This is a genomic window from Mesorhizobium salmacidum (SeqCode), from assembly GCF_037179605.1.
Lineage (GTDB): Bacteria > Pseudomonadota > Alphaproteobacteria > Rhizobiales > Rhizobiaceae > Mesorhizobium > Mesorhizobium salmacidum.
Genome location: NZ_JAPYKS010000033.1, coordinates 1 through 44539, shown reverse-complemented (window position 1 = coordinate 44539; position 44539 = coordinate 1). Strand labels below are relative to the sequence as shown.

34 protein-coding genes and 1 pseudogene are annotated in these 44539 nt (G+C 61.1%); 20 read left to right on the top strand and 15 right to left on the bottom strand.

The genetic code is table 11. The features are described 5' to 3' along the window. Together O7A60_RS28345 and O7A60_RS28340 are read right to left on the bottom strand one after the other, a co-directional pair. Window positions 1-1025: DUF4347 domain-containing protein (locus O7A60_RS28345; protein ID WP_337109017.1), on the bottom strand; the 1025-nt coding region annotated here is incomplete at its 3' end. A 91-nt stretch (window positions 1026-1116) separates the two neighbouring features. Further along, a complete protein-coding gene (locus O7A60_RS28340) occupies window positions 1117-1458 on the bottom strand; it encodes a hypothetical protein (protein WP_337109016.1) in 342 nt (113 codons plus the stop codon). Window positions 1459-2566: 1108 nt separating this feature from the next. On the opposite strand from O7A60_RS28340, the gene O7A60_RS28335 reads away from it, so the two are divergent. Continuing rightward, a complete protein-coding gene (locus O7A60_RS28335) occupies window positions 2567-5368 on the top strand; it encodes a glycosyltransferase family 25 protein (protein ID WP_337109015.1) in 2802 nt (933 codons plus the stop codon). 51 nt (window positions 5369-5419) lie between these two features. Here the strand turns inward: O7A60_RS28335 and O7A60_RS28330 are convergent, their stop codons facing one another. Next, window positions 5420-6511: an FkbM family methyltransferase gene (locus O7A60_RS28330; protein WP_337109014.1), complete on the bottom strand. Its 1092-nt coding sequence runs from the start codon at window positions 6509-6511 to the stop codon at window positions 5420-5422. 215 nt (window positions 6512-6726) lie between these two features. On the opposite strand from O7A60_RS28330, the gene O7A60_RS28325 reads away from it, so the two are divergent. Further along, window positions 6727-7626 (top strand): hypothetical protein, encoded by a 900-nt coding sequence (locus O7A60_RS28325; RefSeq protein ID WP_337109013.1) that lies wholly within the window; start codon window positions 6727-6729, stop codon window positions 7624-7626. Between the two features lie 298 nt (window positions 7627-7924). Here O7A60_RS28325 and O7A60_RS28320 read toward each other — a convergent pair whose 3' ends face one another. Further along, on the bottom strand, window positions 7925-8821 hold the full coding sequence (locus O7A60_RS28320) for a LysR family transcriptional regulator (RefSeq protein WP_337109012.1): 897 nt from the start codon (window positions 8819-8821) through the stop codon (window positions 7925-7927). 266 nt (window positions 8822-9087) lie between these two features. Here O7A60_RS28320 and O7A60_RS28315 point away from each other — a divergent pair. The 4 genes and pseudogenes from O7A60_RS28315 (at window position 9088) to O7A60_RS28300 (ending at window position 12021) form a co-directional block, all read left to right on the top strand. Beyond that, window positions 9088-9821 (top strand): annotated as a pseudogene (locus O7A60_RS28315) (SDR family NAD(P)-dependent oxidoreductase). A gap of 204 nt (window positions 9822-10025) precedes the next feature. Beyond that, window positions 10026-10625 (top strand): NADPH-dependent F420 reductase, encoded by a 600-nt coding sequence (locus O7A60_RS28310; protein WP_337109011.1) that lies wholly within the window; start codon window positions 10026-10028, stop codon window positions 10623-10625. Between the two features lie 3 nt (window positions 10626-10628). Continuing rightward, window positions 10629-11132 carry an SRPBCC domain-containing protein gene (locus tag O7A60_RS28305; protein WP_337109010.1) on the top strand — a complete coding sequence of 168 codons (504 nt, stop codon included), beginning with the start codon at window positions 10629-10631 and terminating at the stop codon, window positions 11130-11132. Between the two features lie 76 nt (window positions 11133-11208). Continuing rightward, on the top strand, window positions 11209-12021 hold the full coding sequence (locus O7A60_RS28300; RefSeq protein WP_337109009.1) for an SDR family NAD(P)-dependent oxidoreductase: 813 nt from the start codon (window positions 11209-11211) through the stop codon (window positions 12019-12021). 183 nt (window positions 12022-12204) lie between these two features. Here O7A60_RS28300 and O7A60_RS28295 read toward each other — a convergent pair whose 3' ends face one another. The 6 genes from O7A60_RS28295 to O7A60_RS28270 all read right to left on the bottom strand — a co-directional run bounded on the left by O7A60_RS28295 (window position 12205) and on the right by O7A60_RS28270 (window position 19167). After that, window positions 12205-13518 (bottom strand): ABC transporter substrate-binding protein, encoded by a 1314-nt coding sequence (locus tag O7A60_RS28295; protein WP_415926867.1) that lies wholly within the window; start codon window positions 13516-13518, stop codon window positions 12205-12207. Between the two features lie 104 nt (window positions 13519-13622). Next, entirely contained in the window at window positions 13623-14471 is an 849-nt protein-coding gene (locus tag O7A60_RS28290) for a carbohydrate ABC transporter permease (protein WP_337109007.1), read from the bottom strand. Beyond that, window positions 14468-15403: a carbohydrate ABC transporter permease gene (locus O7A60_RS28285; protein ID WP_415926866.1), complete on the bottom strand. Its 936-nt coding sequence runs from the start codon at window positions 15401-15403 to the stop codon at window positions 14468-14470. Before O7A60_RS28285 ends, O7A60_RS28290 begins: the two co-directional genes overlap by 4 nt. 1 nt (window position 15404) lies before the next feature. Next, complete coding sequence (locus O7A60_RS28280) at window positions 15405-16496, bottom strand: ABC transporter ATP-binding protein (protein ID WP_337109006.1); 1092 nt, start codon at window positions 16494-16496, stop codon at window positions 15405-15407. Window positions 16497-16543: 47 nt separating this feature from the next. Continuing rightward, window positions 16544-18055, bottom strand: coding sequence for an arabinosylfuranosidase ArfA (gene arfA, locus O7A60_RS28275; RefSeq protein WP_337109005.1), 1512 nt, complete (start codon window positions 18053-18055; stop codon window positions 16544-16546). A gap of 185 nt (window positions 18056-18240) precedes the next feature. Then, complete coding sequence (locus tag O7A60_RS28270; RefSeq protein WP_337109004.1) at window positions 18241-19167, bottom strand: ArsR/SmtB family transcription factor; 927 nt, start codon at window positions 19165-19167, stop codon at window positions 18241-18243. A gap of 475 nt (window positions 19168-19642) precedes the next feature. Between O7A60_RS28270 and O7A60_RS28265 the strand changes: the two genes are divergently transcribed. The 10 genes from O7A60_RS28265 (at window position 19643) to apnL (ending at window position 32677) form a co-directional block, all read left to right on the top strand. Next, window positions 19643-20665: an ABC transporter substrate-binding protein gene (locus tag O7A60_RS28265; RefSeq protein ID WP_337109003.1), complete on the top strand. Its 1023-nt coding sequence runs from the start codon at window positions 19643-19645 to the stop codon at window positions 20663-20665. Window positions 20666-20741: 76 nt separating this feature from the next. Next, complete coding sequence (locus O7A60_RS28260; protein ID WP_337109002.1) at window positions 20742-23216, top strand: ATP-binding cassette domain-containing protein; 2475 nt, start codon at window positions 20742-20744, stop codon at window positions 23214-23216. After that, complete coding sequence (locus O7A60_RS28255) at window positions 23213-24247, top strand: ABC transporter permease (RefSeq protein ID WP_337109001.1); 1035 nt, start codon at window positions 23213-23215, stop codon at window positions 24245-24247. The genes O7A60_RS28260 and O7A60_RS28255 overlap by 4 nt, the downstream gene beginning before the upstream one ends. Before the next feature lie 104 nt (window positions 24248-24351). Next, window positions 24352-25179 (top strand): phosphogluconate dehydrogenase C-terminal domain-containing protein, encoded by an 828-nt coding sequence (locus O7A60_RS28250; protein ID WP_140510409.1) that lies wholly within the window; start codon window positions 24352-24354, stop codon window positions 25177-25179. A gap of 259 nt (window positions 25180-25438) precedes the next feature. After that, window positions 25439-26380 carry a D-ribose ABC transporter substrate-binding protein gene (locus tag O7A60_RS28245; protein ID WP_337109000.1) on the top strand — a complete coding sequence of 314 codons (942 nt, stop codon included), beginning with the start codon at window positions 25439-25441 and terminating at the stop codon, window positions 26378-26380. 142 nt (window positions 26381-26522) lie between these two features. Beyond that, the gene (locus O7A60_RS28240; RefSeq protein ID WP_140752335.1) at window positions 26523-27185 is read left to right on the top strand and encodes a DUF2291 family protein; all 663 of its coding nucleotides are present in this window, start codon (window positions 26523-26525) and stop codon (window positions 27183-27185) included. Further along, window positions 27182-28720: a sugar ABC transporter ATP-binding protein gene (locus O7A60_RS28235; RefSeq protein ID WP_337108999.1), complete on the top strand. Its 1539-nt coding sequence runs from the start codon at window positions 27182-27184 to the stop codon at window positions 28718-28720. The genes O7A60_RS28240 and O7A60_RS28235 overlap by 4 nt, the downstream gene beginning before the upstream one ends. Then, window positions 28720-29784: an ABC transporter permease gene (locus tag O7A60_RS28230; RefSeq protein WP_337108998.1), complete on the top strand. Its 1065-nt coding sequence runs from the start codon at window positions 28720-28722 to the stop codon at window positions 29782-29784. Before O7A60_RS28235 ends, O7A60_RS28230 begins: the two co-directional genes overlap by 1 nt. 2 nt (window positions 29785-29786) lie before the next feature. Beyond that, window positions 29787-30821, top strand: a complete 1035-nt coding sequence (locus tag O7A60_RS28225) for a Gfo/Idh/MocA family protein (protein ID WP_337108997.1) — start codon at window positions 29787-29789, stop codon at window positions 30819-30821. After that, window positions 30818-32677: a D-apionate lactonase gene (apnL, locus tag O7A60_RS28220; RefSeq protein WP_337108996.1), complete on the top strand. Its 1860-nt coding sequence runs from the start codon at window positions 30818-30820 to the stop codon at window positions 32675-32677. Before O7A60_RS28225 ends, apnL begins: the two co-directional genes overlap by 4 nt. On the opposite strand, the gene O7A60_RS28215 is transcribed toward apnL, so the two are convergent. Continuing rightward, window positions 32653-33366, bottom strand: a complete 714-nt coding sequence (locus O7A60_RS28215; protein WP_027145252.1) for a transcriptional regulator NanR — start codon at window positions 33364-33366, stop codon at window positions 32653-32655. The genes apnL and O7A60_RS28215 overlap by 25 nt on opposite strands. Window positions 33367-33550: 184 nt before the next feature. Here O7A60_RS28215 and oiaX point away from each other — a divergent pair, with 184 nt between their 5' ends. Further along, window positions 33551-34801 (top strand): 3-oxo-isoapionate-4-phosphate decarboxylase OiaX, encoded by a 1251-nt coding sequence (gene oiaX / locus O7A60_RS28210; RefSeq protein ID WP_337109018.1) that lies wholly within the window; start codon window positions 33551-33553, stop codon window positions 34799-34801. 5 nt (window positions 34802-34806) lie between these two features. Continuing rightward, the gene (locus O7A60_RS28205) at window positions 34807-36141 is read left to right on the top strand and encodes a four-carbon acid sugar kinase family protein (protein WP_140718136.1); all 1335 of its coding nucleotides are present in this window, start codon (window positions 34807-34809) and stop codon (window positions 36139-36141) included. A 503-nt stretch (window positions 36142-36644) separates the two neighbouring features. On the opposite strand, the gene O7A60_RS28200 is transcribed toward O7A60_RS28205, so the two are convergent. Next, complete coding sequence (locus O7A60_RS28200; RefSeq protein ID WP_337108995.1) at window positions 36645-36794, bottom strand: hypothetical protein; 150 nt, start codon at window positions 36792-36794, stop codon at window positions 36645-36647. A gap of 213 nt (window positions 36795-37007) precedes the next feature. Here O7A60_RS28200 and O7A60_RS28195 point away from each other — a divergent pair, with 213 nt between their 5' ends. Together O7A60_RS28195 and O7A60_RS28190 are read left to right on the top strand one after the other, a co-directional pair. Continuing rightward, window positions 37008-37916, top strand: coding sequence for an MBL fold metallo-hydrolase (locus tag O7A60_RS28195; protein ID WP_337108994.1), 909 nt, complete (start codon window positions 37008-37010; stop codon window positions 37914-37916). 10 nt (window positions 37917-37926) lie between these two features. Next, a complete protein-coding gene (locus O7A60_RS28190; protein ID WP_337108993.1) occupies window positions 37927-38394 on the top strand; it encodes a metallophosphoesterase family protein in 468 nt (155 codons plus the stop codon). Window positions 38395-38549: 155 nt separating this feature from the next. Here O7A60_RS28190 and O7A60_RS28185 read toward each other — a convergent pair whose 3' ends face one another. From O7A60_RS28185 to O7A60_RS28175, 3 genes are all read right to left on the bottom strand, one after another. After that, the gene (locus O7A60_RS28185) at window positions 38550-39887 is read right to left on the bottom strand and encodes an HlyD family type I secretion periplasmic adaptor subunit (protein WP_337108992.1); all 1338 of its coding nucleotides are present in this window, start codon (window positions 39885-39887) and stop codon (window positions 38550-38552) included. Between the two features lie 19 nt (window positions 39888-39906). Beyond that, window positions 39907-41607 carry a type I secretion system permease/ATPase gene (locus O7A60_RS28180; protein WP_337108991.1) on the bottom strand — a complete coding sequence of 567 codons (1701 nt, stop codon included), beginning with the start codon at window positions 41605-41607 and terminating at the stop codon, window positions 39907-39909. Between the two features lie 205 nt (window positions 41608-41812). Then, window positions 41813-44539: beta strand repeat-containing protein (locus O7A60_RS28175; RefSeq protein ID WP_337108990.1), on the bottom strand; the 2727-nt coding region annotated here is incomplete at its 5' end.

Genomic DNA, 44539 nt, shown 5'->3' with positions numbered 1-44539 from the left:
CCGGTATCACCGGTTGCACCTGTGGCTCCCGTAGAGCCGGTCGAGCCGGTTGCTCCAGTCGATCCGGTCGAGCCTGTCGCTCCGGTATCACCGGTTGCACCTGTGGCTCCGGTAGAGCCGGTCGCGCCAGTTGCTCCGGTCGAGCCGGTCGCGCCAGCCGGACCCGTTGCGCCTACAGTACTGGTGCTGAAAATGCCAATATCAAATTGATTGCCCCCGTTCCCATTGGCCGGGCCCAAGATCGGCCCATCCGCAAAATTATACGTATTTCCAGCTCCAGGTGTAAGCGTTCCGTACAAATTAAAACCGCTATCATATATTTTATAAGTATGAGTCGGATCTGGAATTGTTATAGTTACTGCAAATTCGCTGACAACTCCATTTCCAGACTGCGGAAGCGGAAAACTACCTACCAACAGATCAGGATTGGCCGTAATGTCTACTAAATAGTACGTATTTATACTGGCACTTCCATTCTGGGTGGTTAAGTTGCCGGTGAGAGTCAGATCAACCGAAAGCACTCCTGTATAAATTAGTGCGCCAGCTGAAGTCAGCGGCGGCAGCGGTCCGGGTGCGTTGACGCGCGCGGACAGCTCCCATGCGCCGCCTAGTGCGGCTCCGCCAACCAGCGATCTCGACGCGCAGACGTTCGCGGCGACGGCCTCTTCTAGCGCCGCCACGAAGGTCTCGCCCCCATTGCCCGATGCCGTCTCGCAGCTCCACAGCCGCAGTTCGCCATCAGCGGCAAGCGCCCGGCCGATTGCGGCAAGATCCTCAGCCTCTTCCTTCAATGTGGCGGTCGACCACTCTCCTGCAGTGAAGCTAACCTGGCCAGGCGCGCCATGCGCAATCACGTGCACTGCATCGAGCCCTGCATGCCCTGCGAGCGCGGCAGCGATCTGCTGCGCCGCCGGCCGGCGGCCGTCGAGCACAATCGCTTGAACCTCGGGGCGCAGGTTGCCGAGAACCGTCTGGAGGTCGGAGACTGAAGGATCGACAAAAAGAATTTCAGAGGCACGGGCCATGACTGGCTCCTGTTGGCTTCGAATTCAATTCACGGGGACACAGCCCACCGGCCTGGCCGGCGAGCGCTGGGAACAAGGGGCTTGAGACGCGTCACCTTCCGGACGACCCGACGGCGTCGTCGGGACGTTCTACGGCTGGGGTCTCGACGCGAAGGAAGCTGGCGGCCTGGAAATTCCCGCCATCATCAAACGTTCCAATGGCAAGTGAGCCGGCGGTGCTTGGGACCTTGACGGTGAGAGCGACGGCGAGGCTTCGCTTGACGGCTTTGGGCAAAATGACCTGACCGACAATCGCGCTCTTGGCCGTGTCCAGAATGAAATAAGGTGCATTTTCGGTCGTGTCGCCGATCGGCAAAACGCCCCGAACAGTGACTTCCATGACCGCAAATCCTGCTGTGTAGCTCATCATGTCCTCCTCGTCCGCTGCGGCCATGCCGCAGCTTCCTCTTGTTTCGTATCCTTAGATTTCAACTGCTGATTTCAATCGCTGCCGAGCGCCCGCGACCGGCGCGCATCGGCGTATCGACAAAGTCTGGACCCACGTTGGCTGCAGCTCCGCAAGCCAACCGGCGACGCGCAGGGTGACGAGACCGGCGCGCACGACTTGACGGCTTCTTCGCGCCGCTCGATCTAACATCTTCAATGAGGTGGGTGTGAAGTTCGCAGGCACGCTGCGATCCACAGGGCGCAGAGGAAGACCCGTCAATCTCGGGACAATCCTGGCTAGCGGCCAGGTGCGGGTAATTGAAGGACTGATCGAAGCCGAACCCGCGTCGCGGGCGCATCGTTTCGTACTTGGTATCACGCCAACCACAGCCAACTCCCGTAACGCACGTGTCGATTTCTCGACAACGACTTGCGAGGGAACCGACTACTCGCGAAGGAATATCAGGTTAGGAAAACGCTGGCCTTGAGTTCAAGGCGATACGACGTCTTCTCCAGCACGCCAACAAACGCCCCATGCGCCCTAACGCACGAAGTGACTTGGCCCTGCGCGCCCTCACGCACAAAGTAACTTGCTCCAGATACTCTCCTGGCATTGCAGACTGCGCAGCCGACAGGCCCTCTGCCCGGTCCGCGGCTACCTTCCCATGCACAAGACATTAGTAAAATCTAAAATTAGCAACTTGTAAATAACCAAGTTAACAATTTATTAATTGTTGAGGACAAGCAACTACTTTTCGGTCGAGATCGAAATGGCGCGCATGGCCCAAACGCCTTGAAAAACCGAGGCTTAAAGACGTCCCCTTGGCTCGCGTCGAACCCTCGATGTCCCGGAGGAATTTGTGCGTCAGCGATTGAGCCGACGGGGACGTTTGTTCGCAACCCCTCGGTCCAAGGTGAACACGAGCCACTTGCTGTGACGGAAATCGCTGGCTAACAATGGATAGGGTTGAGATGCTGAACAGGAAGGGGCAATCGATCTCTGCAACAAACGCCATGCAAATGGCCGAGGCCGCGCGGAATGTCTCTTGCGAACTGTTCCCCTTCAACAAATTTCGAGCAGCGTGTAACGAACGCCGCTCCGCCGAGGGATTAGCATGAGCACCATCGGCCTATGCATGATCGTCAAGAACGAGGCACAGGTCATTCTGCAATGCCTGGCCAGCGCGCTTCCTCTCGTTGACTATGTGCTAGTCGTCGACACAGGTTCCACGGACGGCACGCAGGATCTCATCCGTACCTTCCTGACCACCCACAATGTCAACGGCGCAGTCATCGACGAGCCCTGGCGGGACTTCGCATACAACCGAACCTTCGCCCTTGACCGGCTGCGTGAAGTCGAGACGGTCGACTACGCCATGATCATCGACGCGGATGATTTTGTGATCCAGGACCCCGGCTTCGATCCGATCGAGTTCAAGTCTCGGATGGAACACGATCTATACGACATCGAGGTGTCCCATGGTGGCATTTCGTTTTATCGCCCGCAGATCTGCCGCAACCGGCTGCCGTTCTCTTTCAAGGGCGTGCTGCACGAATATCTCGAGGCCCCTCCTGGCAATCTCACACGCGAGATCGCCAAGGGGTTTCGCGTGGCGACGGGGCGTGGCGGAGCACGCAGCCAAAACCCGCGAAAGTACCAAGACGACGCGGCTGTTCTTGAAAATGCGCTTGCGACGGAGACCGACCCCTTCCTTGTTTCGCGATACACTTTCTATTTGGCGCAGAGCTACAGGGATTGCGGTGAACGTGAAAAATCGCTGGCGAACTATTTGAAGCGTGCCGAGCTGGGTTTTTGGGACGAGGAGATCTATGTCAGCCTGCTCGAGGCGGGCAATCTCATGGCGGCGCTGGCACGGCCATTCGACGAGGTCGTTGCCGTCTTTGAGCGTGCGACGCAGGTCGTTCCCAGCCGCGCGGAGGCTCTTCACGCCGCGAGCCTCTATTGCCGCAACCAGGGTCGGAATGCGGAAGGAATGGAATTTGCGCGTCGAGGGCTCGACGTCGCTCAACCCGCCGGGCTTTTCGTACAGCCCTGGGTCTACGATTACGGAGTGCTCGACGAGTTTGCTGTCAATGCCTACTGGACAGGCGCTTACCGGGAATCGCTCGACGCCTGTCTGAAGTTGCTCGCCAGCGACAAGTTGCCAACAAACATGCTGAAGCGCGTGGTGGCCAACGCGCGCTTTGCCGCCGACAAGCTTCAGGTCGGCGAGCCAGCGGCTTTGGGGAGGTTCGGGGCCGAGAGCTTGGTTGAACAGCACAAGCTCATCCCGCAGCGTTCGTTGCGATCGCGCGTGAAGGGCACGCCGCGCGTGCTGGTAGCAATCCTGGCAAAGCAGAAAGAGCCGGCACTGCCGCTTTACCTTGAGTGCATCGAGGCGCTCGACTACCCGAAGGAGTCGATCGTCCTCTACATCAGGACGAACAACAACACCGACAGGACCGAGCACATATTGCGCGAATGGGTAGAGCGTGTGCGCCACCTCTATGCGGCGGTTGAGTTCGATGCCTCTGACGTGTCCGATCGTGTGGAGCAGTTTGGCGAGCACGAATGGAACGAGACGCGCTTCAGGGTGCTCGGCCGAATCCGCAACATAAGCTTGCGGAAAACTCTCCAGCACGGCTGCGATTTCTATTTCGTTGTCGACGTCGACAATTTCGTGCGGCCGGCCACGCTGCGGGAACTTGTCGCGCTCGACTTGCCAATCGTCGCTCCCCTGCTTCGCTCCATCTCGCCCGGCCAATACTATTCGAACTATCACGCCGAGATCGATGCGAACGGCTATTACATGCAGTGCGATCAATATGGCTGGGTGCTTAACCGCCATGTGCGCGGCATTATCGAGATGCCGCTCGTGCACTGCACCTATCTCGTCCGCGCCGATGTGCTGATCGAACTGACATATGAGGACGCCACATCTCGGTACGAGTACGTCATCTTTGCCGACAGCGCCAGGAAGGCCGGCGTCGTCCAGTATATGGATAACCGACAAGTCTATGGCTACATCACCTTTGGCGATGGCCAATACCATGTGAGTGACGGGATCGAGCGGGCTCGAGCGCTGTTGCATGGTGCGGGCGACACCCCCGTATTCACTGCCGCCCCGCTCTCTGTCTCCGCGACGATGCCAGCCCGGCCTGTCGAGCCAACGGGTTCGCCGAAAATTCACCTGATAAATCTCGACCGCAGCGTCGAGCGCTGGAGCAGGTATCAAAGCAACAACTGGCATCTGATGCACAATACGGTTCGCGTATCGGCCGTTGACGGCACTTCTCTCGACAGGGGGGCGCTCATCAAAGAAGGGCTGATTACCAGTGATTGTCCGTATCCCCCGGGCACGCTGGGATGCGCTCTATCGCATATCAACTTGTGGAAGCTGTCAGCTTCAGAAAATAAGACAATAACCATTTTTGAAGACGATGTTCGATCATCGTTTCGATTCATGGAGGAATCCGCCGATATTTTATCTCAAGCACCAGCGGATTGGGATATGATACAGTGGGGCTGGATATTTGATCCATCTTTCATTTGGTTGGATTTTGGTTTCTCGAAGGCCAAGCTGGATTTCTACGATCGCCGATATACCAATAGAACTGCCTTGTTTCAGTCCGAGAAATTCGCCAGATCCCTCATCAAGGTTGAGCATTCATTTGGGCTTCAGGCCTACACAATCACACCAAGAGGTGCGCGGATACTTCTGGAAAAATGCCTGCCGCTACGAAGAAAGCTAATCCCATTTCCTGGAACTGCCGTCGTCCTTGACGACACGGGTATCGACTGCGCGATGTGTGCCGCATATGGCTCGATGCAAGCTTTCCTTTGCATGCCACCACTGGTCATTCTGGACGACGAGCAACCTTCAGATCGAGTGGCGACGGATCAGGGGGTTGGTTAGGCGGATCGGATGGTTGCAGATTCAGGGCGGCGCTTGAAGCATCAAAAGGACTTAGCCTTCGATGGGCGCCAAGAAGAAATTGTTGTCCAAGGGAAACGTCTCTTTGACCGCATAGCGAAAGGCATCACACCAAGAGACAAGTTCCTGGTGACGCTCCGGCCATACTTCGATAAGTATGCCTGGACGCCATAGCTCGACCGTTTCTTGAATTCCCTTGAGTACGTCGAATTCTGCGCCTTCCACATCAATCTTGATGAAGCCTACAGGTTTCTGCCGCAGAAAAACGTCACCAGGGATACATTTGATGGCCCCACGATCGGCCTTAAGCATCTGCGCTTGACCCATGTTATTGGAGATCGGGTAAAATACGTCCGCCAGATTAGATTCTGAACTGAGCGCCAAGCCAAGATAGGCAGGATTTACGTTTGCGCACCCGTTCAGCGCCAGATTTATTTTGAGGATTTCGATGGCTTTCGGATTGGGTTCGAAGACTATCACTTCCGAGGGGCTGCAGAATTTTGACATAAATATAGAATGGTTGCCTATGTTTGCGCCAATATCGACAAATACTTTTCCGGGCGGAGAAAGACGTTTTATTAAATCAAGCTCAGGTCTCTCGTAAAAATCACCTCGAATCAAGAACGATTGGATGTAGTCATCACCGTTCGATATGAAAAAGCTGACTATTTTTCCATCAATCCGATGGCTTATTATAGTGCCACTTGATTCCGACGCATCTTCCCGTAAATGAAAACGCTCCCAGATTTCACACACTGATCTTGACAAAGTAATGCGACCATCGGGTTCGGCGCATAGGAACATTCCATTTTGCTCGAGTCCAAATTCTCGGTCCGTGACGTTGACGGTCTTGAACCTATTTCCGGACAGAGAGTTGAGCACGTCGAAACCACCCAATTTATTTGAGCCGATGACCGCTGAATAATCGGCAAGATATGATATCTCTTTCTCAACTCCGGAATCGACAAATCTGAGATAAGCTTGCGATCCCAATTGCGCCAAAACGATATTGTTTGGACTGCGCTCAAGAGCTCCGTGCCGGACTTCGCCGGATGACGTGTCGACGAACACGCTCGTTCCGTGCGATGTAAAGACTTGGCTAGCTCGGTTGGCATTCGCGGCCATAACAAGGCCCCCCTCGATTCAGCGTGAGTGTAAGCGCATTTGTTATTTTTTGCCAAAGACGACGAGACAGCGGTGAACGGGCCGGAGGCAAAGACCCATCTACGGACTGCGCATAACAATACGGGCTGGCTTGGCGATGCGTCGATGCTAGCGATGAGCTCTGCATACGGTTCTCTGAGGGCGAGCATCGACCAGTGAAGAGGAGACGCTTTACGGTGCTGGCAGCCTCCTCATTGCTTACCAGCTTGGGGCCCACGATGCTGCGAAGCACCACCGAAGGAGCCTACGCGGCCATGTCTCCCCCGCCTTCCCCGACCGGCCCATCGCCAACCCTCCTCACCGCGCCCATCGAGCTTGCCGGCGACTGGGGCCGCATGCTGCCTGGTGCGGCCCAGCAGGTCGTCGAGCGGATGCGGCATGCATGCCTTGACAGCGTGCGCCTGCTGTCCGACCGCCAGCCGACGCGGCTGCGTATCGACGAGCACACTTCAGGTACGCCGGCCATCTGGCTGCATCCGGACGGCAGCAGCATGGCGTGGATCATTGTCGACATCGGTGAGCGCGACTGGTCGAAGCTTGCCTACCAGTTCGGGCACGAGCTCGGCCACGTCATGGCCAACAGCTGGCAGGCCGACGCCAAGCCGGCGACGCCCTGCCAGTGGCTCGAGGAAGCGACAGTCGAGGCATTCTCTCTGCGCGGGCTCGGGCGCCTGGCGAAAAGCTGGAAGGACGCCCCGCCCTTCGCCGGCGACAACGCCTTCGGCGATGCCATCGCCCGGTATCGCCAGGACATTATCGACCGCTATGCGGCCCTCGCTGAAAGCCAGGGGCTCACGCGCGACGCCACTGCGTGGTTCGCCGACCATCGCGGCGAAATCGAAATGCCCGCCCTCAATCCATTCGCCCAGGCGATGTCCTTGACCATCCTCGCCGAATACGACCGCGCACCGGACTGCGTCGAGGCGCTGGGCGCACTCAACCGCTGGCCCGGCCGAACCAGTATTCCGATCGCCGAATATCTCCGGCAATGGGAAAACAGCTGCAAGCAATTGCACGCCTCGCCGCAACTGCCGCGCCGCTTGCAGGACTTGTTGCGTACGCAACAATTCAAGTGAAAGTGAGCGCGCCGAGCTCCATCGGTCCGGCCTCGGACCGTGTGTGTCCTGTAACGCTAAAAGGACTGTTTCGCAGTCTTTCCCTACTCGATTGTTCTAAAGCATGATAACGCATTGCTCCATAGAGGAAATCTTTCCGCTGGCGACGAAGACCCGTATCCCGGACCCGTCCAAATTCTTGCTCTTGAATTCAGAGGAGAATTTCGGCGATCCTTGATCTGATCGGTTCAAAAACGGTCGGTCTATTTCCTCGGAGTTCTCCGCATTACGGCAAGCGTCGCCGGCGAGCTGCCGGGCGTCAGTCGCGCGATATGGACAGCCCCGCGAGAAGCGGAGCGTATGCGGCGAGCCTGCGGGATACGAACTCCGTGAAGAGCTGCACGCGCTTCGTCTTGCGTGTCTCCCCCTGCGTGAGCAGCCAGAGCGTTCCGTACATGTGCAGGTCGGTGCCCGGCACCCTCACCAGCAGGGGGTCGGCATCTCCGACGAAGCATGGCAGTGTCGTGATCCCGAGCCCTTGCTGTACAGCAACGACCTGCGCCTCGGCGTCCGTGGTCCTGAATGGAACCCCCGTGGTGCGAACCTCACCCTCGCTGGCCCAATCCGGAATTCCATGAATGCTTATGACGATCCACCGGATGGGATCAGGCGCGCCCGCACGCCAAGCGGCCAGTCGATCGCGGGACATGTAGACGTGGCCGAACAGCTCCGGCCCTTTCAGTCCGTGAAGATTGAGCGGCAGGGTCTTGCGGTCGTAGACGACGCGGATCGCCACGTCGGCCTCTCGGTTGGTCAGATTTGCCAGCTCGCCGGACGATGAGATTTCCATCTCGATGTCCGGATGCAGACGCGCGAACTCGGCGAAATCCGGCATGAGCAGGTGTGTCGCGAGGGTCGGAGCCAACGTCACCCGCAGAAGCCCGCGCACGCTCTGGTCGCGTCCGAAGATGCGGGTCTCCAGCTGGTGCGACGACGCTTCCATCTGGTTCGCGAGCTCGAGGACCTCCTCGCCCGCAGTCGTCAGGCGATAGCCCGAAGGCAGCTTTTCGAACATCTGAGCCCCGAGGCGTTCCTCGAGCTGAGCGATGCGTCGCAGCACGGTCGAGTGATACACCCCGAGGCCCTCGGCGGCAGCCCGCACCGAGCCACCGCGTGCCACGGCAAGAAAGTGGCGAATGTCATCCCAGTCGATCATGGTGCAATCCCGCACCGCGCGGTGCGCCTTCCAAAGCCCGTATCTACTGCATCGTACAGCAGTACGGCGGTGATCATAACTCATGTCAACGAGCGCTGCCCAGTTCCGAACGGCGGAAACCGATCGTCGCGGCTGGCGTCAGTCTCCAGCCGGATCGATTTTGCACCACCGATGTGCGCGATTCCGCACTCAACAACTGACGCCAGCGGACCCATTTCGAGGTCCTCGGAGGCAGATGCTATCCCGACACCACGAAAGGAGAAGTCATGGGAAAGCTTGAAGGTAAGGTTGCAGTCATCACGGGTGGATCGAGCGGCATGGCGCTGGCGAGCGCAAGCGGTTCGTCGAAAAAGGCGCCTACGTTTTCATCACGGGCCGGAGGCAGGAGGCGCTGGACGAGGCCATTGTGCTGATTGGCCGGAACGTGACCGGCGTGCGCGGCGATGCGGCCAATCTCGACGACCTCGACCGCCTGTTCGATACAGTCAAGCGGGAAAAGGGCAAGATCGACGTCCTGTATGCGAGCGCCGGCACGGGCGAAGCCGTCCCACTGGGCGAGATTACCGAGCAGCATTTCGATGCGACCTTCGGCCTGAATACGCGCGGCACGCTGTTCACGGTTCAGAAGGCGTTGCCGCTGTTCAACGATGGCGGATCGATCTTCATGACCGGATCAGTTGCTTCGCTGAAAGGTTTTCCCGGATACAGCGTGTATGCGGCGAGCAAGGCGGCGTTGCACGCATTCGCACGCGGGTGGCTCAACGAACTGAAGGGCAGGAATATCCGGGTGAACGTGCTGCACCCGGGGCCGATCGCCACACCGATGCAGGACCAAGTTCTCACCGAGGAGGCGAAGCAGATGTTCGAATCCCTGATCCCGCGGGGAAAGATGGGGCGTCCTGAGGAAATTGCGGCGGCCGCGCTGTTTCTTGCTTCAGACGATTCGAGCTTCGTGAATGGGCTGGAATTGTCTGTCGACGGAGGCTTCTCGGCCATCTGAAATCGCGCCGGATCGCGGGAAGCGGCTGATCGGCGGGAACCAGCGTGTCCATGGTCGAACGACTTCCGCGCTGAACGGTCGGTCCGGCCGCGCCGGAGTCGTTCACGACGGGACGTCTACGCAAAGGTCGCCATACAGCAGAACGGATAACCCGGCGCCGTTGAGGGCCGGGGAACCAATATCAACATGGATCGGAGAAGTATCATGAGCTATGCGATTGTAGGATTCGGTAAGATAGGCCAGGCCCTCGCCCACGCCTTCGCCCGTAAAAACATCGCGGTGGCCGTCGCGAGCCGCCGGCCGGCCGAGGCGCTGGCGCCGCAGGCTCGGGCGATCGGACCCACGGTTGTCGCCAAATCACTGCAGGACGCAGTCGAGGCCGACACAATCATCTTTGCGGTCCCGTTCGGGGAGCATCGCGAGGTTGCGAAGGCCCTGCCGAGTTGGAAGGGCAAGACGGTCATCGACGCGATGAACGCGTTAGTTCCCCCTGAGGAGTTGGACGGTCTCCCGTCCTCCGCCTTCGTCGCGAAGGCGTTCACCGGCGCCAAGTTCGTGAAAGGTTTCAATCACCTGATCGCGGCCACCCTGGCTGCCGATCCGATCGTCGAGGGCGGCCACCGGGTCGTCTTTCTGTCGAGCGACGACGAGGACGCGATTGGTTCCGTGGCGGCCCTGGCCAAACAACTCGGGTTCGCACCCGTCAAGCTGGGAAAGCTCAACGAGGGTGGCGCGCTGGTGCACGCACGCGGCCGCGTTTGGGGCCAGCTCATCTTCCAGGATTTGTTCAAGAAGGAGCAATGACCGGTGTACGACCATGTAATTTGGCCCGAGCGGTATGATCCGGGAACGTCGACCCTCTACGCGCTCAACGACATCGACGTGAAGGCGCCCCCTGAAGTGGTTTGGAAGCTGCTCGTCGACGCCGAAAATTGGTCGAGCTACTTTCCGGCCGAGGATCAGGTCAAGGTTCTGACCGACGATCCGGAACTTGCGCTCGGAACCAAGTATAGCCGGGTGACGGTTGGATTCCCGATGAGTCTGGTCGTGACGGAATGCGAGCCCTTCCGCAGGCTTGCGTGGGCGACGACCGTCGATGGCGACGAGACCGGCTCGAGCGCGTACCACGGCTGGGTCATCACTCCCACCAGCGATGGTTGTCATGTGCTGACCGAGGAGACACAGCAAGGCCCCTGGTTCCTCGAGGAGCTCGGACGCAAGCATCCCGGTGCGCTCTACCGCTATCACCAGGAATGGGTCGAAAGCCTCGCCCGCGCGGCGGAGGCGGAAGTCGCGAAAAAGGCAGGTTAGCGCATTTGCCCTCAAGCCTGGCCCGCACGGGCCAGGCTTCGATCGCCTTAGCCGTTCACAACAGGAGATGAATGACATGAATATCGAACTCAAGGGCCGCACGGCGATCGTCACCGGGTCGACGGCAGGCATCGGGCGCGCCACCGCAGAGGGTTTAGCTCGTGCCGGGGCGTCGGTCGTCATTAGTGGCCGTGGAAATGCCCGGGTCGACGAAGCGGTGCGGCAGATGCGCCAGTCTTTCCCGGACAGTGAGATCTCCGGCGTCGCCGCCGATCTGTCGACCGCGGAGGGCGCCGACACATTCTTCGCGCAAGCGCCCGACGCCGATATACTCGTGAACAACGTCGGTACGGCTTACATCCGGGACTACAACGGCGTCGAGGACATCGCCAAGATCCCCGACGAGGACTGGCTTGGCCTGTTCCAGCTGAACGTGATGAGCGGCGTGCGCATGACGCGCCACTATCTGCCGCGCATGGTGGCGAAGGGCTGGGGCCGCGTCGTGTTCGTGAGCAGCGAGTCCGCGGTCAACATTCCCAAGGAGATGCTCGACTATGGCATGACCAAGACCGCGCAGCTGGCGGTCTCGCGCGGTCTTGCCGAGGCGGTCGCGGGCACGGGCGTCACCGTCAACGCCGTCCTGCCGGGACCTACCCGGTCCGAGATCCTGGGTGACTTCATGGCGAAGCAGGCTGAGGCAACCGGAATCACGCAAGAGGAAGCCGAGCAGGGCTTCCTGAAGGCGATGCGTCCGACCACCCTCATCCAGCGGTTCGCAACTACCGACGAGGTCGCCAACATGATCATCTACGTGTGCTCAGAGCAGGCCTCCGCAACCACTGGCGCGGCTCTGCGCGTGGATGGCGGCGTGGTCCGCTTCGTCGCCTAAGCGCCTAGGGCGTCAGTACGAGATCGCGTGTAAACCGCTGAACCGATAGGGATTTTTCTTAGCAACACCCTCCCCTCACTCCCGCTCGATTGTTTTGAGACCAGCTATGTCATTGATCTAGATGGGCCCCCACGACTGTTTCCAGCCGCGGGGGCGTCGGGATAACTTCCCGGGAACCCGTGGTCAGATGTTGGCGAGCAATTCGTTGACGCGGCTTTCCATGTCCGCAAGCGCGGCATCGACGTCTTTCTGGCCAGTGATTGCGGCGCTCATCTCTTCGCCGACAATGTCCTGGATCGCAAACTGACGCTGCACCGCTGACGGCAGCGGCCTGCCGAGATCGGAGATTGCGGCAATCGTGTTGCGGTGCGGCAGCGCCTTGAAGGCGTCCGAGGTGATGATGGCCTTGTATGCCGGCAGGTGACCGGTGCGCGACCATTCGAAGTCGTTGTCGGCGAAGAACTTCAGGAACTTGCCGATGGCCGCGGTCTGTTCAGGCGTGCGGTCCTTCTGCGAGACTGCCCAGGTGTGGCCATCGGCATATTGCGCATGGGCGCCGCCAAACAGCTGCGGATACGGGTAGACCGCGTAGCCGCCCTTGTTGAGCGCCGTGCCCTTGGTTTCGGACTGGGCGTTGTTGTCGCCGACCACCCACGTGCCGTTGAGCTGAACGCCACCGTCACCGGCAAGGAAGGCGTTGATAGCGCCGCCGTAGTCGAGGTCCTTGGTGGTGTAGCCCTTGTCGAAGATCGCCTTGTACATCTCTACGACCTTCTTGGCTTCCGGCGTATTCAGCTTCACATGCTTGGGATCGGCAAAAAAGTCGGAATCCTGCTGGAAGAGATAGGTGTAGAGATTGCGCGTGTAGAGTGCCGTCTCATTGGCCAGGTTTTGAACGAAGTAGGGCTTGCCGGTCTTCTGTTTGAACTGTTCGGCCTGGGCGAGCAGTTCCTCAGGCGATTTCGGAAGCATCGGAGTGCCGTCGGCATTGACGAGACCAGCCTGTTTGAAGAGATCCATATTGATGTGATAGAGCATCGTCCAGCTGTCGATCGGCAAGCCGTAGATCTTGCCGTCTTTGGTGGCGCCGTTGCGCGCTGCGTCTGTGAAGGCTTCGGGTGTGACGCCGACGGACTTCAAGAGATCATCAAGCGGCATCAACAGACCCTTGGACTGATAGTCCGACAGCGCGGATTCGTGGATCGTGACGATGTCTGGAGCATCGCCCGAAGCGAACTGCGCAGTCAGTTGGTCGTAGCCCGGCCATTCCACGGTGGTGACATTGACGTGCACGTCGGGATTGTCGGCATTGAACTTGTTGATCAGCGAGGTGATGATGCCGCATTCGCCGACGGCCTTGCCGACATCGGTGTTGGTGCCGAAATTGGCATCGCAGGCACCGAAGAAGCGCTGCACGGTCAGTTCCGTCGCTGCAAGGCTCGGGCTGGCGAGCATCATTACCCCCGCGGAGACCGCGGCAAACAGTATTTTCTGCATTTTCATATCAGTTCCTCCTACTGAGTTTCCGCCTCTCCACCCTGGATTGGCTTCACGCTTTCCATCGCCGCGCACTCCCCGCCGCCTGCAGTCGGGCAATTTCGTTATCGGACCGCGGCGCCAGAGACGGCCGTGACGATGTATTTCTGGAAAAAGAGGTAGACGATGAGGATCGGCGCGCCGGCGAACACCGCCTGCGCCATCAGAAAGCCGATGCCTTCAGACTGGGCGAAATTGGTCTGTGTCGAAGCCATACCGACGGTCAGCGTGTACATGTCCTTCTTGGTTGCCGAGATCAGCGGCCACAAATAGTCGTTCCACGCGCCAAGGAAGGTGAAGATGCCGAGGGTTGCCTGTGCAGGCACCGTGAGTGGCAAAAGCACCTTCCAGAAAATCCTGAAGCGGCTGGCATTGTCCAGCATGGCGGCTTCGTCCAGTTCCTTCGGGATGGCCTTGAAATATTGGGTCATCAGGAAGACGCCGAACGAAGCCGACAGGCCGGGGAGAATGAGCCCGTGATAGGTGTTGTGGAACTTCAATATGCTGAAGATCTGGTGGCGGGCGACAAGCACGGCCTGTTCCGGAACCGCCAGACCGAAGAGCACGATCACGAACAGGATGTTTCGGCCGGGAAAGTTCAGCCGTGCAAAACCGTAGCCGGCGAGCGATGACAAAACCAGCGTGCCGAGTGTCAATCCGCCCGAGACGATGATGCTGTTGCCCACCCAGAGGAATACCGACGAGGTGCCGATGGTGTTGAGATAGTTCTTGAGGGTGTAGGGGGCGTGAAACACCGAATTCGGATCGGCCATCAGCTCGGCATTTTCCTTGAGCGACAGGCCGATGACCCACAGAACCGGGGCGATCATGACGATCGAAAGCAGGATGACGAGGGCCAACAACACGCGGTCGCCAAATGCCCGCCCCTTGATGGAAGTGGCTGGAGCACTCATGCCTGGTCTGCCTTGTTGCGTGCGACGAGGTATTGGGCCATGGCCGCGATCAGGATGAGGATGAACAGGATTTCCGATGCCGCGGCACCCATGCCGAGATCCCAGCGGCGGAATGCGGTGTCATAGATGTAGAGCACGATTGGCTTGGTCAGGTTGTTGGGACCGCCGCGCGTCATCAGCCAGGCCTGGCCGAACAGCTGGAATTGCAGCACGATCTGGATGATGATCACCAGGACGAAAGTGCGTTTGATCGACGGCAGCGTGATTGAGCGCAAGGTCTGCCAGCGATTGGCATTGTCGAGGGCCGCCGCTTCGTAGATATCCTGCGGGATCTGCTGCAGGGCCGAGAGAAAGAGCATCATCGGCAGGCCGATGCACCACCAGACAGTGGCAATGGCGATACCGATCATCGCAAGGCTTGGATCGGAAATGAAGGCTGGGGCGGTGGCACCAAACCATCCGTAGATCGTCGACAGCAGGCCGACATTCGGAATGAACACGATGCGCCAGATCAGTGTGACGATGGTAACCGACAGCACCGAGGAGGAAAAGAACAGGGTCCGCAGCACAGCGGCAGTGCGCGTGCGGCGGTTGAGGCAAAGCGCTAGGAAAAGGCCGATCAGAGCCAGCGTCGGCACCGTCAGGAGCACGAAGTAAAAGGTGTTCCAGACCGATTGCAGGAACACCTTGTCGTTAAACAGCCTGATATAGTTGCCGAGACCGACAAAATTTCCGGATGAGAAAGTGTCGGCCTTGTGGAAGCTCAGCCACATCCCCCAAAGGAGCGGGAAGATGAGCAGCGTCGTGAAGAAGAGCAGGAATGGCGCGACGAAAATGAAATTTCGCCATTGCGGCGCGTAGATATCGACGCTTGGGGCCCTGACGCCGGCGGCCGGCGTCGAGGTCCGCGGGATCGTCAAACCGTCGGCCACGTCAGGCCTCCCTCGCGTGCCAGGCGCGGCCTGTCTCGTTGAACAGATGCGATTTCTGGCCATCGAAGGCTAGCCCGACCTTGTGGCCGACGGCGACGCGGCTGTTGCCGACATCGGAGCCGACGATCTGCTGGCCATCCCCCAGCCGTGCGTAGATCAAGGTGCGTTCGCCGAGCCGCTCGAGCACATCGACCACGCCGTCGGTATTGCCCTGCCCTGCAGGAACGATGCGGACATCTTCCGAACGGATGCCGAAGCTGTGCTTGCCACCGGTCAACTGGCTGGAGGCGATCTCGGTGCGAACCGACATTCCGTCCGCAAACCTGACCGTGGCGTTCCCAGCCGATCTGTCGACCGTCGCCTCGACAAAATTCATCGCCGGTGCGCCGACGAAGCCTGCGACGAATTTGGTCGCGGGGCGTTCATAGATCTCCATGGGAGAGCCGATTTGCTCGATCCTGCGATTATTCATGACGACGATGCGGTCGGCGAGCGTCATCGCCTCGACCTGGTCGTGGGTGACGAAAATCATTGTCGATTGCAAGCGCTGGTGAAGCTGGGCAAGTTCGATGCGTGTGCGGGTCCGCAAAGCCGCATCGAGATTGGAGAGCGGCTCGTCGAACAGGAACGCCTTCGGCTCCTTTACGATCGCGCGGCCAATGGCGACGCGCTGGCGCTGGCCGCCCGAGAGCTGGCCCGGCTTGCGCTCGAGCAAGTGAGCCATTTCGAGGATGCGGGCGGCTTCGTTGATCCGCGCGTCAATGACTTCGCGCGACATGCCGATATTCTCAAGCCCGAAGGCCATGTTGTCGCGCACGCTCATATGCGGATAAAGCGCATAGGACTGAAACACCATGGCAATGCCGCGCTTACCCGGCGGCAGATGATCGATACGCTCGTTGTTGATGGCGATCTCGCCGCTATCAACAGGTTCGAGGCCTGCGATCATTCGCAGAAGCGTCGATTTCCCGCATCCGGACGGCCCAAGAAACACGATGAATTCGCGTGCCTTGATGGAGAGCGACAGATCCTCCAGCACCGCCATGGCACCGAAATGCTTGCTCACATTCCTGATTTCGATTTCGGCCGTCACGTCGACGCTCCTCCTCAGCGCATGCCTTTTCGATGGTCCGCCCGAGATCAGAGTTTCAGGCGGATCATCTGGTAGGAATAGGCCGGCAGCGATAGGCTCAGTCTGCCGCCAGCCACCGAGGCGCCCTCCCCCCTCTTGGGCCCGACATTGCCGGGGTTCCCGGCCGAATTGACGGCTTTCAAATCCGCGTGCGTTATCACCTGGTGATCAACGACGTCAGCCGCGCCGAAACCGCTGATGTCGATCACGGTTTCAATCGCCTCGCTCGAATGGCGGTTGACGGCGAAGAAGGTGACATGGCCGGTTTTGATGTCATGCACGCCGGCCACGTCGACGCAGGAAACCTCACCCGCGACGGTGGACTTGTAGGTCGGGCTGTCCAGCTTGAGATCCAGCGCATTGCCACGACCGTAGATCGAGGCATAGAGATAGGGATAGAATATCGTCTGGCGCCATGCCGGGCCATCCGGAACGGTCATGATCGGCGCGATGACGTTCACCAGCTGCGCCAGGCAGGCGATCTTGACCACATCGGACCGACGGATGAAGGTGTTGAGGATCAGGCCAACCTGCAGCACGTCCTCGAAATTGTAGATGTCTTCGAGCAATGGTGGGGCGAAGGGCCAGCCGTCATTGCCGCCAAGGATCTTCTTGTCCTGCTCTTTGGAATGATACCAGACGTTCCATTCGTCGAACGAGATGTAGACCTGCTTGCTGGAGCGCTTCTTGGCCTTGATATACTCGATCACGCCGGCGACCGAGACGATGTAGCCGTCGAGCTTCTCGTTCATCGCGAGATAATTCGGCGCGTCATTGGCTTCATTGTCGAAATACATGTGCAGCGAGATATAGTCGACCTCGTTATAGGTATGGTCGAGAACGGTCGCCTCCCATTCAGGATAGGTTGGCATCTTGGCATTCGAAGAGCCGCAGACCACCAGTTCGAGCGACTTGGAAAAAGCGCGCATGGCCTTGGCGGTCTCATGGGCCAGGCGGCCATACTCGTCGGCGGTCTTGTGGCCGATCTGCCAGGGGCCGTCCATTTCATTGCCGAGGCACCACAGCTTGACGTCGAAGGGCTCCTTGCGGCCGTTGGCGATACGCTTGTCGCTCCACTCACTTCCGCCTGGATGATTGGTGTACTCCAGAAAATTGCGGGCTTCATCGAGGCCACGCGAGCCGAGATTGACGGCAAGCATCATCTCGGTGTTGGCGGACGCGCACCAGTTGGCAAATTCATGCAGGCCGACTTCGTTGCTTTCCGACGTGTGCCAGGCGAGGTCGAGGCGCACCGGGCGTTCTTCCTTGGGACCGACACCATCCTCCCAATTGTAAGCGGACACGAAATTGCCGCCGGGATAGCGGACGATCGGAACGTTGAGTTCCCTGACGAGATCAATGACGTCTTGACGCATGCCGTTGGTATCTGCCGTCGGATGGCCGGGCTCATAGATGCCGGTGTAGATCGCCCGCCCAAGATGCTCGATAAAGGATCCGTAGAGCCTCGGATCGATTTCCGAGACGACATAGTGCGGATGCGCCGTTATGGCTGCCTTCATGCAATTCCTCCCTAAATATCACAAATGATGATTTAAATCATCTTACTCGATATCAAAGAGAAGCGGCATCCATTCGTCAAGCGAAAAACCATCAAAAGTCTGACAATTGACCGACAGCCTCGGTCGTAAATGGAATTAATATATTGAAACCGCTGCGTTATTTTTTAGACCCGATTTGATGATTATCAACCGGTTTTGATCCTGAGCAGGATGTCCTGATCGTAATTTCCAAATCCCTTGCCGAAAATATTAATGCCGCCGGGACGCTTGGCATCGTCCTTGACGCCAATACGGACCCGGATTGAATGATGGCCCTTGAGGTCGAGGGCGGCGAGGCTGGCTTCTGAAATCCTGACACCGTCGACATAGGTGCCGTCGGTGGAAATTCGCCAGTTCTTCAGCTTGCCATATTGCGAGCCCTTGAGCTTCCACCAGGAGGGCGTGAAGACGCCGCGCTTGTCGCCGAAATCGCCGGGTGACGTCCACGTTCCGACATCGACGCCATTGATCGTCAGCGTGATGTCGGAGGGCCAATCGGCGCTGGTGCCAGGCACTTCCGAGGACAGCTCGGTCACCAGTTCGAGTTCGGTAATCTCGGCATTGGCGAGCTTGGCATTGTTGGGGAACTGGTATTCGACAAAGCCGCGCGTGAACCACAACAGACCAGCCTTCATGCGGTCCGGATCGAGGAAGGTGTTGGGCACATCGAGGAGACCGATGATCCCGTCCGGCGAGCAGAGACCGCAGGGCGCGGTGACCTCGAATCCAGTGTAGAGCCCAATCGGCATCGACACTTCGATCGCGTCGTTCTTGAGCGAACGATATTCGCTCTTGAAGACCACGAGCACTTCCTCAGCGGTCGGATAGCAGATCTTTTGGCTGCCCTTCTTCGCCTTCTGGTTCTCGGTGCGGATCAGGCCAGCATCCTCGAGCACCTGTATATTGGTCGAAACCGTCGACTGCGGCAGCGACAGCAGGGCGGCGATGTCGTTGACATTCATCGGCCCTTTCTCATGCAGCAGTTTCAGCATCGAGATGCGCGCCGAAGAGGCCAGCCCCTTGAGGACAGCCATGCCTTCCTCAGGTTCGATCACCAGAAAATTGCGACTCATCGATTAGCCAGTCTATACGAAATCCATATCCGAAATTGCCCCTGTATATCTTGGAATCTGATTTAATCAATGCGCTGACCGCCTCCAAGTCACTTTTATTGATGCAACCGTGCGGCGGGTTTCTTCCTCGGCGACTTTCGTACGCCTGCCGGCGCCCGAAACTCTTCACGCCCGAAACTCTTCGCGAAAGCGGAATGACAGCGCAACAGCACCGGGATGGCGATAGCGGCATGGAACGCTGGAAGTCTCGACCTGCCCCTCGGACTCGGGGGTCCCTTACCGGACGACATGCTGCCAATTCAACGCAATTGGCGGGCCTACGCTCAGCAGCGGCCCGACCAGAGCAGCAAAAAGCTTGCCTACTTGGTATACTGGTATAATATGTAGATGGTATGGTGTCTTTCGAAAAGAGCCATCGTCACGGAATGAGCAGACGAGCCGATCAGGTCGGCCGGTGTTTTTGGGAGGAGATATCATGAAGTTTTCAATTGTGGCGGCGCTTGCCGGCGCCGCGCTAGCCAGTGTTTCGGTTTTGCCGGTGATGGCATCGCCGGACGCACCGGTGATCGCACTCGCCAACGCCTATTACGGCAACACCTGGCGGCACCAAATGGTGGAGGCTTTCGAGACCTCGGCCAAGGAAGCCAAGGCGGCCGGTCAGATCGCCGACTACATCGTCATGAACGGTGACGGCTCGGTGGCGCAACAGAACAGCCAGATCGCCGAACTGATCCTCAAGAAGGTCGACGTGCTCGCCGTCGATGCCGCCTCGGAAACCGCGGTCAACGGCATCATCGAAAAGGCCTGCAAGGCCGGTATCATCGTGGTTTCCTTCGATTCGGTTGCTTCGGCGCCCTGCAACTACCAGCTCAACTTCGACTTCAAGGGCTACAAGGTGGCCCAGGCCGAAGCCGTCTTCAAGATGATCGGCGGCAAGGGCAACGTCATCCAAGTGCGCGGCGTGAAGGGGTCGGCGCCCGACAACGACATGTTCAACGCGCAGCAGTCGGTGCTGGCGAAATATCCCGACATCAAGGTTGTAGCCACCGTCTATGGTCAGGCGACGGCCTCGGTCGCGCAGGCGGCGATCGCCAACGTCCTGCCCTCGCTGCCACATGTCGACGCCGTGCTCGGCCAAGGCGGCAGCGACGATGTCGGCATTGCTCAGGCCTTCGTCCAATATGGCGGTGATTATGCCGGCAAGATGCCGATCATCGAAGGCGGCGGCGGCACCGACTTCGTCAAATGGTGGGCCGAGGAGAATGCCAAGAACAGCTACCAGACGGTCTCGATGAACACGACGCCGGGCATTGGCGGCGCCGCATTCTGGCTCGGCCTTTCGCTGCTCAAGGGCGGCAAGGCACCGAAGCTGATGATCATGCCGGTGGCGACCGTCGATGCCAGCAATCTCAAGGAGTATGCAAAGCTGCCGGGGGGCCAGATCATCAGCCCCAGCTATTCGCTCGACTGGGTCAAGCAGAACCTGCTCAGCAAGTAAGGCTTGTCATTGCCAAGGACCGGGCGCCGCCCAGACGGCCGCGCCCGGTCCTTGCCCGTAAAGAAACGGAGGACGAATGTCCCATCTTGCCGTGGCCGGTCCGGAAGGCGCAGCCGCTACGATACCCGACATCAGGCCAAACGTCGTCTCGCTGTCGCGGATCACCAAGAGTTTCGGGCCGACGCTGGCGAACGCGCAGATCGACCTCGCCGTCTCGGCCGGTGAAATCATCGGCCTGGTCGGCGGCAACGGCGCCGGCAAGTCGACACTGATGCGCATACTATGCGGGGCGACGTCGCCGACCCTCGGCTCGATTTCGTTCGCCGGACAGGGCGTGAGCTTCGGCGCCTATGACACGGCGGAGGCGCAAAGGCGCGGCATCCGCATGGTTCACCAGGAACTGTCGCTGTGCGCCAACCTTTCCGTCGCCGAGAACTTCTTCCTGGAGACACCCGGCGACGCGGCCAACCGGCCGGGCTGGCGCGCACTCTACAGGGGCCGCGCCCGCGCAGCGCTGGACGCCGTCTTTCACGCCAACGGCATCGATGTGAACGCCGAAGTCGGCCATCTATCCATCGCCGAGCGGCAGATGGTCGAGATCGCGCGCGCCGCCGCCACGCCCGGCGTCAAGCTGATCGTGCTCGACGAGCCGACCTCCTCGCTCGACCTCGACCGCTCCAGACAGTTGCGGGCCTTTATCCGTGAGCGTGCCAAATCCGGCTTCGCCTTCATCTTCATCAGCCACAAGCTGCAGGAAATCATCGACATCGCCACGCAGGTGATGGTGCTGCGCAACGGACGCACCGCCTGGCGCGGCGATGTCGCCGACACCTCGATCGGCCAACTGGTGCAGCTCATGGGCGGCGACGCCAATTCAATCCACCAGCACAGCGCCGCCGCCGCCAGCAGCGGCGAGGCGCTGGTTAAATTGTCCGGTTCCCTGACCGCCGGACTCGGCCGCGATATCGAGATCGGCCGCGGCGAGATCATCGGACTGGCGGGGCTCGAGGGCAGCGGCCAGAAGGAGTTGCTGCACGCCATCTTCGAGCCGGATTCTACCGGGGGAACCGCGATCACCAGGAGCGGCGATGCCGGTTTCATTGCCGGCGACCGCCAGAAGGAAGGCGTGTTCCCGCTGTGGAGCGTGCTTGGAAACATCAGCATCGGCAGCCTTGCCCGCCGTCCGGCACTGGGCCTTGTTTCGGAACGCGCCTGCCGCGAGGCGGCGGGCGTCGCAGCCGGCCGGTTGCGGCTCGACGACAAACGCTTCGGCTCCAACATCCTCGAACTCAGCGGCGGCAACCAGCAGAAGGCGCTGGTTGCCCGCGCGCTCGTCGCCGACACGCCGATCCTGCTGCTCGACGATCCGACGCGCGGCGTCGACATTGCCACGAAACAAGACTTCTACAGGCTCTGCAACGAGATCGCGCACAGTGGTCGCACGCTGGTCTGGCACACGACCGAAGACGCCGAGCTTTTGGCCTGCGACCGCGTGCTGGTGTTTTCAGGCGGGCGCATCGTCAAGGAATTGAGCGGCGAAGCGATCACGGAATCGGCCGTCGTCGGCGCATCCTTTGCCCAGCAGGCGGACACCCGTGCCGGCGCGGGGCACAGCGCCGCCGGCGCCGGCCTTGCCCGCCGGCTGGTCAACGCGGCCCCCTTCATCGGCCTCGCCGCCGTGCTGGCGGTGATGATCTCGGCCAACCCGGCGGTGGCCTCGATCTTCGGGCTCGACCTGCTGTTGATGCCGGCGCTGTCCCTGGTGCTGGTGACGGCGGCGCAGATGTTCATCGTCGGCGGCAGCGAGATCGATCTCGGCGTCGGCGCCTTTGCTGGTCTGGTCAGTGTGCTCTCCGCCACGCTGCTCTACGATCAGCCATGGCTCGGTGCGCTGGCGCTGGCGGCGGCGGTCGCCGCCTATGCTGGGCTTGGCGGCCTGATCCAGGCGCGCAAGATCCCGGCCATCGTCGTCACGCTCGGCGCCTCCTTCATCTGGATGGGACTGGGCTACGCGCTGCAGCCGACACCGGGCGGCACCAGCCCCGAATGGTTGTCGGCGATGTTCAGCTGGTCGCTGGGTTTCCTGCCCACCTCCATCATTCTCATCGCCGCCGTCGCGCTGGTGGTGCTGGTGATCGACCGGCTGCCGCTCGGCGTGGTGCTGCGCGGCTTCGGCAACAATCCGACCGCCATGACCCGCTCCGGCTGGTCGCCGACGCGCTATGCGCTGGTGCGTTACCTCGTCGCCGGATTGTTCGCCGCTGCCGCCGGCCTGTCGCTGACGGCGATCAACACGGCAAGCGACATCAATTCCGGCAATTCGTTCACGCTGCTCAGTGTCGCCGCAGTAGTGATGGGCGGTTGCTCGCTGCTGGGCGGTGTCATCTCGCCGGTCGGCACCGTCGCCGGCGCGGTCACACTGGCCTTGATCGGCGCCCTGCTCGGCACGCTAAACGTGAGCAGCGACTTCAACGCGGCAACGCAAGGGCTGATCCTCATCGCCCTTTTGACGCTGCGCAGCCTGATCGCGGACCGCAGGAGCGAACAATGAACGGCCTCGCCGCCTTCAGCCTCTGGGCGCAGAAGAACCGCTGGGTCTGGTCGGCGATCGGCGTGCTTTTGCTTTGGCTGGTGCTCTCCGTAGTCACCAACCGCTTCAGCCTCTCCAGCCTGTCGGGCATCATGCTGTCGGCCTCGTTCCTGACCGTCGTCGGCATCGGCCAGATGTTCGTCGTCACCACCGGGCGCGGCAATATCGACCTTTCGGTGGCCTCGGTGATCACGCTCAGCGCCTTCGTGGCGCTGCTCACGATCAAGGGCCAGGACGCCAACCTTGCCATCGGCGTCGGCGCCGCGATCCTGCTCGGCCTTGCGATCGGCGGGTTAAATTCGCTGCTCGTCGTCGGGCTGAACATACCGGCCATCATTGCCACGCTGGCGACAGGTTATGTACTGGCAACCGCGACACTGCTATCGAACCGCACCATAGCGGGCTTCGCCGTCAGCCCGCTCTTGAAGACGCTGGCGACGGGCCGCATTGCCGGCGTGCCGATCATGGCCGCCATCGCCATCGTTGGCGTGGCCGCGACCTCCTTCGTGCTGCGCTACACGGTTTTCGGACAATTGCTGTCGGCGGTCGGCCAGAACCGCACCGCCGCGCGGCTGGCCGCGATCCGCAACAACCGGGTCATCGCTTCGGCCTTCATCATCTCGTCGGTGCTGGCTTCGCTCAATGGGCTGCTGCTCGGCGCCTATATAGGTGGCGCCTTCCTCGAAATGGGCCAGCCCTATCTCTTGCAGTCGATCGCCGCGGTGGTGCTGGGCGGCACGCTGATCTTTGGCGGCTCGGCGAGCGCCGTCGGCACGCTGTTCGCAAGTATCCTGCTGATCCTCATCGTCACCACCATGCAGATCGTCGGCCTGCCGCCAGGTGCGCAGGACATCGTGCAAGGCATCGTCGTCATCTTCGTTCTGGCGCTGGCCGGCCGGCAAGTGCTGTCGCGCCGAGCCGCCGTCGACCGCACCGACGACGACGGCACACTGAAATCCGAGCCAAATGCGGCGGCTGTCCGCCGGCAATGACAAGCGGATGATGATTTCTCTTGCCAATGTGGTAGAGTGATCATACCAGTAGATAAGCTGACGATCGGTAACGCCATCGTCCACGACCAGGGAGCAAGGGCTAGATGACGACGATTGCGCTGTTCGGTGCCGGCGGCAAAATGGGCTACCGCCTTTCGACCAATTTCCGCGGCTCGCCCTATACAATCCGCCATGTCGAGGTCAGCGAGGCCGGGCGTGAACGGCTGAAGACCGGACTGGGCTTCGACACTGTCAGCGCCGACGAGGCGCTGGAAGGCGCCGACGTGGTGATCCTGGCCGTGCCGGACACCCATATCGGTAAGGTCGCGACAAGCATCGAAAGCAAGCTTGCGCCGGGCACGATGGTCATCGTACTCGACGCAGCCGCGCCGTTCGCCGGCCATTTGCCCGATCGTCCCGACCTGACCTACTTCGTCACCCATCCCTGCCATCCGCCGATCTTCAACGACGAGACCGACATGGCGGCGAAGAAGGACTATTTCGGCGGTGTGAAGGCCAAGCAGCACATGGTCAGCGCCCTGATGCAGGGACCGGAAGCCGACTATGCCAAGGGCGAGGCCATCGCCAAGATCATCTGGGCGCCGGTGATGCGCTCGCACCGCGTTTCCGTCAAACAGATGGCGCTGCTCGAGCCAGGTCTTTCGGAAACCGTCTGCGCTTCGCTGCTGGTCGTCATGAAGGAGGCGGTCGACGAGGTCGTGGCGCGTGGCGTCGACCGGCAAGCGGCGCTCGATTTCCTGCTTGGCCACATGAACGTGCTCGGCGCCGTCATCTTCGGCGAAACCAAGGGCGTGTTCTCTGACGCCTGCAACAAGGCGATCGAATTCGGCAAGCCGGTGCTGATGCGCGACGACTGGAAGCGGGTCTTCGAGCCGGAAGAGATCGCAGCCAGCATTCAGCGGATCACCTGAGTCGACTTGGGTACAGATTACCTGAATTTGTGGTTGACTCATCATACCAGTTGACTAAGCTAATCTTCGCTCGGATCAACCACGCTTCGCCGGGAGTTCGAAGCTGAGACGGGTGGAGGATGGCGGGAACAGGAACTTGCTTGAGAGGCCGGCTGACGGCTTGGGCCAGGCGTTCCGCAACCTTCACAGCCTGATGGATTCAGACGCAGACAGTGGCCTCGATCGATCGAGACACAGGCTTTTCAAACGGGAGGACTTCATGAAACTGACTCGCAGAATAACGCTTGCGGCGTTCGCCGGCGTGCTGGCACTCGGCACGGCGATGCCCGCCTACGCGGCGGACCTCATCGCCATCATCACGCCATCGCATGACAATCCGTTCTTCAAGGCGGAAGCGGTCGGCGCCGAGGCCAAGGCCAAGGAACTCGGCTACGAGGCGCTGGTGCTGGTGCATGACGACGATGCCAACAAGCAGTCCGAACTGATCGACACCGCGATCGGCCGCGGCGCCAAGGCGATCATCCTCGACAATGCCGGCGCCGACGCCACCGTCGCCGCCGTGCAGAAGGCCAAGGACGCGGGCATTCCCTCGTTCCTGATCGACCGCGAGATCAACGCCACCGGCATCGCCGTGGCGCAGATCGTCTCCAACAACTACCAGGGCGCCCAGCTCGGCGCGCAGGAGTTCGTCAAGCTGATGGGTGAAAAGGGCAACTTCGTCGAGCTGGTCGGCAAGGAATCCGACACCAATGCCGGCATCCGCTCCAAGGGCTATCATGACGTCATCGATGACTATCCGGACCTGAAGATGGTCGCGCAGCAGTCGGCCAACTGGAGCCAGACCGAGGCCTATTCCAAGATGGAATCGATCCTGCAGGCCAATCCCGACATCAAGGGCGTCATCTCCGGCAACGACACGATGGCGATGGGCGCCTATGCCGCGCTCGCCGCCGCGAACCGCAAGGATGTCATCGTCGTCGGCTTCGACGGCTCGAACGACGTGCGCGATTCCATCACCTCCGGCGGCATCAAGGCGACAGTGCTGCAGCCTGCCTTTGCCCAGGCGCAGATGGCGGTCGAACAGGCCAACGACTTCATCAAGAACAAGAAGTCGCCCGAGAAGGAAAAACAGCTGATGGACTGCGTGCTCGTCAATGGCGAAAATGCCGCCAAGCTGGAAACCTTCGCGCTGAAGAACTGAGCCGGCTCAACGCAACGGCGAGGGGCGGACCCGTGTTCGCCCCTCGCCCAGTTTTGTTTTGACGCAATTTCGGACGGAAAACCGTTTCACACTTTTTCTGGAATTGCTCCAGTTTCACGTTCCGGGTGATTTTTTGACCGCCATGCCGAACAGATTGACCTGGCTGACCCGTTTCACCGGGATGATGCTTGCGGCGCTCGTGGGCCTTGGCCTCAGCGCCTGCAAGATCCTGCCGACGCCCGTGGCGCAAGGCGAAAACAATGCGCCTGCCTTCAAACCGGACAAGATGGTCGAGGACATCTGGGCCTCGAAGGTCATACCCTATCTCAAGCAGAAGGCCGGGCCGTTTGCCGAGGTCCATGCGTTGGCGAAGACCGATCCGGCGGCGGCCGGCGCCAAATACGGCAACCCCAGGAAGCAGGCGAATTCGCCATGGACCTTCGCGGTGCGTGTCGAGGGCAAGATCATCGCCGCCAACACGCAGTCGCGCGCGGCAACGATGGACATTGACGTGGATGGCGACGGCAAGGCCGATGCGCGCGTCCAGATCGGGCCAGCGATGCGCGGCACGGCACTGCGCGACAGCCTCGATTTCGTCCAGTTCAACGACTTCACCAACCAGATCGACTTCGCCCAGTTCGGCAAGGCTTTCAACGCCTATGCGGACAAGGCCGTGCTGTCCAAACTGCCGCGCGAGGCACTTGAAGGCCGCGCCGCCAAGGTGATCGGCGCTTATACGATCGAAGGTGGCCAGGACCTGCCGCTGGTGACTCCGGCGGAGGCCGAGATCGGGCCGAAGCCATGAGCCCCGGTCGCGAGGTCATCCTCAAGCTGGAGGACGTCTCGAAGGTCTATGCCGGCACGGTGGCGGTCAAGCAGGCGAACTTCGAGGTGCGCAAGGGTGCCGTCAACGTGCTGGTCGGTGAAAACGGCGCCGGCAAGTCGACGCTGATGAAGATCATCGCCGGCGTCGAGCAGCCGACCGCCGGCCGCATCCTGCTCGAAGGCGAAGAGGTTTCCTTCTCCTCATCGGGAGATGCGGTGGCGCGCGGCATCGGCATGGTGTTCCAGGAGCTGAACCTGTTCGGCAACATGACCGTCGCCGAGAACATCTTCGCCACACGCGAAATCACCAACCGGCTGGGCAAGATCGACCGCAAGGAGCAGGAAAAACGGGCGGGCGAATTCCTCGACCGGCTCGAAGCCGGCATCCGGCCAGACATGCTGGTCGAGGACCTGCGCATCGGCCAGCAACAGCTGGTCGAGATCGCCAAGGCGGTTTCGCTCGACGCCAAGATCCTGATCATGGACGAGCCGACCTCGGCGCTGAGCGCGGCGGAAGTCGAAATCCTGTTCAAGGTGATCGCCGACCTCAAGGCGCGCGGCGTCGCCATCGTCTACATCTCCCACCGGCTGGAAGAACTGATCCGCATCGGCGACACCGTCACCGTGCTGCGCGACGGCCGCATCACCGGCCAGGAGGAAATGGGACGAGTCGACACGCAGTGGATCGTGCGGCAGATGATCGGCTCGGATGCCAAGGATTTCGCCAAGGCCGACGGACATCAGCCCGGCGAGGAAATCTTCCGCGCCGAGGAGATCTGCCTGCCGCGCGTTACCGGCGGACTGGCGGTCGATCATGTCTCGCTGTCGCTGCGCGCCGGCGAAATCCTCGGCATATACGGGCTGATGGGCGCTGGGCGCAGCGAGCTGTTCGACTGCATCATGGGCCGTCATGGCCATGCCAGCGGCAAGATCTTCATCGCCGGCAAGCATGTGAAGGAGCGCGACACGACGCGCCGCATCCAGCGCGGGCTGGCATTGATCCCCGAGGACCGCCAGCGCGAAGGGCTGGTGTCGATCCTCTCGGTCGCCAGCAACCTGACGCTGGCAAGCTTGTCGCGCTTCGTCAGCCTGTTCCATATCCGCGGCGGCGCCGAGCGGCAGGCCGTCGTCCAGATGGTTCGGGAACTGGCGATCAAGGTCGCCGATCCGGTGCAGGAAGTCTCGTCACTGTCGGGCGGCAACCAGCAGAAGGTGGTGATCGGCAAGGCACTGCTCACCGAACCGAAAGTGCTTTTGATGGACGAACCCAGCCGCGGTATCGATGTCGGCGCCAAGGCCGACGTCTTCCGCACCATGCGCAAGCTTTCGCGCGACGGACTCGGCATCCTGTTCGCCACCTCCGATCTCGACGAGGTGATGGCGCTGTCCGACCGCATCGCGGTGATGAGCAATGGCAGACTGACCGGCATGTTCGACCGCGCCGAGGCGACGGAAGCGGCGATCGTCGCTGCGTCGGCGCTGGGCCACGGACCGGCACATGGAGAGCAACGCTGATGACTGACATTCCGGCCAAGGCGGCCGCTCCTTCCGCCTCCAGCGGTTCCGCGCTGCTGACGCTGATGAAGCTCAGGACCTTCATCGCGCTGATCGCGGTGCTGGTATTCTTCTCGATCGCCGCGCCGAACTTCCTCTCGGCCGCCAATTTGATCCTGATGGCCAAGCACGTGGCGCTCAACGCCTTCCTCGCCATGGGCATGACCTTCGTCATCATCACCGGCGGCATTGACCTTTCGGTCGGTTCGATCGTCGGCCTGTGCGGCATGGTGGCCGGCTATCTCGTGCTCAACGGTATCGACCTGCAGATCGGCTACACCGTCTATTTCAACGTCTTCGAGATCATCGTGATCACGCTTCTGGTCGGCATAGCGATCGGCGCCGTCAACGGGCTGCTGATCACCAGGCTCAACGTCGCGCCCTTCATCGCCACGCTCGGCGTGCTCTATGTCGCGCGCGGTTTCGCGCTGCTGTCCTCCGACGGCCGCACCTTTCCCAACCTCGTCGGCAAACCGGAACTCGGCACCACCGGCTTCGGCTTCCTCGGCGCCGGCCGGCTGCTCGGCTTGCCGGTGTCGATTTGGATCCTGATCGTGGTGGCGCTGGGGGCTGCCTACCTCGCGCGCTACACCCCGCTCGGTCGCCACATCTTCGCCGTCGGCGGTAATGAGCGCGCGGCGCGGATCTCGGGCGTGCGCGTCAACATGGTCAAGATGTTCGTCTACATGTTCTCCGGCTTCTGCGCCGCGATCGTCGGCCTGATCATCTCCTCGGAACTGATGGCCTCGCACCCGGCGACGGGCGAGAGCTTCGAATTGAACGCCATTGCCGCGGCGGTGCTCGGCGGCACTTCGATGTCGGGCGGACGCGGCACGATCGGCGGCACAATCGTCGGCGCCTTTGTCATCGGCATCCTGTCGGACGGGCTGGTGATGATGGGCGTGAGTTCCTTCTGGCAGATGGTGATCAAGGGCCTGGTCATCATCGTCGCCGTCGTCGTCGACCAGGCGCAGCGCCGGCTGCAGCAGCGCGTCACGCTGATGCAGATGGCAAAGGTGGGTTGAGCATGGAGAGTCTAAGTGGAGCGCTGATCGGCTGCGGCTTCTTCGCCGTCAACCAGATGCATGCCTGGCGCGACATCAAGGGCGCCTCGATCGTCGCGGTCTGCGACCGCAATGCCGAGCGACTGCGGATCGTCGGCGACCAGTTCGATGTCGCACGGCGCTACACGGACGCAGCGGCGATGTTTGCGGCGGAGAAACTCGACTTCGTCGACGTCGCCACCACGGTGGGCAGCCATCGTGAGCTGGTCGAGATGGCCGCCGCGCACGGCGTTCCCGTCATCTGCCAGAAGCCGTTCGCGCCGACGCTCAGTGATGCCAGGGCGATGGTGGAGGCCTGCCAAACAGCCGGCGTGCCATTGATGGTGCATGAGAACTTTCGCTGGCAGTCGCCGATCCAGGCGGTGCGCGCCGTACTAGACAGCGGCGAGATCGGCACGCCCTTCTTCGGCCGCATCTCCTTTCGCTCCGGCTATGACGTGTTTTCCGGCCAGCCCTATCTGGCGACGGGCAAACGCTTCATCATCGAGGATCTCGGCATTCATATTCTCGACATCGCCCGCTTCCTGCTCGGCGATGTGTCGAGCCTGACCGCGCGGACCGCACGCATCAACCCGGCCATTGCCGGCGAGGATGTCGCCACGATGCTCATGGACCACGCCGGCGGCGCCACTTCGGTGGTCGATTGCAGCTATGCGACCAAGCTCGCCGTGGAGCCGTTCCCGGAAACACTCATCGAACTCGATGGCAGCGACGGCACGATCCGGCTGGCGCAAGGCTACCGGCTGACCGTCACAGGCAAAACCGGAACCAAGGTGAACGACGTCTCGCCACCACTGCTGCCCTGGGCCTCGCGACCATGGCACAACATCCAGGAGAGCGTTGCTGCCATCCAGCAGCACTGGATCGACTGCCTTGCATCAGGCCAGGAACCGGCTACTTCAGGCGCTGACAATCTCAAGACATTTGCCCTGGTCGAGGCCGCCTATGCGGGTGCCGCCAGCCGCGGGCCGGTGCAAATCGACGCCTTGCTCAGATGACGGCTGAGGCTTTCCAGCTGTACGGCACGCGCGCGGCCGAGCCCAAGCCGGTCACGTTGCGCGCGGGCGCGCTGAGTACGGAGCTGGTCAACGGCAATCTGCGCACCATCCGCTATGGCGGCACCGAAGTGCTGCGCGCCATCGCCTATATCGTGCGCGACCGCGACTGGGGCACATACGAGCCTGATCTGACAGATCTGGCGATCGACCAGAAGGATGACCGTTTCTCGGTCAGCTACACGGCAAGCTGCCTCGGCCCGAACGGCAGCCGGCTCGGCTTCCGCGCCACGATCGAAGGCTCCGCCGACGGCAGGCTGGTGTTCGACGTGACCGCGTTGCCAGAGAGCGATTTCGAAACCAATCGCTGCGGCTTCTGCATCCTGCACCCGATCGCCGGCCTTGCCGGCAGCCCGGTGACGGTCGAGCATACCGACGGCGGGGTGGTCGAGACGGAACTGCCCGATCTGATCGACCCTTGGCAGCCGTTCAAGGATTTGCGCGCCATCACGCATCAGGTGCGGCCCGGCGTTGTCGCGCAATGCCGGATGGATGGCGACACATTCGAGATGGAAGACCAGCGCAACTGGTCTGACGCTTCCTATAAGACCTATGTGAGGCCGCTGGCGCTGCCATGGCCCTATGTGCTGCCGGCCAGACAACCCCTGCGCCAGACGATCAGCCTGCAAATCACCGGCGACGCCAACGTGCCTGCCTCGGCAGCGGCGGCCGACCCGGTTCGCGTCGAACTCGGCAAGGCCGGCTCGAAGCTGCCTGACATCGGCGTGGTGATCTATCCCGAGGATGTCGAGGCGGCACTTGCCGACCTGCCGATGCTGGGGAGGCTCGGTCCGCGGCAGCTGCTTTTCCACTTTGATCCGACGCGAGGCCACGGCCTCAACGCGCTGCGCGCCCATGCCCGGCTCGCCGCCGCCTACCCTGTTTCGACGACGCTGGAATGCGTGGTCGCCTGCGCCGGCGATCTCAACGCCGAACTTTCCGATGTCGCCGATATGGTACGCCGGGCAGGCCTGCGGCTCGATGCTGTCGCGGTGTCTCCTGCAGTCGACCGCCAGTCGACGCCGCCGGGCAGTGCCTGGCCGGCATGCCCGCCGCTCGAGGACGTCTACACCGCGGCGCGCCGCGCCTTTCCCGATATCCGTCTCGGCGGCGGCATGTTCAGCTATTTCACCGAGCTCAACCGCAAGCGCGTTCCGGCCCACCAGCTCGATTTCATCACCCACTGCACCTGTCCGATCGTGCATGCCGCCGATGATCTCAGCGTCATGCAATCGCTGGAGGCGCTGCCCTTCATCATCCGGTCCACTCGGGCGATCTTCGGGACAAAGCCGTACCGGATCGGGCCATCGACGATAGCCATGCGCCAGAACCCCTATGGCGGCGCGACCAAGAACAATCCTCAGGGGCAACGCATCGCCATGGCGAACCGCGATCCCCGCCATGCCGCGCAGTTCGCCGCCGCATGGACGATCGGCTATGCCGCGCGCGTCGCGCCGGCGGGCCTGGAGATGCTGACACTGTCCAGCTTCAGCGGGCCGTTCGGCGTGGTCGCGGGATCAGGCGAACCCCTCGCGCAAGGAACGCCGCGGCCGATCTTCCAGGCCATCGAAGGGCTTTGTGAGTTGGCTGGACTGACGCATGTTTCCGCCATGACGAGCGACGAGACGCGGGTCCTGGCGCTGGCCGGCCGCTCTGTCTCGGGCAAGATCATCGTCTGGCTGGCGAATCTGACATCGAACGACGTCCCGGTCGACGCTTCCGCGCTTGGCCAGGGCAATCTCGCAATGCCGCCCTATGCGATTACCAGGATCGGTTACTTCTCGGAATTCATCACATAGAGCGCACGCGAGCGCTCGAGGTGCTTGATCATCGCCTTCTCGGCGCCGTCGGCATCCCCGTGCTCGATGCGATCGATGATCTCCTCGTGCTCGGTCAGCGTGTATTTTTCCTTGCCGGTCCAGATAAGCATTTCAGTGTGGTATTCCTTCAGCCAGCCCAGCGTGGCTTCGCTGACGGCGACATAGATCGGATTGCCTGAAATGGACGCGATCTGGGTATGAAACTTCATGTCGGCGGAGATGAAGGCTTCCGAATCGCCGCGCGCGGCGCGCTGCTCGGCCACGGTTGCCTTCAGCAGTTGCACATCCTCCGATGTAGCCTTTTCCGCGGCTTCCCTGACCATGCCGCGTTCGAAAAAGATGCGCGCGGTCTTCAGGTGCTCCAGCGTGTCCCTGGACGAAGACAGGATGATCTTGGCCGCGCCGTCGACCTGCTTGATGATCGACTTGGCGGTCAGTTGCAGCACCTTGGCGCGCTCGCCATGCGAGATGGCGACGAGCCCCATATTGCTCAGCGCCTGCATGGCTTCACGGATCGCCGGCCGGCCGACCTCGAAGCGCTCCATCAACTCGCGCTCGGACGGCATGTCGTCGCCGGGCTGCAGTTCGCCGCTGGTGATCAGCCGCTTCAGTCTTGCAAAGACTTCGTCGGAAAGTTTGCGCCGGACGATCGGCTCCGAACGGTTCATCGTCGCGAATCACTCCCTTGACCCGGCCCTATCTAGCATTGCCGCTGCGATTCCTGGAATGCCCGTCCGCTGACCGGATTGTAGCCGCCAATTCGGATATTGCTTGCAATACTTATGTACTCATTATACCAGATTTCCTGCGCGACGAAACTTTTTTCGAACCCTTTTCGACCGGCCGATGTCCATGATCACCTTGACCTACCGCATCGAGACGCCAGGCAGCATCGAGTCGCTGGCGGCCAAGATCGCCAGCGACCAGTCGACCGGCACCTTCGTCGCGCTGCCCGGCGAGACGGAGGAACTGAAGGCTCGCGTCGCAGCGCGCGTGCTGGCAATCCGCCACCTGCCTGATGCCGCGCAGCCGTCTCTCCCGGGATCCGGCAACGGGCCCTTCAGGCGCGCTGATGTCGACATCGCCTTTCCGTTCGATGCCATCGGCACCGACCTTGCCGCACTGATGACCATTGCCATCGGTGGCACATATTCGATCAAGGGGCTCACCGGCATTCGTGTCATCGATATGAAGCTGCCGGAACAATACCGGGGCGCCCATCCCGGCCCACAATTCGGCCTCGCTGGCAGCCGCAGGCTGACCGGCGTCGAGGACCGTCCGATCATCGGCACCATCGTCAAGCCGGCGCTGGGCCTCCGGCCGCATGAGACGGCCGCGATGGTGGGCGAACTGATCGAGGCCGGCGTCGATTTCATCAAGGACGACGAGAAGCTGATGAGCCCTGCCTATTCGCCGCTGGCGGAGCGGATAAAGGCGATCATGCCGCTCGTCCTCGACCATGAACAGAAGACCGGCAAGAAGGTGATGTATGCCTTCGGCATCTCGCATGCCGATCCCGACGAGATGATGCGCAACCACGATCTGGTGATCAAGGCCGGCGGCAATTGTGCCGTGGTCAACATCAACTCAATCGGCTTCGGCGGCATGGCGTTCTTGAGGAAGCGCTCCGGCCTGGTGCTGCACGCCCACCGCAATGGCTGGGACATCCTCACCCGCCATCCCGGCCTCGGCATGGATTTCAAGGTCTGGCAGCAGTTCTGGCGGCTGCTCGGCGTCGACCAGTTCCAGATTAATGGCATTGCCTCGAAATACTGGGAACCAGATGCATCCTTCGTCCGCTCCTTCAAGGCGGTAACCACGCCGATCTTCTCGCCTGACGATTGCGCGCTGCCGGTGGCCGGTTCCGGCCAGTGGGGTGGACAGGCACCCGAGACCTATGAACGCACCGGGCGAACGGTCGATCTCCTTTATCTCTGCGGCGGCGGCATCGTCAGCCATCCGGACGGACCGGGCGCCGGCGTGCGCGCCGTACGTCAGGCCTGGCAGGCGGCTGTGGACGGCATTCCGCTGGCCGATTATGCCCGCAGCCATGCCGAACTAGCGCGGTCGATTGAAAAATTCGGCGATGGCAGGGCGGCCTGACACCCATGCAAGACCTGCTGCTCAGCTACTATGGCGACGACCTCACCGGCTCGACCGATGTAATGGAAGCACTCGAGCTTGGTGGCGTCCCGACCGTGTTGTTCATGCGCCAGCCGGACGCCGAGCAGCTTGCACGGTTTTCGCACTGTCGTGCGGTTGGCCTCGCTGGCACCAGCCGCAGCGAGACCCCGCAGTGGATGGACACGCATTTGCGTGACGCGTTCGCCTGGCTGAAGGCGCTGAGAGCCGATATCTGCCATTACAAGGTCTGCTCGACCTTCGATTCAAGTCCGGTAATCGGCAGCATCGGCCGGGCAATCGAGATCGGCCGCTCGGTCTTCGCACAGGACAGCGTGCCCATGCTGGTCGGCGCACCGCAGCTCAGACGCTACACTGCCTTTGGCCACCTGTTCGCGGCCTATCGCGACCAGTATTTCCGCATCGACCGTCATCCGGTGATGAGCCGCCATCCGACGACGCCGATGAATGAGTCCGACCTGCTGATTCATATGTCGCGACAGACCGGACTCTCCTTGGGATTGCTTGACCTGGCGACGCTGCAGTCCACATCGCGATCGCAGGCATTCGATCGCCTCGTGGAGAACGGTGCCGCCATCGTTCTTATCGACGTCGATAACCGGGAGACCCAAGCCCTTGCTGGCAAGGAAATATGGCGGGTTCGCAAACCGGGCGGTTCCATCGTCGTCGGCTCGTCCGGAATCGAATATGCGCTGTTGACCGAGTGGGCGTCGAGGGGCATCGCCAACGCTGGGCCACGCTTTGCGCCGCCGGGTGCCGTCGACCGGGTGGCCGTCGTGTCGGGCAGTTGCTCGCCGACCACCGAACGACAGATCCGGCATGCCCTGTCCGACGGTTTCGACGGCATTGAGGTCGACCCTGTCGAATTGGTTTCGGAGGGGTCGGTGCAGGCGATTGCGCGTGCGGCGGCAAAGGGCCGCGCCAGTCTGCAAGCCGGGCGCAGCGTCATCCTCTATACGGCACTTGGCCCCACCGCCGACAGGGGCGCCGAAATCGACCGGGAGGATGGTGCCCGCCACAAGCTTGGCCGCGGCCTTGGTGCGCTGCTGCGCCAATTGACGGAGGAGCAGAGCTTGCGGCGCGTGATCATCGCAGGCGGTGACACGTCAAGCCATGCGCTGGGACAAATGGGCGTAGACGCGCTGACCGTCAGGATGCCCCTGCCCGCCTCGCCCGGTTCCCCGCTTTGCGTAGCCCATTCCAGCATCGATGCGATCGACGGGCTGGAGGTCGCGTTGAAGGGCGGGCAGGTAGGAACCGACCGCTATTTCTCGTCCATCCGTGACGGCCTTCAGAATTGACCATGGCGTTGCGCTGGGACATTGCGAAACCTGGGGAGACATGCACAGTCGATTAGGGCTTGCGCCTGAGCACCAAGCGAGCACATGTCTGCTCGAAAGTCGACCGGCAGAGCCCCTCCGGAACAGGCCTTTAGACTAAGCATTGGTTGAGCGACGACCGCTTTCGAAAAAGGCTGCGCTTCGCCAGGATGGCAGACATGCTGCGCAAGCGAGCCACCCCGCCTGACTACTCAAAATGACCGCTTTCGGGGACTGGCTACGGCGGGCTCTACAGCTGATTGAGGCGCATTGCGGACCCGCCTTTGCGCAAGCTGTTCTACGCCAGAGCCCTCTCGCCCTTTGAAACGGATTTACAAACCGCGACCTAGGTGTAGATCGAACCTGCAAGCTCAGAGAGAAAGAATGTCCAGCGTAAGCGGAAGTAAGAATGGAACAGCGCGGCAATCGCCGCCGAAGCTTTGCTATTGCCGTATCCTCACTCCCACTCAATTGTTGTAATCGAGCTAGGCTATTGATCTAGCTAGGTTTTTTCTTGTTTGCCGCTCGGCGGCACGCTCGCTCCCGTCTTGAAAAGTACCGTCATCTTTGAGGTCGAGTTTTTGTGTCGCCACGAGTTCATTCAGGCCTTTTGGTAGAGTTTTGGCTGATGCCATGACTGTCTCCCCTTCGAGGACCGTTTTCGCTTCACCACCTTTAAAGCGAGGCAGCCTGCGAGGCATGGGTAGCAAGGCGGCATCCTTCCCACCGGCGTTCTCGGTCAGCAAGTTCGCCGACAACTGTAGCGCCAAGCCGGCTACACGAAGTCTATCCAGGACCGCTCTTTCGCCCGCTTTGAGGTCTCGTTGCCCGCGAGGTAGACTGCTCGCATGACCTTCAGGCTTATCTTGCTTGGCACCTCGGCCAGCGTGCCCTCGGCCGAGCGCAATCACCCGGCGCTGCTCGTTGAAGCCGGCAGTCAGCGGGTGCTGGTCGATTGCGGGGAAGGCACCCAGCGTCAGCTTCTGCGTAGCGGCGCCGGATTCAGGCGACTTGATCGCCTGCTCCTCACGCACGCGCATCTCGATCACGTGCTCGGGATTCCAGGCTTGTTCTCGACGCTTCGGCTTCGGCATGGCGAGGACCTTGTAATCATTCATGGCAGCGCCGACACCCTCGACGTCGTCGCCCGCATGCTCGCTGGCCTTTGGGGTGAGGGACGCGCGCCGATCCCGCTGAAACTCGTGCCGCTTGTCCCCGGACGCGTGTTCGAGGTGGATGAGTTCACAGTCGACTGCTTTCAAGTTCGCCATCGCGACACCGACAGCTACGGCTTCATCTTCGAGACGCCGGCGCGCCGTCATCTCCGTCCGGACCGCTTGGCAGCTCTGGGCGTGCCAGACGGTCCGATCCGGAAGGACTTGGCCGAAGGCCGCCCAATTTCTCTCCCCGACGGCAGAATGATTGCTCCCGAAGCCGTCCTCGGACCACCCGAAGCCGGCAAGAAACTGGTCATTGTAGGCGACGTCGAAACCACCGATGGATTGGCCGACCAGGTGAGCGGCGCCGACCTGCTGGTCATCGAAGCCACATTCCTGGAACGAGATGCAACGATGGCGCGCGACTACGGACATCTGACAGCTGCGGAGGCAGCTTCGCTGGCAGCGACCAGTGAGGTAAAGCAGCTCGTTCTTACGCACATCTCCGGCCGCTATCGCGACGAAGAAATTCTGGCGGAAGCCGTCCGGACATTTACGAACAGCCTTATCGCAACGGATTTCACGACCCTCACCGTCTAGTGACAGAGGTATGACGTTCAGAATTGGCATCATCTCGGATACGCACGGATTGCTGAGGCCGGAGGCGGTGCGTTGCCTGGCCGGGGTCGACCACATCATTCATGGGGGAGACATCGGCCGCCCCGAGATCATCACAGCGCTTCGCGGTATCGCACCGGTTACCGCAATCAGAGGTAACGTGGACACCGGTGGGTGGGCTGTGGAATACGCAGAAACCAAGCTCGTACGCCTCGCCGGGCGAGCAATCTACGTACTTCATGATCTCAAGACGCTGCGGATCGATCCGGTTGTCCAGGGCATCGATTTGGTCGTGTCCGGTCACTCGCATGTGCCGAGGATGGAGACAGTGGATGGCGTGCTTTATTTGAATCCAGGCAGCGCTGGCCCACGACGGTTCAAGCTGCCTGTCACCCTTGCGACGGTCGACATTACTCGGGGCAGCATACAGCCCGCGATGCGGAGCTTGGTAAACGGCTGAACCAATTCAGCGCACACTTAATATACGTCCGCGCCTATATCCGACTGTCTCCTGAATTTATCACAAGATGGCCAGGCGCGCCGCAACGCGGAGAGAAGCATTTTTCAGGACTGGTTGGCGGGAGTTCTCGCCGCGGGCGGTGTTGGACTGCTCCGTCATTTCTGGCGAAACGCTGAGTGGAACGACACAACCAGCGGGCCTAAAATGTAGTCGAGCGCCGTGCGTTGGTCGGTAACGACCATGACTGACGCCGGCATGCCCGGATAAAGCGCGATCTGTGGGGCCGCGGCCAATTCCACCGGATCGACCGCTATGTCCGCGAGGTAATAGGGAAAGCCGGTTTTGGTGTCGGTAATGCGATCCGCCGAAATGCGGGTGACGCGTCCATGAATTGTGGGTATCGAACGCTGCTTGTATGATGTGAAGCGAACTTCGGCGGCCATGTTGGGCCGCAGGTTCGATATATCCTCGACGCGAACCTGTGCCTGGACGATCAGCGAGTTCTCGGTCGGCACGATGTCGAGGATGGTCTGGCCCGGCGCCACGATCGCACCGATCGAAAAGACGCTGAGATCCATCACTTGGCCATCATAGGGCGCGCGCACTTCGGCCCGGTCCATGGCAGCCCGGGCGGCGAACATCTTGGGTACGAGGTCGGAAAGATTCGATTGCGTATCGATCAGCATGGCCGACAGCTTGGTCCGACGCTCATTGGTCAATTGGGCGATCTGGCTCTCGAGTTCGGCTTTGCTCTGTTGGCTGCCGCCGATTGCGCCGAGGTTATCGTCGATCAGGCCTTGCAAATCCGAGGCGGACCTTTCCAGTTCCAGGATGCGTGGCCGGGTCGTCAATCCGGCCTTGAGCAGCTTCGACAGGCTGGCCTTCTCCTCGATCGTCGACTTGAGCTGAGCCTGGTAGGATTCGACCCGAGACTGCTTGCCCCGTATCTGCTCCTCGAGCTCAGCAATGCGACGCTCGAGTATCTGTTTGGCGCCGGCCATCGAGGCACGCTGGGTTTCCAGATCGGCGATCTGATTAGCCATTGCATCCTTGAGGTAGTCCTCGTGCTCTTTGAGAGTGTCCTCGGGGAAGGCAACAGCCTCGCTGCCGTCCAGTTCGGCCCTGATCCTGGCATCGGTTGCGCGCAACAGCGCATATTGCTGGGCATAGAGATTGAATTCGGACCGGGTCCTGGTGTCGTCCAGCTTCAGCATTATGTCGCCTTTCCTGACGACGTCGCCATCCTTTACGCGGATCTCCTTCACCGTCCCGCCGTCGAAATGCTGTACGCTCTTTCGATTGCCTTCCACCTTGACGATGGCGTCGGCGAGCACGGCGCCGTTCAGAGGGGCAAAAGCTGCCCAGCCGCCGAAAATTCCGAAAAAGGCCACTATGATCAGCAGACCGATATAGGCCGGCACCCGGATGGAATCCGGAGCCGGGATGCCGGCCTCGCCGGGCAGGCTATGGTAAGTGAGGGCGCTGTCGCTCATCGAACTCTCCGACCACATTTCATTGGGTCGCCACCGCGATTGGAGCCGCGCGCTGGTTGAGCAGCGCCACGATCTCGTTTCTCATCCCGAAGGCATCGACGGCGCCATCGCGCAACAGCAGGATCTTGTCGACATTCGCCAAGGTCGAGGGCCGGTGCGAGACGATGATCACCGTGCTGCCGCGGCGCTTCAGCTCAATCGCGCAATCACTCAGCGCGCGGTCGCCATCGGCGTCTAGATTGGAGCTCGGCTCATCGAGAATGATCAGTTTCGGCGTTCCGAACACCGCCCGGGCAAGAGCGATCCGTTGCCGGTATCCTCCCGACAGCACTGCGCCGCCTTCGCCGATCTGAGTCTCGTAACCCTGCGGCAGGCGAATGATCATCTCGTGCACGCCGGCGAGCCGCGCGGCATCGATCACCTCCTGGTCGACATTGGTCTTGAAGCGGCCGATGTTGGCCGCGATCGTATCGGAGAAGAGTTCGATATCCTGCGGCAGGTAACCAACGTGATCACCGAGTGCGTCGTGCCCCCATTGCGACAGGTCGGCACCATCCAGCCTGACTGTGCCGCGGCTGGGTTGCATGACGCCGGCAAGGTGGCGCGCCAGGGTCGACTTGCCGGCGCCGGAAGGGCCAACGATTCCGAGCGCCTCGCCAGCCTCCAACCGAAACGACACGTCGCGCAGAAGCACTTTCTGCTGGCTTTGAATTGCAAAGCTTACCTGCTCGACTGAGATCGTGCCGCTGGGCCTGGGCAGGTTGAACGCCCTTTCGTTCCGCGCGCCTCCGTCGACCAGCTTCTCGACCCTTGCCAACGCTGCCCGAGCCAGGATCAGGCTGCGCCAGAGGCCGACGATCTGCTCGACAGGCTGCAACCCCCTGCCCAGCAGGAGACTCGCCGCGAACATGGTGCCGCCGGTAATCTGCCTTTCGATGACCAGATACGCGCCGAGGCCGAGGATCAGCGATTGCATGGTGAGCCGCAGGAAGCGGATCAGGCCCGACATCAGAGCGGCACGGTCGCTTGCCTCAGCCTGGCGCCGCAGTGCCAGATTGCGGTCGCGGCCCCAGCGGCGGATGAGACCGTCGATCATTCCCATGGCGCGAACGACTTCCGAGTTCCTGAGGCTCATTTCGGTGAAGTTATAGTTGTTCGTCGCCAGCTCGTTGGCCTGCTTTAGCGGCGAGCGCACGAGATACTCGTTGAGCACGGCCATGCCGATCAATAGCAACGAGCAGCCCAATGCGAAGAAGCCGAGCCACGGATGCAGCAGGAAGATGATGCCGATATAGATGGGCGACCATGGCAGGTCGAACAGGGCGTGGATGCCGCTGCCGGTGATGACCTGCCTGAACGTGTCGAAGTCGCGGATTGGCTGGCTAGGCGAGGAGCCGGGCGACGGAGTTTCGACGGACGCGGCGAGGATCTTTACCGAAAGCAGCCGGTCGAGCCGCGCGCTGGCGCGTGTCAGGATGGCGGCGCGCACAAGGTCGAGGCCCGCAAGAGCCAGAAAAGCGGCAAGCAACACCAGGGTGAGCATCACCAGCGTGGTCTCGCTGCCGCTGGTGACCACCCGGTCGTAGATCTGAAGCATGTAGAGCGGGGATGCGAGATAAAGCAGATTGATCGCCAGGCTGAACGCCGCCGCAAATAGGAAATAGCGGCGGCAGGCGCGAAGCGCTTCCCGTACCGTCTTGAATTTGCTGTCGAGACCCAAAATACCTAGCGGAGAACCGCCCCCTGTCCAAAATGCATGCCCGGACCCGATACTACTCCTGATCCTTCAACGGGCCACCCGATCTGCACGTAAAGCTTCCGTAAACCTTAATTCGTAAGCTAAACGCTCGAATTCGTAAGCTAAACGCTCGACCGGCGCAGAAACCGGGCGAGCCGCGCGTGATTGCGGCCTCGCTCTCTTTCCGTCACACGAACTCGCTCGTTCCCCCGGCTACGCCCGTCAGCGTGAACTCCGGATTGTAGGTGACGACGGTATGGCCTTCGCCATCATCGGCAAGCTTGAAGGCGTTTGCATCATAGGTGCCGAGCAAATGCAGCGTGGCATTGTGGGCGCCGTCGGAGACCGTCAACGTGCCGCCGCTGCCGTCCTGGCTGGCCTGATAGGCAACCGTCGTGCCGGTGCCGAACAAGACATCGTTGAGGTCCAGCTTGTCGTCGTTGGTGATGCCGCCGATCCGTCCGCTGTAGTCAAAGGAGTCATCGAGTTCCAGCGTGCCGGCCGCGTTCTGCGCGAAGGTGACATCCGTCGACGACGCTGCGCCGAATTCCAGCTTCGACAGGTTGCCGATCGTGGCATCGCCGTCGCCGGTGACTTCACCGTGGATGACGACGTTGCCGCCGTTGGTCGAGAGCATGCCGGAATTCGCGATCCCGCCGGCGACGATCATGCCGCCCGAACCGGTTGCTTCAAGCGTGCCGGAGTTGATGACGACGCTGCCGCCGGTGTCGATGACCAGGGCGTTGGTGCCCGAAGCGATGATGGTGCCCCTGTTGTCGAGGCCGAGCATACCATCGCCCAGCTGGCCGGCGCCCGAGATCGTGTTGTTTATATTGATCAGCGAGACGTCCGGACCGGTGCCGGAGATGACGTTGAAGGCACTGTCGGACAGGTCAATCTGTCCGCCGCCTTGCAGGGTCGCCCCATGCTGGATGACCTGCAGCAGCGTATCGCCGCCGGTCGACTCGAGCGAGATGAGGCCGCTGTTGTCAATTATGCCGCTCAGCGGCAGCAGAGCGCCGTCGCCGATTGTCATGGTGCCTGAATTGTTGACCACCGGTGTCTGGTCGAAGACGAAATTGCTTCCAGTCAGCGCGCTCGAGTGGACGCCATCCAACGTGATCGACTGTCCGTCGCCGAGCGTTATCACCGCATTGCCGTGGGCGTCATCGGCGATATGCGTCTGGAGGTCGGCGAAGTCTGCCAATCCGTTATAGCCGATGAGATCGATCTGGTCGGCGGCCGCATCGAAGTTGTGCACTGTGTCGGCACCGATCGGTTGCGAGAAGACGAAGAGATCGTTGCCGTGGGAGCCGGTGAGCACGTCGTCGCCGGACCAGGCAAAGATCGGCGAGCCCGGGGCATAGGCCTCGACATTGTCGGCGATGGACGCACTGCCCAAGGTGCCGTCGGCGTTGGTCCAGGTCATCTGGACGTCGAGCACGGCGGCGCCGGTGAATTCAGGCGGCGTGGTGACGGTCAGGCCGTGCAGGTCGTTGGTCTGTGTCGTCCAGCTTCCGTCGGCGTTATGGGTTGCGCCGTTGATGGTCCAGCCCGAGGGCACGTCCGCCACTGTGACGGTGATGAGGGCACCTTCATGCGAGGGATCGGTCAGGGCAAGGTTGATAGGCTCGCCGGAGGTGCCGGCGGGTGCGGAAAACTTGGTACTGCTCTGATTTCCACCGTTTGTGTTGAAGATTACAGGGTCCGACGCGGTTGCAGCGTTGCTCGCATTATCTACAACTCTGGCACTTATCTTGTGCGTGTCGTTGTTGATGGTTGTGAACGGAGTCTGGCCATCAGTGAACGTGTGGATATAGTTCCCATTTACTGCTGCCTGCAGTTCGGCGGCGGTGAACGTGTATATGACGGTTGGAGGCCCGCTATTGACGCTATCAAGAATTTGGACGCTTTGAATTCCGCTGGCGTCGGTTGCGTGTACAGTGAATGTCGAGTCCTGGTGACTCGGCGAAAGCTGGTGGTTTATCGAGACGCTGGGAGGTGTTGTATCGCCGCCCGTCACATTGACCGTCGCGGTGGCTGTACTGGTATCCGCGCCTCCGTTGGCCGTACCGTCTCCATCCACCAACGTGTAGGTCACCGTCTTGGCGATGGTGGGGCTGGTCGCGTTGGAATAAAGGATGTGATCGGCAAGCGCCTGTACCGCTGCGGGAGTGGCACTGGCGTTCAACGTGACGACGAGATTCGATCCATTCGAGCCACCTGCAAACGTTCCGATTAACGTGCCTTGGTAGGTGACGTTGCTGCCACTGGTGCCGATCTGGCCCGCGCCGTTGCCCTGGTTCTGGATCGTCAATTGGTCCGCCGCCGTGCCGTTTGTGGTAAAAGCGACGGTCAGCGAGCCGCCGCCGAAATCGGCCGAGTCGATATCCGTTACCGTTCCCGAAGGCGCGATAGCTGCGCCTGCCGATCCGGCCGTGTAGTTGATACTTGTGGAAGTTCCTGAGCTTCCACCGTTCAGATCCAGTGCTGGTGCGTCGTTGGTGCCGAGGATGTCGATGTGCACCGAAGTGTGAGTGCCGTCGGCGCTGACAACGTCAAAGTCTTCGTTGTAATGCTGACCGGCGACGAACTCGTCATGCGCCGAGGACGCGGCATAAGTCCAGGCACCGGCCGCGTTGATGGCGAAGGTGCCATAGGTCCCAGCGGTGCCGCCTTGGGCGACGAAAGTTGCCGGGCTGTCGACGTCCGAGATTGTCAGCGAACCACCGGTGCTGATCGCCGCCGTCGTATTGCCCTCGATCCGGTTGACCGAGGCGGAGGAGAACACGGCCGCGTCATTGGTGCCCAGGATATCAATATGCACCGAGGTGTGAGTGCCGTCGGCGCTGACGACGTCGAAGGTGTCGGTGTAGGTGGTGCCGGCGGCGAACTCGTTGTGGGCCGAGCTTGC

Excerpts from the sequence above, each read along its gene's own strand:
- O7A60_RS28215 (WP_027145252.1), bottom strand. The coding sequence starts at position 33,366 with ATGAACCGTTCGGAGCCGATCGTCCGGCGCAAACTTTCCGACGAAGTC.
- O7A60_RS28295 (WP_415926867.1), bottom strand. The coding sequence starts at position 13,518 with ATGCAGAAAATACTGTTTGCCGCGGTCTCCGCGGGGGTAATGATGCTC.
- O7A60_RS28190 (WP_337108993.1), top strand. The coding sequence starts at position 37,927 with ATGACGTTCAGAATTGGCATCATCTCGGATACGCACGGATTGCTGAGG.
- O7A60_RS28270 (WP_337109004.1), bottom strand. The coding sequence starts at position 19,167 with ATGAGTCGCAATTTTCTGGTGATCGAACCTGAGGAAGGCATGGCTGTC.
- O7A60_RS28195 (WP_337108994.1), top strand. The coding sequence starts at position 37,008 with ATGACCTTCAGGCTTATCTTGCTTGGCACCTCGGCCAGCGTGCCCTCG.
- O7A60_RS28230 (WP_337108998.1), top strand. The coding sequence starts at position 28,720 with ATGACTGACATTCCGGCCAAGGCGGCCGCTCCTTCCGCCTCCAGCGGT.
- O7A60_RS28250 (WP_140510409.1), top strand. The coding sequence starts at position 24,352 with ATGACGACGATTGCGCTGTTCGGTGCCGGCGGCAAAATGGGCTACCGC.
- O7A60_RS28335 (WP_337109015.1), top strand. The coding sequence starts at position 2,567 with ATGAGCACCATCGGCCTATGCATGATCGTCAAGAACGAGGCACAGGTC.
- O7A60_RS28260 (WP_337109002.1), top strand. The coding sequence starts at position 20,742 with ATGTCCCATCTTGCCGTGGCCGGTCCGGAAGGCGCAGCCGCTACGATA.
- apnL (WP_337108996.1), top strand. The coding sequence starts at position 30,818 with ATGACGGCTGAGGCTTTCCAGCTGTACGGCACGCGCGCGGCCGAGCCC.
- O7A60_RS28205 (WP_140718136.1), top strand. The coding sequence starts at position 34,807 with ATGCAAGACCTGCTGCTCAGCTACTATGGCGACGACCTCACCGGCTCG.
- O7A60_RS28265 (WP_337109003.1), top strand. The coding sequence starts at position 19,643 with ATGAAGTTTTCAATTGTGGCGGCGCTTGCCGGCGCCGCGCTAGCCAGT.
- O7A60_RS28240 (WP_140752335.1), top strand. The coding sequence starts at position 26,523 with ATGCCGAACAGATTGACCTGGCTGACCCGTTTCACCGGGATGATGCTT.
- O7A60_RS28290 (WP_337109007.1), bottom strand. The coding sequence starts at position 14,471 with ATGAGTGCTCCAGCCACTTCCATCAAGGGGCGGGCATTTGGCGACCGC.
- O7A60_RS28255 (WP_337109001.1), top strand. The coding sequence starts at position 23,213 with ATGAACGGCCTCGCCGCCTTCAGCCTCTGGGCGCAGAAGAACCGCTGG.
- O7A60_RS28310 (WP_337109011.1), top strand. The coding sequence starts at position 10,026 with ATGAGCTATGCGATTGTAGGATTCGGTAAGATAGGCCAGGCCCTCGCC.
- O7A60_RS28320 (WP_337109012.1), bottom strand. The coding sequence starts at position 8,821 with ATGATCGACTGGGATGACATTCGCCACTTTCTTGCCGTGGCACGCGGT.
- O7A60_RS28185 (WP_337108992.1), bottom strand. The coding sequence starts at position 39,887 with ATGAGCGACAGCGCCCTCACTTACCATAGCCTGCCCGGCGAGGCCGGC.
- O7A60_RS28330 (WP_337109014.1), bottom strand. The coding sequence starts at position 6,511 with ATGGCCGCGAATGCCAACCGAGCTAGCCAAGTCTTTACATCGCACGGA.
- O7A60_RS28235 (WP_337108999.1), top strand. The coding sequence starts at position 27,182 with ATGAGCCCCGGTCGCGAGGTCATCCTCAAGCTGGAGGACGTCTCGAAG.
- oiaX (WP_337109018.1), top strand. The coding sequence starts at position 33,551 with ATGATCACCTTGACCTACCGCATCGAGACGCCAGGCAGCATCGAGTCG.
- O7A60_RS28340 (WP_337109016.1), bottom strand. The coding sequence starts at position 1,458 with ATGGCCGCAGCGGACGAGGAGGACATGATGAGCTACACAGCAGGATTT.
- arfA (WP_337109005.1), bottom strand. The coding sequence starts at position 18,055 with ATGAAGGCAGCCATAACGGCGCATCCGCACTATGTCGTCTCGGAAATC.
- O7A60_RS28245 (WP_337109000.1), top strand. The coding sequence starts at position 25,439 with ATGAAACTGACTCGCAGAATAACGCTTGCGGCGTTCGCCGGCGTGCTG.
- O7A60_RS28225 (WP_337108997.1), top strand. The coding sequence starts at position 29,787 with ATGGAGAGTCTAAGTGGAGCGCTGATCGGCTGCGGCTTCTTCGCCGTC.
- O7A60_RS28200 (WP_337108995.1), bottom strand. The coding sequence starts at position 36,794 with ATGGCATCAGCCAAAACTCTACCAAAAGGCCTGAATGAACTCGTGGCG.
- O7A60_RS28300 (WP_337109009.1), top strand. The coding sequence starts at position 11,209 with ATGAATATCGAACTCAAGGGCCGCACGGCGATCGTCACCGGGTCGACG.